We start from the raw sequence: 56617 nt of genomic DNA on the forward strand, positions 1-56617 counted from the left end.
CAACACCCGTCCATTGATTCCCGGCTGTGTGATCAAGGTTCGTCCGATCGGTGTCATGATCATGGAAGACGATGGCGGCAAGGACGAGAAGATCCTTGCGGTTCCCGTTCCAAAGCTGACTCGCCGCTATGACAAGGTCGACAACTATACGGACCTGCCCGAGATCACGCTCAAGCAGATTGAGCACTTTTTCGAGCACTACAAGGATCTGGAGCCCGGAAAATGGGTGAAGATTTCCGGCTGGCAGGACGTCAATGTGGCCAAGAAGCTGATTGTCGAAGCCATTGAGCGTTACAAGAATGAAGGCTAACTGGCTGTAAGAGCCATTAGCTTTTCAAGCAAATCCTCCGGGTCGCCATCGATCCGGAGGATTTTTTGTCTGGCGGTTTCGCCAGAAATTACCGCAATGCTGGATTTGGGGACGGCAAGACGTTTGGCCAGAAGCACAATCAGTGCCTTGTTGGCCTTACCCTTCTCCGGCACGGCTGTTACCCGTGCCTTGAGATAGGCTTCGCCTGCCGCATTCACTTCTATATTTTCCAGACTGTCGCGGCTTCCATTCGGAGTGAGCCGCACAGCCAGACGAAGATGATCGTCAAATACCTGGAAGGGGGTGCTCACGCGACCATGGGAAACAGCGTGTTCCACATGAAGGAGCGCAGGAAGAAGATGATCAGAAGCAGGATGATGGGCGAAATGTCGATGCCCCCCAGATCCGGAAGAATGCGGCGGATCGGGCGAAGTGCCGGTTCGGTCACGTTGTAAAGAAAGCTTCCGATCGAGCTGACGAAACGGTTGCTGGAATTGATGACGTTGAACGCATAGAGCCATGAAAAGATGGCGCTGGCGATCAGCAGCCATGTGTAAAGGTTCAAAGCGAGGTCAATCGTCTGAAACAGCGCTAGCATATAGATCTCCATTTCTCAGTTGACAGACATGTAGACATTGGGACCTAAACGAGCAAGTGGCGGGCGCATGACGAACACAAATCATGTTTAACGCAGTGGACCAGAGATACTGCGGCTCAATGCCCGATAGAAAGTCGCCCAATGACTGCTTTAGATTCGACAGATCGATTTGCTGCATTCCGTCATAAATCCTATCTCTATTTCTTCATCTCCCGTTTCCTCGCGGCCTTCGCCACCCAGATCGTCAGCGTCTCGGTCGGCTGGCAAATGTATGACGAGACGGGCAGCGCTCTCTATCTGGGCCTGATCGGGCTTGTTCAGTTTCTCCCCTTGCTGCTTCTGATGCTGGTCACCGGGTCAGTTGCCGACCGCTATAATCGTCGGATGATCATGGCTGTCTGCCTGGTGCTGGAAGCCATTTGCGCCGGATTGATTCTCGCCATCACACTGTTGGGCCTGTTCTCACCGCTCCCGATCTTTCTGTTGCTTCTGGCGTTCGGTGTTGCCCGTGCCTTTTTCGGTCCGGCAAGCCAGTCGCTCGCACCAAATCTCGTCCCTCAGACGGATCTTGCCAATGCCGTCGCCTGGAATTCCTCGTCCTGGCAAACCGCAGCGATCGTTGGTCCAGTCGCGGGTGGTCTCCTTTATGGTGTCGGGGCAGGCCTGGCCTATGGTATTGCGCTGGCATTGTTTTGCGGCGCCGGGCTTCTGGTCATGTTGATCGACAAACCGCATCAGCGATCTGCTGCCAAGGCAACATCCTGGGCCACGGTGCTTGCCGGTTTTCATTTCATCAAGGGCGAGAAGATTGTGCTGGGTGCGATCTCGCTGGATTTGTTCGCAGTGCTCTTGGGTGGTGCGGTTGCGCTTATGCCTGTCTATGCGCGCGACATTCTCGCACTTGGTCCATGGGGGCTTGGATTATTGCGTGCAGCGCCGGGCGTCGGGGCTATTCTGGTGGCCATCGTGCTGGCGACCTACCCGATCCGACATCATGCCGGCATCATCCTCTTTGTCGGCGTGGCACTCTTCGGCGTGGGAACCGTCCTGTTCGGACTGTCTGAGAGTCCCTGGTTATCGGTGCTGGCGCTGCTGCTGGTGGGCGGTGCCGATATGTTGTCAGTCTATGTGCGCGAGACGTTGATCATGCTGTGGACGCCGGATGAGGTGCGTGGACGCGTGAATGCCGTCAATATGGTGTTTCTCGGCGCATCGAACGAGCTGGGTGAGTTTCGTGCGGGGACAATGGCCGCCATGATTGGTGCTGTGCCTGCCGTTGTGATCGGCGGGGTGGGTGCCATTGCCGTCAGTGCGCTATGGGCATGGAACTTTCCCAAGCTGCGGCAAATCGACAGTCTGGAGGCCCCCGTCATCGAACAGGATCGCTGAGTCGCGATGCTTGGCCTCAGCCCGCTTTTTCAGGAGGTTCGGCCCGTGATGCTGCGTCCAGACGCTCCATCACATGTTCGCGGTTGGAAACACCCAGAAGCTCCGAGATCCGCCAGACGACGTGATCCTCCAACTCGCTGCGGTCTCCGTCGGCATAAACGATGTCCCACAGAATGCCGATGAGGTGCTTCTTCTGCTCTTCGTCGAGTTTCCTGTTGAGATCAGATGTGAAGCGGAAATAGTCGATCGCCTCATTCTCGGCGCGCTGTCCGGCGTCCAAAAGCGCGTTGAGTTCCTGATTGCTTAGCGTGTAGTTTTCCGTCAGCAACTGTCTGAGCTTCGCTTTCTCAGAGTCCCTCACCACGCCATCGGCTTCCATGACTTGCAAGCAGAGTGCGGTTACGGCCACACGAGGATCTCCGTGGCCGAATGGCTGTTCGTCTTTTTCCGAGGTTAGAGTCTGGAAAAAGGCTTGAAGACGATCAAACATGCGCCTTTTACTCCAATGCTAGAACAAGCCCAGGCGTGTCTTGTTGTCTTCATGTTTGCGGTTCGGGTCGCGTACCCCAGGATCATCAGGTGGACGACCGAAGAACGGTTCTGGCGCTGCCTTTTCTTCGGTTGCGCCGTCCGCAGCGTCTGCGGAAACCTTGGCCTCGACAGGGGGAGGTGAACTAGCCTCATTCGTAGCGATCTCGGCTTTCTCTGTCGGTGCCGGGCCGGGCATCGGCACCTGATCCGCAAAAGTCTCGGCTTTTGTTTCCTCGGCTGGCTGATCTTTCAAAACCGGCGGCAGCGACTGCAATGCTTGCTCGCCGTGCGATGCAGCACCTTCTTCCAGTGGTCCAGCCAACTGGCCGAATGGTACTTTCCACTCGAACGCATCAAGTCGACCGTTGACCGGTGAAAGCGGTAGCCATTTGTCGGAAACATAACCGTCAGCAACCCATGTCGCATCCCGCGGAGCGCGAAGGGCATTGGCCATCCAGTGGCGAACGCGGCCCTGATCGCCGGTTTCCGCCTCTTCAATGTCGGCAAGCAACAGGAACACCCGCTCGCTCGGCTCCATTCGCGCAACGGCTTCGGCCTTTTCACGGGCTTTGGTAAAGTCGGTGGTATCCAAAGCCGCTTCCGCGACGATCATCAGCGATTCCGGATTGTTGGGCTTATAGCCCTGCAATTTTTCAGCACGCTTCAAGCGATCGGCTGCGCTGTCGCCGCTGCGAAGACGGACATAGGCTTTAGCCACGTCTGGATGGGGAGAGAGTTTCCAAACTTGCTCGAGAACGCTGCTTGCCTTGCGCAAATTGTCTTCACGCATATAGGCCTTGGCGGCAACGAGGGCGGCCGGAACGAGATCCTTGGCATGTTTGAGTGCGCGCACGGCGTTGTCGCGCGCAGCGATCGGGTCGCCCTCGAGTTGCTCTTCTGCCTTTGCGGTCAGCAAGACAGCCTTCAGGCGCTCCGCTTCCGACTTCTTCAAGACATTCGCGACCTTCTGCTGTTCCAGAAGGCGAATGGCATCGTCCCAACGACCGGACTGGCTTCGATATTCAAGCGTCGCCTTCGCGGCCCAGGGAAGATAGGGCGCGTTCTCGGCTGCGGTTTCGGCATATTGCCGTGCCGCCTCATGGGCCCCAAGTCGGGTTGCCTCGAGATAGAGCCCACGAAGTCCCAGTTCCCTGGTCTCGGGATCGTCAGCCATCTGCTGGAACATTCGTCGGGCATCATCCTGGCGGCCTTCGATCAAGGCCGTCTGCGCCTCCAGGACAAGGATCAACGGTTCCTGATCGGCGCGCAGAAGGCCACGGGCGCGAGAACTCATCTTGTGTGCCAGAGCTGCGTTGCCTGCGCCCGCTGCAATCAAGCCGGTCGAAAGCGACTGATAGCCGCGATCACGGGTGCGGGCGCGGAAATAGCGACGCACGGAATGCGGGGAATTCCAGATGGAGCGTAGCAGCCACCAGACGATCATGACGGAGACGACGATTGCCACGATCAGGGTGACGGCTGCGGTCAGGCTCATCTCAATCAGCTGGCCTTCCCACAAAATAGACAGTTCGCCCGGACGATCTGCAAGCCAGGCGAAGCCTGCGGCGAGGCCAAGGATAATGAGAACGAAGACAAGAAGTCTGATCATGATATTCGTTCCCTCAACCGTTTCCGCGCATAGCCGTCGAAAGGGCTTCGCTTACGATTGCCTCTACCTTCACGCGCGCCTGCAATGCATCGGCAAAATCGGCCGATGCTGTTTTCCCGGCTTCTGGCAGGTTTTGCCATTCAAGCTCGGCGCCCTTGAGGTCGCCATTGCGCAATTTGTCTTCCATGCGAGCGACAATGGCTTCTGGCGATTCGCCTTCGATATTGCCAACAGGGCGCACCTTGATGACGGAGAGAGCGCTTGCCATCAACCGCTCGCCCAGTCCGCCCGATGTATCCGGCTGATGAATGGCAGATAAAATCGCATCTGCGGTGGCGGGGAACTTTCGAACGAGCTCCGCTCGCGATTCGATGCCTGTCGCCGCATAAGGTTTCAGTTGTTCGATAGACGGATCATCCGGTGCGATGCCTGCCAGAGTGTCGAGCTCGGCAAGGAATGGACCTCCGCGCTCGATGGCTGACTTGAGCGCTGTAACCGAGATGGCCCGTGCCATCTCGACGTCGGTCCGGGGCTTGTCGATCTTTTGTTCAGCTTCCGTCAGGCGTTCGTCCAAACGGGTCTCTGCGCTGTTCAGGGACGTGGTTGTCTTCGACAGTTCCGATTTGAGCGCAGCAATCGTCTCGCTGGTCTGGCTGACTTGCTGCTCAAGCGATGCGACACGGTCATTGTCGACACCCGTCGTGCTATTTTGCTTTACGGACTGAAGCTCGGTTTCCAGTGCCGCGATCCGCGCATCGAGGGCGCTAGTATCGGCTGCCTGTGCTGGCGCACTTGAAATATCGGCAACCTTTTTCTCCAGCGACGAGAGCTGACTGGCCAGTGCGCTGTCTACGGCAGGCGTGCTCCTGTCAGGGCCAAGGGCTGGCAGCACGCCCCCATATTGCAGCGCGCCTGCGCCCGCGAGCGCAATCAGACCACCAATAATCCCTGCCGCCACCATTCCAGAAGTGGAAGGTGCCTTGTGTGCTGGTGTAGCGCGCGGTGCCTCATTATCCGAGGTTGCCGGTGAAACGTCCTCTTTGGGAGGTGCCTCTTCTACCGATGTCTCCGCTTCCGCAGCGTCTGGTTCGGGAGCCGGTTGAACAGGGTCTCCCTGTGGCGACGCCATCTCGGGTTCGTCAGCGGTCATGTCTTCAGGCTTCGTGCCCTCGTCATGGGTGACCTTTTCGCTACGTTCAGCTTCCAGATCAATGGTCACTGGTTCGTTTGTCGATTTGGTGCGACGGGGCGGTTTTCCCGGAGCCATGGCAACCTCTCATTCCTTGCAGTGCAATGAAGTTAGACAGTGATCGTGGCGAAGGAAAGGGCCTGGATCAATTTTGAGTCCAACGGACTATAATGTGCCGAGCAGACTGGACTCATCCGGCACGTCGCAAATAACGGTATTTGCAGCATATTGTTCCGGCAAGGCGTCTGCAACTTTCTGGCTCAAACAGTGAAAACGGGTGGTCTTCAGCAGTCCTAAATTGTCTTTCAACAAGGGCAGAGCGAGAAGCCGCCTGACACTTTCGATCGAATACAAAAGAATGACATCTGGTGGGGTATCGGACAGGAACTTTCTTTGAATGTCTTGAGAAGGTTCAACGGGGATCATCCTGTAGCAAATGCAGGTTTCGACCGGTGCGTGCAACTCGGTCATTCGCGCCTCAAATCCCTCGGAGCGTGGCTCTCCTGCCAGATAGAGGACTGGAGCGCCGGAATTTGCGCGTCGGGCATGTATGAAGTCTGCAAGCGCCCGTCCGTTTCCGCCCGACATCAGCACCGTCTGGAAACCGGCATTTCTGGCCGCTTCAGCTGTCGCCTCTCCAACGGCAAAGACGGTGGTCTGCTTCCATGATGTCTCTGGGCTGCGGATATCCGCAACGGTGCGCATGGCTTCCGCGCTGGTGGCCGCAATCGCTGATGGAGTTGCGGATAGTGCATACTGGGCAGCCTCCGCATCGCGCACGGCTTGTGCGAGCGGCATGACCAGGGGGGAATGGCCCATATCGCGCAAGCGCGCTGCTGTTTTCGAAGCCGCCGGTTCGGCGCGGGTCACCAGCACCCGCATATGCGTCAGCCCCAGGAAGCGAAGAAACCGCTTCCTGCCTTTTCCCTCACTTGGCGACCGGCTTCTTCACCGATTGTCTTTGCGTCGACGCATTTTCCATCCATTTCAATAGCGTGCGATTGGCTACCGTCGGGGGTAAGAACCATTCCGCGGAAGTGAATATTATCGCCATCACGCGATGCATAGCCTGCAATCGGTGTGCGGCAGGAACCGTCTAGAACGCCCAGAAAACCTCTCTCGCAGGTGACTGCGTCATAGGTCTCCTTGTCGTTGACTGTCTCCAGCAGCGAATTCACCCGGTCATCGCCGATACGACTTTCAATGGCGATGGCGCCTTGGGCCGGGGCGGGGAGGAAATCGGCTGTTTCCAGCAATTCGGTGACGACGCTCTCCTTGCCGAGACGCTTCAGGCCAGCAAAGGCGAGCAATGTCGCATCGACCTGGCCTTCTCGCAGTTTGCGGAGCCTGGTATCGACCAGACCGCGAAATGTGATGACATTGATGTCGGGGCGCAGTCGCCTGATCAGCGCCTGGCGGCGCAGTGAAGACGAGCCGACGGTTGCGCCATGAGGAAGGTCCATCAGCTTTGGCGCGCTGCCGCCAATGAACGCGTCGCGCGGATCTTCCCGCGGAAGGAATGCCGATAGATAAAGTCCCTCCGGCAGAATGGTTGGCATGTCTTTCGAGGAATGCACGGCGAAATCCAGGTCACCAGAGACCAATTGTTCCTCCAGTTCCTCGGTGAACAAGCCTTTGCCGCCTATCTCGGACAGGGAGCGGTCGGTGATGCGGTCTCCCTTCGTCGACAGGACAACAATTTCGAACATCTCTGCCGGCAGGCCATTTGCCGCCATCAGCCGGTCACGGGCTTCAAGGGCCTGCGCCAGTGCCAGCGGGCTTGCGCGCGTTCCGATCCGAAAAGGTTTTGTTTGCATCCGCTTGTATCCGTTGTTACCGACAGTCGTCGTAACCATCTTTGATTTTCATCGCAATCGGCCAGCACACAACATGACCGCCTTTTCCTGCATCCTTGGCATCGAAACAAGCTGTGACGAGACAGCTGCGTCCGTCGTGCTGCGTCGTGACGATGGACGTGGCGAGATCCTGTCGGATGTTGTTTTGAGCCAGCTTGACGAGCATTCCGCCTATGGCGGCGTGGTTCCGGAAATCGCTGCTCGGGCCCATGTGGAAGCGCTGGATACGCTCGTCGAAGAAGCGCTTTTGCGCTCGAATGTAACCTTGCGTGATATTGACGCAATCGCTGCGACCGCCGGGCCAGGTTTGATCGGCGGCCTGCTGGTGGGGCTGATGACCGGTAAGGCGATTGCGCGCGCAACCGGTAAACCGCTCTATGCCATCAACCATCTTGAAGGCCACGCTCTGACCGCGCGTCTCACTGATAAGCTGACCTTTCCGTATCTGATGCTCTTGGTATCGGGTGGGCACACGCAGCTGGTGCTTGTGCGCGGAGTGGGCGACTACGAGCGCTGGGGCACGACCATCGATGACGCGCTGGGCGAGGCATTTGACAAGACAGCGAAACTTCTTGGGCTGCCGTATCCGGGCGGACCCGAGGTGGAGCGCGCGGCCGCTGGTGGTGACCCCAAGCGCTTCAACTTTCCGCGACCGCTCGTCGGTGAGGCGCGGCTGGATTTTTCGTTCTCTGGCTTGAAGACAGCCGTTCGGCAAGCAGCGGAGGGACTGGCTCCCGTTTCCAGTCAGGATATCTTCGATATTTGCGCCTCTTTCCAGCGGGCAATCGGCCGGACGCTGGAAGACCGGATCGGTCGCGGGCTGCAAAGGTTCAAACATGAGTTTCCAGAGACGGAGGATCTTCCGGCACTGGTGGTTGCCGGAGGTGTCGCAGCCAACCAACATATTCGCGCTGTGCTTACAGCCTTGTGTGAAAAAAACGGCTTTCGCTTTGTGGCGCCGCCCCACCGGCTATGCACCGATAATGCTGTCATGATCGCCTGGGCAGGGCTGGAGCGCATGGCGCTCGACCTCCCGGTCGACGATCTTGATGTATCGCCGCGTTCGCGATGGCCGCTTGATAATCAAGCCAAGGCCTTGATCGGCTTTGGCAGGCGTGGAGCTAAGGCATGAGTGCGCGCGAACGGGTTGTTGTTGTTGGAGCCGGTGCCTTCGGAACGGCACTTGCCGCGGTCATGGCGCTGGAGGGCAAGGCAGACATTACCCTGCTCGGTCGTGATCCTGCCTTGATGAATGACCTTCGCAACGATGGACTGCACGATGCGGCCTTGCCTGGCATTCGCCTTCCCGACGGCTTGAAGTATGCGTTTGAGCCGGACGTCTTGCGCGATGCCGGTATCGTGCTCTTTGCCATGCCGTCGCAAGCACAGTTCGATGCAGCACAGAGCTTTGGGCCCTATCTCGCCGAAGAGGCGAGCGTGGTAACCTGCGCCAAGGGTATCGACCGGGCCACTTCGCGACTGCTGACCGATGTGCTGGAAGATGCCTTGCCGCAACATTCGATCGCCGTGTTGTCCGGTCCGGGGTTTGCCAATGATATTGCGCGGGGATTGCCGACGGCCATGGCCGTGGCAGCTGCCGATATCTCGGTCGCCGAGCGGCTTGCACACATCATTTCCGGGCGCACCTTTCGTCTCTACGCTTCCGATGATCGAACCGGCGTTCAGCTGGGTGGTGCCTTGAAGAATGTTCTGGCGATTGCTTGCGGCATTGTTGAAGGCATGGCTCTTGGCGATTCGGCCAGAGCCGCCCTAATTTCACGCGGCCTGGCAGAGATGTCCCGACTGGTTACGTCCATGGGTGGCAAGGCGGATACGGTTCGCGGCTTGTCCGGGCTGGGTGACCTTGTTTTGACGGCAACCAGCCACCAATCGCGCAACCTTCGCTTCGGCATTGCCATTGGGCGGGGTGAGCCGATGGATTTTTCGACCGGGGCGCTGGTGGAGGGTGCCTTTACGGCATCCGTTGCTGCTCGTCTTGCCGATGGAAATGGCGTTGATATGCCGATTACTGCTGCTGTGGCAGCCATCATCGATGGGCGTCTGGAGATAGGCGCTGCGATCGAACAGCTGATGACGCGACCCATTACCACCGAATGATCTGAATTCTGATAGGAGATAGTGCCAATGCTTTTCGCTGTGATTTGCGCCGATAAACCGGGCCATTTAGACCTGCGCATGGAGACACGACCGCCGCATGTGGAGTGGTTGAACGGGCTGAACTCCGAAGGTACGCTCAAGATTGCCGGTCCATTTCTGGACACCGACGGCAAGCCGAACGGCAGCCTCCTGATCCTCAAGGCCGACAATGCAGAGGATGCTGCAGCAATCGCCGCTCAGGACCCTTATGCCAAGGCAGGATTGTTCGCGAGCGTCGAGATCAAGCCCTATAACTGGGTCTTCAACAATCCGGAGGCTTGAACGGCAATGGCATATTGGTTGTTCAAGTCCGAGCCTTTCAAATTCTCATGGGAGATGCTGAAGGCCACGAAAGATAGCGGCGAGCAGTGGGATGGCGTGCGTAACTACCAGGCGCGCAACAACATGCGGGCCATGAAGATCGGCGACAAGGGTTTCTTTTATCATTCAAATGAAGGGCTGGAGGTTGTCGGTATCTGCGAGGTCTGCGCGCTCGCGCATCATGATACGACCACTGACGATCCGCGATGGGAATGCGTGGATATTCGCGCCGTGACGGAAATGCCAAAACCTGTGACGTTGAAGGATGTGAAGGCAAATCCTGCTCTGTCGGAAATGTCTCTGGTCACCTCCATGCGCTTGTCCGTTCAGCCGGTGACGGAAGAGGAGTATCTCGAAGTCTGCCGTATGGGTGGGCTCGACAATCCTCCGCGATGAGTGACCCGTGAAAACGGATCCAGAGCGTTTCATTCTTGAGAATACGTCGCTGATGGCGCCACCGCATGTGCCAGAAATCCGTCTTTGGCTTGCGAGCGAGGTTCATGACCTGTGGCTTAAAACCGAAGACGAGCTTGAGGCGCTGGGTTTGCCGCCGCCGTTCTGGGCGTTTGCCTGGGCAGGCGGGCAGGGACTTGCGCGCTATGTTCTGGATCAGCACGACATTGTTAGAGGAAAGCGTGTGCTCGATTTTGCCAGTGGTTCTGGTCTGGTTGCCATTGCTGCGGCAATGGCCGGTGCCGTGCATGTGGCAGCAGTCGATATCGATCCATGGGCAGCCGTTGCGATCACGTTAAACGCGGCACAGAACAATGTCGCCCTGGAATGCATGCAGGGGGACATTATCGGGACGATACCGGATGCGGACGTGATTCTCGCAGGCGACGTTTTCTATGATCGTGCCTTTGCGGATCTGCTCGGTCCGTGGTTCGAAGCAGCTGCGGCTGCCGGCATCACGATTCTTGTGGGAGACCCCGGTCGGGCTTACTGCCCTAAGGACCGTCTGGAATTCGTCGCGGCTTATGAAGTGCCTGTCACCCGTGTGCTCGAAGATAGCGAGATCAAGAAGACGACGGTGTGGCGCTTCGCTTGAGAGTACCCTTTGGGCTAGGGACGAATCACACAGACTCCCGCTTCGTAGGTGCAGGCCTCATTTCCCTGCTCCGAGACCACAATAATGCGGGCTTTCGGTGCTATCGTCGATTTAACGATCCTGGGCTCGCCGCGATCCACACCAAAATAGGTTCCATTGCCCGGCACCCGGTAGGCTGAGATCGATCCGGAATAGGTTCCGATCCCGGGCAGAACGGTAATCGATCCACCGCCGACAATGATACCGGGATTCGGGCGCGGTCCGGAATGCCAGCCACCACGGTCGTGATGTCCGTGCCGCTGATTGCGGCCATTGTGATCGCTATGACTGCGTTCAAAACGATAGCTATTGCCCGCATATGCAGTGCTTGCAGCCGAAGCCATCAGCAGACCTGCCAATATTGCCGTGAGCGATGTGGTGATACGCGATACCATGACCTCATCCTTGCGTTAAATTCTTGGTTAGCGAATTCTTAACGCAAAACTGCTCTAGTTTCCACTGTCGGTCATTTTCGCCAGATGCAATCTTTGCGGCGCTGGAGCTTGTGACTTACAATCCAGTCCTGGCCGGCAACGGCATTCATCCGAATCGATTAAATTGAAAAATGGGGTGCAATAGTGCTTGTGGTTCGGTAATTCGACTATTAAAGCATGCCCTATGATGCAATGCATCCTATCTATAAGCGTTGCATTGTCTGGGATTCCTTTCTCGGAATGCACTTGAACGCCGTGAGGTAGCGATGGCGAACGTGACGAACAAACGGCCTTTGTCGCCGCATCTTCAAATATACAAGCCGATACCAACGATGGTGATGTCCATCATGCACCGCATTACCGGCGGCGCATTGTATTTCGGCACAATTCTCGTGGCTTGGTGGCTGATTGCCGCATCAACCGGTGCAACCTATTTCGACTGGGTGAGCTGGTTCATGGGCACGATCATCGGCCGTTTGATCCTGTTCGGCTACACCTGGGCGTTGGTCCATCACATGATTGGCGGTCTTCGCCACTTCATGTGGGATCTGGGTTATGGCTTCGACAAGGGATTTTCCACCAAGCTCGCCAAGGCGATGCCCGTCGCCTCGATTGCACTCACCCTTGTTATCTGGGTGATCGCATATCTGGTTCGGTACTGAGGGGGTTAAGATCATGGATATGCGCACCCCTCTGGGTAGAGTTCGCGGTCTCGGTTCGGCCAAGGAAGGCACGGATCACTTCTGGCGTCAGCGTTTGACGGCCGTTGCCAATGTGCCGCTTCTGATTTTCTTCGTGATTTTCCTGATCTGTTACGCAGGCGCTCCATATGGCGAAGTCGTGACGGCGCTGGCAAACCCCTTTGTTGCCGTGGTCATGGCACTGGTCATCGTATCGGGCCTGATCCATATGAAGCTGGGCATGCAGGTCATCATCGAAGATTATGTGCATGCAGAGGGCCTGAAGATCGTTCTCCTCATGTTCAACACGTTCTTCGTGATTCTCGTTGGCGGGCTCTGTCTTTTCGCCATCTTGAAAATCGCATTCGTAGGATAATTCAATATGGCAGCGACATCCTCCACCGCACCGAACGGCAAGCCCTATACCTATGTCGACCATTCTTATGATGTGGTCGTCGTCGGTGCTGGCGGCGCCGGTTTGCGCGCGACGCTTGGAATGGCCGAGCAAGGCTTCAAGACAGCCTGTATTACCAAGGTCTTCCCAACCCGTTCTCACACCGTCGCAGCGCAGGGCGGCATTGCTGCTTCGCTGCAAAACATGACGCCGGACAGCTGGCAGTGGCATCTCTATGACACGGTCAAGGGTTCTGACTGGCTGGGCGATGTCGACGCCATGCAGTATCTCGCCATGGAGGCGCCTAAGGCCGTCTATGAGCTCGAGCATTACGGTGTGCCCTTCTCGCGAAACGAGGAAGGCAAAATCTATCAGCGTCCGTTCGGCGGTCACATGCAGAACTATGGTGAAGGCCCGCCGGTTCAACGCACGTGTGCAGCTGCCGACCGTACCGGACACGCGATCCTGCACACGCTTTATGGCCAGTCGCTGAAGCACAATGCGGAATTCTTCATTGAATATTTCGCGCTCGACCTGATCATGTCGGACGATGGTCGTTGCACCGGTGTCGTGGCCTGGAACCTCGATGATGGCACAATCCATCGCTTTTCTGCCAAGATGGTCGTTCTGGCGACGGGCGGCTATGGCCGTGCCTATTTTTCGGCAACGTCCGCTCACACCTGCACCGGTGACGGCGGCGGTATGATTGCGCGTGCCGGTCTTCCTCTGCAGGACATGGAATTCGTTCAGTTCCATCCCACCGGCATTTACGGCGCTGGTTGTTTGATCACGGAAGGCGCGCGCGGCGAAGGCGGTTATCTCGTTAACTCCGAAGGCGAGCGTTTCATGGAGCGTTATGCCCCGTCGGCCAAGGACCTGGCGTCTCGCGACGTTGTTTCGCGTTGCATGACCATGGAAATCCGTGAAGGTCGTGGCGTTGGCAAGAACAAGGACCACATCTTCCTGCATCTCGATCACCTTGATCCGGCTGTTTTGCACGAGCGTCTTCCCGGTATTTCCGAGAGCGCCAAGATCTTTGCCGGTGTCGACGTGACGCGCGAGCCGATCCCGGTTCTTCCGACTGTTCACTATAATATGGGCGGTATTCCGACCAATTACTGGGGCGAAGTGTTGAATGCCGATGCCGATAATCCGGAGCGCATTGCGCCTGGTCTGATGGCTGTTGGCGAAGCCGGTTGCGCCTCCGTACACGGGGCTAACCGTCTGGGTTCAAACTCACTGATCGACCTTGTGGTCTTTGGCCGTGCCGCTGCAATCCGTGCCGGCCAGATCATCGACAAGTCTGAGCCGGTGCCTGCGCTCAATATCGCAGCCTGTGACAAGATCATGGAACGCTTCGACACAATCCGCAATGCCAGCGGGTCGACCCCGACTGCGGTGCTGCGCGACAAGATGCAGCGCGCCATGCAGGAGGACGCAGCTGTGTTCCGCACACAGGAAGCGCTGGAATCAGGTTGCCGCCGTATTTCCGCGATCTGGAAGGAATTGCCAGACATCAAGGTCACCGACCGTTCGATGATCTGGAACTCCGATCTCGTGGAAACGCTTGAGCTTTACAATCTGATGGCCAATGCAATCACAACGGTTTACGGCGCCGAAGCGCGCAAGGAAAGCCGTGGATCGCATGCGCGTGAAGACTATACAGATGGTCCGTTTGGCGGGCGCGATGACGTGAATTGGCGCAAGCATACACTCGCATGGCTGAACGAAGCCGGTGACGTCAAGCTCGACTACCGCCCTGTTCATACCGAACTCCTCGCTGATGGCATCGATCCCAAAAAGATCGAGCCAAAAGCTCGCGTCTACTGATCTTGAGAGGAATAAACCATGGTTGAACTCACTCTCCCAAAGAATTCTCAGGTCAGCGAAGGCAAGGTCTGGCCAAAACCAGACAGTGCCAAGAACGTTCGGGAATACCGCGTCTATCGGTGGAGCCCTGATGATGGCGAAAATCCACGTATCGATACCTACTACATCGATATCGACGATTGTGGCCCGATGGTTCTGGATGGCCTGCTTTACATCAAGAACAATATCGATCCGACGCTGACGCTGCGCCGCTCCTGCCGTGAAGGTATCTGCGGCTCTTGCGCCATGAATATCGATGGCACCAACACGCTGGCCTGCACCAAGGGTATGGAAGAGATTGGCGGAACCGTTAAGGTCTATCCGCTGCCACATATGCCCGTGGTCAAGGATCTGGTTCCGGATCTCAGCCAATTTTACGCCCAGCATCGCTCGATCGAGCCTTGGCTGAAGACGGTTTCTCCACCTCCTGCAAAGGAATGGAAGCAGAGCCATGACGATCGTCAGAAGCTCGACGGTCTTTATGAGTGCATTCTTTGCGCGTGCTGCTCGACGTCCTGTCCGAGCTATTGGTGGAATGGTGACCGCTATCTGGGGCCAGCTGTTCTGTTGCAGGCCTATCGTTGGCTGATCGACAGTCGCGACGAATCGACCGGTGAGCGTCTGGATAATCTGGAAGATCCATTCAGGCTCTATCGCTGCCACACAATCATGAACTGTACGCAGGCTTGCCCCAAGGGTTTGAACCCGGCCAAGGCGATTGCCGAAATCAAAAAGATGATGGTCGAGCGGCGGGTTTAGTCGCCCGCGGTAAGGCTTAATCGAGAAAATAGGAGGAACTGGCAGGGTTGATACAAGTTTTGGAACTTCTCTGCCAGTTTCGAGTTGTAAAATCAGTAAGGGGTGTAATCCACATTCTTTGTTGTTTTGCATCGTTAATTGACGATAATTTCGCCGTGTTTGTTCGAAACAGTCCGGCTAGAAGCGGTAACCCGGGAGTGTGACGATGGAAATGAAATACGCAGCGGCAGGCCTTATGATCGGACTGTCGTTGGCCGGGTGTCAGCGTACATCTTACAGCGGCTACAACAATTCCGAGCAGGCTTTGCCTCCACTGCAGGCCCAGCCTGTTCCAACAGTTGAATCCGGGCAATTGCCGGATCCGACTATGGCTAACCCGACGCAATTCCCTCAGGCACCGGCTGATGCAGCGGGCGCCATTCCGGCGACTGCCCAGGATGTGACCAAGGAACAGATGGTTGGCAACTGGCGCGTGGCTAATGGTGCTGCCAATTGTGACATGTTCCTGACGCTCACAAATCTCGGATCTGGCTCGCGCGGCGGAACCCGTGGCTGCGTTGGGCCGCTCACGACCATGGGCTCATGGGAAGTTGCCGGCAAGCAAGTCGTGCTCAAGGATCGCAACGGCAATGTCATCGGACGCGTCTACAAGACCGCGGATGCACGCTTTGACGGTACCACCAACACCGGTCAGCCGATCAGCCTGAGCCGGTAATCACCCTCCAAGCAGCCTAGGTGACCGCGCCGGGGAGCTATTGCATGCAGCCAATGCCTGATTACGCGCTAAGCGTCAGCGAGCAGCTTACCTCGCAGACCAGCGTCGGCAATCTGCGCGCTGACCCGGAGCAAATGAGCGTCGCGAAACAGCTCGACCGCATTTTGGCACAGCTCAAAGAGGAGCGACCTGCCACGAAGGCGAGTGCGCTCGGCTGGATGTTTGCCAAGCGGCGACCGAAACAGGCATCGATACGTGGACTATATGTCCACGGGAGCGTCGGTCGCGGCAAGACCATGTTGATGGACCTTTTCTTCAAGCTCGCTCCGATCGAGAAAAAGAGGCGGGCGCATTTTCACGAATTCATGGCGGATGTGCATGCGCGGGTTCATGCTCATCGACAGAAGCTGAAGAACGGTGAGACGAAGCAGTCGGACCCTGTGCCGCCAGTCGCAGAAGCGCTGATGGCCGAGGCCCGTCTCTTATGTTTCGACGAATTTTCGGTAACGGACATCACAGATGCGATGATCCTGTCGCGCCTTTTTTCCGAGCTTTTCGACCGTGGATGCATTCTTGTTGCGACGTCTAATGTGGAGCCTCGCAATCTTTATCGCGATGGATTGAATCGCGGTCTTTTCCTGCCTTTCATCGACATCCTGGAAAAGTACGTGGATGTGGTCTCGCTCGACTCACCCACCGACTACCGGATGGAAAAAATCAGCCGTCTGCCCGTCTATATGGCGCCACTCAGCGAAGAGACCGAGCGGGGCATGGATGATGCCTGGGCTGAGCTTTCCAGTGGCAAGCACGTATCTTCTGACGAGATCCAGATGAAAGGACGCACCGTCCATGTCCCGCGTGCGGCTGGCGATGTTGCCCGGTTCAATTTCTCCGATCTCTGCGAAAAGCCGCTGGGCGCCAGTGATTTCCTGGCAGTTGCAGAGCGATATGATACCGTTTTCGTCGATAACATCCCCCATCTCGGCCCGGAACGACGGAACGAGACCAAACGGTTTATCACTTTGATCGATACGTTTTACGACAAAGGCGTGCGTCTCTATGCTTCTGCCGTCAGTGCACCTGAGGCTCTGTTGACAGAGAAGAAGGGCGTCGAAGGATTTGAGTTCGACCGCACAGTTTCGCGGCTGTTTGAGATGCGTAGTAAAGAATATTTGTCCAAACACACGGCGACGCAGTCAGAAATGTGAAAATTCTGTGAATGAAAATATTACGTTTACGTAAGAATTTATCGACTTAACCGATTGAAATTGCTCATCCGAAAATTATCGGTTGCCATTTTTTGCTATCAGGTCTATGCGATCTAACCCAATGGAGGACCTCTGTGTTGGGAGGGCCGCCTTGGTTTTGGATCTAAAAGGAAGCACTTCAATGGCGCGCAATAAGATCGCACTTATCGGCTCTGGAATGATCGGTGGTACGCTGGCCCATCTGGCTGGCCTCAAGGAACTTGGCGATATCGTTCTCTTCGACATCGCTGACGGCATTCCACAGGGTAAGGGCCTCGATATTGCCCAGTCCTCTCCCGTTGAAGGTTTTAACGCCAATCTTACCGGAGCAAGCGATTACGCAGCCATCGAAGGCGCGGATGTTTGCATCGTCACTGCCGGTGTGGCCCGCAAGCCCGGCATGAGCCGTGACGATCTGCTCGGTATCAACCTCAAGGTCATGGAGCAGGTTGGCGCCGGCATCAAGAAATACGCACCAAACGCATTCGTGATCTGCATCACCAATCCGCTTGATGCAATGGTCTGGGCTTTGCAGAAGTTTTCGGGCTTGCCTAAGAACAAGGTTGTCGGCATGGCCGGCGTTCTGGATTCTTCGCGTTTCCGCCTGTTTCTTTCCCAGGAATTCAACGTTTCCGTACAGGACGTCACGGCCTTTGTGCTTGGTGGCCACGGTGACACCATGGTGCCTCTCGCTCGCTATTCGACCGTTGGCGGCATTCCGCTCACAGACCTCGTCAAGATGGGCTGGGTCACCAAGGAGCGGCTTGAAGAGATCATTCAGCGTACCCGCGACGGCGGCGCTGAAATTGTCGGTCTGCTGAAGACAGGTTCTGCCTATTACGCGCCTGCTGCCTCTGCCATCGAGATGGCGGATGCCTACCTCAAGGACAAGAAGCGTGTTCTGCCTTGCGCAGCTTACCTCTCCGGTCAGTACGGCGTTAAGGACATGTATGTCGGCGTTCCGGTCGTGCTGGGTGCCGGTGGCGTCGAGCGGATCATCGAAGTCGAATTCAACAAGGCTGAAGAAGAAGCCTTCCAGAAGTCCGTTGGCGCTGTTGCCGGCCTTTGCGAGGCCTGCATCAACATTGCTCCGGCATTGAAGTAACCGCCTTACGGCCCAAGACAGGGACAAGACGATGAATATTCATGAATATCAGGCCAAGGCTCTGCTGAAGAGCTTTGGTGCACCGGTCGCGGAAGGTGTCGCGATCCACAAGGTCGAAGAGGCCGAAGCTGCAGCGAAAAAGCTTCCGGGCCCGCTCTATGTGGTCAAGAGCCAGATCCACGCTGGTGGCCGCGGCAAGGGCAAGTTCAAGGAACTTGGTCCCGATGCCAAAGGTGGCGTTCGTCTGGCGAAGTCGATCGAGGAAGTTGTTTCTCACGCCAAGGACATGCTCGGCAATACGCTTGTAACTGCGCAGACCGGCGATGCCGGCAAGCAGGTCAACCGTCTTTACATTGAAGACGGTGCAGACATTTCGCGCGAACTTTACTGCTCGCTGCTGGTCGATCGTTCTGTTGGTCGCGTTGCTTTCGTCGTATCGACGGAAGGTGGCATGGACATTGAGGCTGTTGCCCACGATACGCCTGAGAAGATCCACACGATTGCCATCGATCCGGAAACGGGTGTGACGGCTGACGATATCGCTGCGATCTCCCAGGCTCTCGAACTCGACGGCGCCGCTGCCGAGGACGCAAAGTCGCTCTTCCCAATCCTCTACAAGGCGTTCAGCGAGAAGGATATGGCTCTTCTCGAGATCAACCCGCTGATCGTTATGGAAAATGGCCATCTGCGTGTTCTCGATGCCAAGGTCTCTTTCGATGGCAACGCGATTTTCCGTCACGATGACGTCAAGGAATTGCGCGACGAGACCGAAGAAGACGCCAAGGAAATCGAGGCTTCCAAGTGGGATCTCGCTTACGTGGCTCTTGATGGCAATATTGGCTGCATGGTCAATGGTGCCGGTCTCGCCATGGCGACGATGGACATCATCAAGCTTTACGGCAAAGAACCTGCAAACTTCTGCGACGTTGGCGGTGGTGCCGGCAAGGAAAAGGTTGCAGCTGCATTCAAGATCATCACGGCTGACCCGAAGGTTGAAGGCATCCTCGTCAACATCTTCGGCGGCATCATGAAGTGCGACGTTATCGCTGAAGGGGTTGTGGCTGCCGTGCAGGAAGTTGGCCTGAAGGTTCCGCTGGTCGTTCGCCTTGAAGGTACGAATGTCGAACTTGGTAAGAAGATCCTGAACGAATCGGGTCTGGCGATCACTGCAGCAGACGACTTGGACGACGCGGCCAAGAAGATCGTCGCTGCGATCAACGCCTAATTTGAAGGACCGGAAATTATGTCCATTCTTGTAAATAAAGACACCAAGGTCCTGGTTCAGGGCCTGACCGGCAAGACCGGTACATTCCACACCGAGCAGGCGCTTGCCTATTACGGCACGCAGATGGTTGGCGGTATCCACCCGAAGAAGGGTGGCGAAACCTGGACCGGTTCGAAGGGCGAAAGCCTGCCGATCTTTGCATCGGTTGCTGAAGCCAAGGAAAAGACCGGTGCGGACGCATCCGTGATCTACGTTCCGCCGGCAGGTGCCGCAGACGCCATCATCGAAGCGATCGACGCTGAGATCCCGTTCATCACCTGCATCACCGAAGGTATTCCGGTCATGGACATGGTGCGGGTCAAGGCCAAGCTCGACAAGTCGAAGTCGCGCCTTCTCGGCCCGAACTGCCCGGGTATCCTGACGCCTGAAGAGTGCAAGATCGGCATCATGCCGGGCTCGATCTTCCGCAAGGGTTCGGTTGGTATCGTTTCCCGCTCGGGTACGCTGACTTACGAGGCCGTCTTCCAGACCACCAATGAAGGTCTTGGCCAGACGACTGCTGTCGGTATCGGCGGCGACCCGGTCAAGGGTACGGAATTCATCGACGTCCTGGAAATGTTCCTGGCAGACGAAGCGACCCAGTCGATCATCATGATCGGCGAAATCGGTGGTGCAGCCGAAGAGGAAGCAGCACAGTTCCTGATCGACGAAGCCAAGAAGGGCCGCAAGAAGCCAATGGCCGGCTTTATCGCTGGTCGTACCGCGCCCAAGGGCCGGACCATGGGGCACGCCGGCGCCGTTGTTTCTGGCGGCAAGGGTGACGCGGAATCGAAGATTGCTGCCATGGAAGCAGCCGGTATCAAGGTTTCGCCTTCGCCGGCACGTCTTGGCACCACACTGGTCGAAGTCCTCAAGGGCTGACCCTATATATGTAAACAGGAGCCGGGCAGGGAGCGTTAACCAACCCTTTGCCCGGATCCGGCACTTTAGCCACTCCTAAAAGCATTTCGCTTGAAGGAACTGTGCGGCAGGTCGGGCATCCGGCCATTTCTCAGGCAGGAGGCGGACGCAGGACGTTCGCGTATCATCATGGGTAGGCAAGAAGCCAACGAGCAGTTTCAGATCACGTCCTTTCTCGACGGTGCCAATGCAGCCTATATCGAGCAGCTTTATGCGCGATATGAAGAAGATCCTGCATCAGTGTCCGACGAGTGGCGCGCATTTTTCAAGGCATTGGCCGATAATCCGGACGATGTGAAGAAAGCCGCAGCCGGTGCGTCATGGAAGCGAGATAACTGGCCAGTCGCGGAAGGTGGCGATCTTGTGTCGGCACTGGACGGAGACTGGGCTGAAGTCGAGAAGGCTGTCGAAAAGAAGGTGAAGGCCAAGGCCGAAACCTCCGGTAAACCCGTTTCTGAAACAGAAGTCCTTCAGGCGACCCGCGATTCGGTGCGCGCCATCATGATGATCCGTGCTTATCGTATGCGCGGACACCTTCATGCCAATCTCGATCCGCTGGGTCTTGCTGCTCCGGTCGACGACTACAATGAACTGTCGCCTGCTGCTTATGGCTTTACCGAAGCCGATTACAGCCGCCGGATTTTCATCGACAATGTTCTTGGTCTCGAATACGCGACCATTCCCGAAATGCTCGATATTCTGAAGCGGACCTATTGTTCCACGCTCGGTGTCGAGTTCATGCATATCTCAAACCCGGAAGAAAAGTCCTGGATTCAGGAGCGCATCGAAGGCCCCGGCAAGGGCGTTGAATTTACGCCGAACGGCAAGAAAGCGATTCTCGCAAAACTGGTCGAGGCTGAAGGCTTCGAGCAGTTCATCGACGTCAAGTACAAAGGCACCAAGCGCTTCGGTCTCGACGGTAGTGAGTCGCTGATCCCTGCCCTTGAGCAGATCATCAAGCGCGGTGGTTCCGAAGGCCTTGAGCAGGTCGTACTCGGCATGGCCCACCGTGGCCGTCTCAATGTTCTCTCGCAGGTGATGGGCAAGCCCCATCGCGCGATCTTCCATGAGTTCAAAGGCGGCTCGTTCAAGCCTGACGAAGTCGAGGGTTCTGGCGACGTCAAGTATCACCTCGGCGCTTCGTCGGACCGCGAATTTGACGGCAACACAGTCCACCTGTCTTTGACGGCCAACCCGTCGCATCTTGAGATCGTCAATCCTGTCGTTATGGGCAAAGCCCGTGCCAAGCAGGACCAGCTTGCCAAGGTGATGGACGGCGATATCGTACCGCTTAAAGAGCGCGCCAAGGTCCTACCGCTGCTGCTCCATGGTGATGCAGCCTTCGCAGGCCAAGGCGTCGTCGCGGAAGTCCTCGGCCTGTCGGGCCTGCGCGGTCACCGTGTTGCCGGTACCATGCATTTCATCATCAACAACCAGATCGGTTTCACGACCAATCCGGCGTTTTCGCGTTCGTCGCCCTATCCGTCGGATGTGGCAAAGATGATCGAAGCGCCGATCTTCCATGTTAACGGCGACGATCCGGAAGCGGTCACTTATGCCGCGAAGATCGCAACCGAATACCGGATGAAGTTTCACAAGCCTGTCGTCGTCGACATGTTCTGCTATCGCCGCTATGGCCATAACGAGGGCGATGAGCCTGCGTTCACGCAGCCCAAGATGTACAAGGCGATCCGTCAGCACAAGACAGTGACCGAAGTCTATGCCGCGCGTCTGATTGCCGAAGGCCTGATCAGTGAAGGCGAATTCGAAAAGATGAAAGCCGACTGGCGCGCTCATCTCGAGCAGGAGTTCGAGGCAGGCCAGTCCTACAAGCCCAACAAGGCTGACTGGCTGGATGGCGTGTGGTCCGGTCTTCGCACTGCCGACAATGCCGATGAGCAGCGTCGTGGCAAGACGGCCGTGCCAATGAAGACATTGAAGGAAATCGGTCGCAAGCTATCGACCATTCCCGAAGGCTTCCAGGCCCACCGTACAATCAAGCGCTTCATGGATAACCGCGCCCAGATGATCGAAACGGGTGAAGGTCTCGATTGGGCAATGGCGGAAGCCCTTGCATTCGGCACACTTTGCTATGAAGGCACCAAGGTTCGTCTGTCCGGTCAGGACTGTGAACGCGGCACCTTCTCGCAGCGGCATTCGGTCCTGTACGATCAGGAGACAGAAGAGCGCTTTATCCCGCTGTCCAATCTGGCTCCCAATCAGGGACGATATGAGGTCATCAATTCGATGCTGTCGGAAGAGGCAGTTCTCGGTTTCGAATACGGTTACTCGTTGGCCCGTCCGAGCGCGTTGACACTCTGGGAAGCCCAATTCGGCGACTTCGCCAACGGTGCCCAGGTGGTGTTCGACCAGTTCATCTCTTCGGGTGAACGCAAATGGCTTCGCATGTCTGGCCTCGTCTGCCTCCTGCCGCATGGCTATGAAGGTCAGGGTCCGGAACATTCGTCTGCGCGCCTTGAACGCTGGCTGCAGATGTGTGCCGAAGACAATATGCAGGTTGCCTACTGCACCACGCCTGCCAACTATTACCACATCCTGCGTCGCCAGATGAAGCGTGACTTCCGCAAGCCGCTGATTCTGATGACTCCTAAGTCCCTGCTGCGCCACAAGCGTGCCCAGTCGAGCCTCTCCGAGCTTGGCGGCGAGTCGTCGTTCCACCGTCTTTTGTGGGATGATGCCGAGGTCATCAAGGATGGTCCGATCAAGCTGCAGAAGGACAACAAGATCCGTCGCGTCGTCATGTGCTCGGGCAAGGTCTATTATGATCTTCTGGAAGAACGTGAGAAGCGCGGCATCGACGATATCTATTTGCTGCGTATCGAACAGCTCTATCCTTTCCCGGCCAAGGCGCTGATCAACGAGCTCAGCCGTTTCCGCAATGCGGAGATGGTCTGGTGCCAGGAAGAGCCCAAGAATATGGGTGCCTGGTCGTTCATCGATCCATATCTGGAATGGGTTCTTGCCCATATCGATGCCAAGTACCAGCGCGTGCGTTACACCGGTCGTCCTGCAGCCGCATCGCCGGCAACAGGCCTGATGTCCAAACATCTGGCTCAGCTTGAGGCCTTCCTCGAGGATGCGCTGGGGGGCTGATTGCTTCCCTTCGCCGACCATTCGACAGAAACAGAACCTGATCAACGGAATTGATATCATGGCTACTGAAATCCGCGTCCCCACTCTGGGTGAGTCCGTTAGCGAAGCCACAATCGGCACCTGGTTCAAGAAGGTTGGCGATACGGTCAAGGCCGATGAGCCGCTTGTTGAGCTTGAAACCGACAAGGTGACCGTTGAAGTTCCGGCACCGGCGTCCGGCGTGCTGACCGAAATCGTTGCTGCTGAAGGCGAGACGGTCGGTCTCGATGCTCTGCTCGGCCAGATCGGTGAGGGCGACGGTTCCGCCGCTGCTCCGGCTGCTGAAAAGCCAGCCGAAAAGCCTGCTGCCGCCGCACCGGCTGAAGCTGCTGCTCCTGCGGCCGCTGCTTCCGGCTCTTCGATGCCCGCTGCGCCTGCGGCTTCCAAGATGATGGCTGAAAACAACATCAGCGCCGACCAGGTCGATGGTTCCGGCAAGCGCGGTCAGGTGCTCAAGGGCGACGTGATTGCAGCCATGGCCAAAGGGTCGACAGCTTCTGCTCCGGCCCCGTCCGCCGCGCAGCGTGCACCGTCTTCAGCCGATGATGCGAGCCGCGAAGAGCGCGTCAAGATGACCCGCCTGCGCCAGACCATCGCCAAGCGCCTCAAGGATGCGCAGAACACGGCCGCCATGTTGACCACCTATAACGAGGTGGACATGACCGCGGTCATGGATCTTCGCAAGAAGTACAAGGACATTTTCGAGAAGAAGCACGGCGTGAAGATGGGCTTCATGGGCTTCTTCACCAAGGCAGTCACGCATGCGCTGAAGGAAATTCCTTCCGTCAATGCTGAGATCGATGGCACCGATATCGTCTACAAGAACTTCTGCCACATCGGCATGGCCGTCGGTACCGACAAGGGCCTCGTTGTTCCTGTGATCCGTGATGCCGATCAGCTTTCGATCGCTGGCGTCGAGAAGGAACTTGGCCGTCTTGCCAAGGCTGCTCGCGATGGCGCTCTTAGCATGGCCGACATGCAGGGTGGCACATTCACCATCACCAACGGTGGCGTCTATGGTTCGCTGATGTCTTCGCCGATCCTGAATGCACCGCAGTCGGGTATCCTCGGCATGCACAAGATCCAGGAACGTCCTGTTGCCATCGGTGGCCAGGTGGTGATCCGTCCGATGATGTATCTGGCACTGTCCTACGATCACCGTATCGTTGACGGCAAGGAAGCGGTTACCTTCCTGGTGCGCGTCAAGGAAAGCCTGGAAGATCCGGAACGTCTGGTTCTCGATCTCTAAGGAGTGCTTTGATGGATCCCTCTTCGGCGGATGCTGCGCAACTTCTGATCGTGCTGGCAGGCAGCGTCATTCTTCTGGTGTTCCATGTCCTGCTACAAGGGGGGCTCGCAACGCGTGAGCTCGGCGTCGATTGGAATGCTGGGCCGAGAGACGGGAACCAGCAGCCCAAGGGCAAACTTCCGGGGCGCGCTGCGCGCGCTTCCGAAAACTATCGTGAAACTTATCCGGCTTTCATTTCTCTTGCGGCAGCACTTTTCTTCACGGGTGATGTATCCGGTTTGGGCATCGTGGGGGCATGGATCTGGTTCCTCTGCCGGCTCGTCTATATCCCTCTCTATCTCGCCGGTATCGCCTATATCCGGTCGCTAGTCTGGCTGGCTTCCCTTCTCGGCCTGCTCCTGATGATCATCGGAGTATTCTTATGACACATCAGTATCTTCTTGAGCTGGCTTCCCTGATGGCGATCTTCAGTTTCGGTATCGTCGCGCCGGGCGCGGATACTGCGATGGTGATGCGCCAGGCCGTCGTTCATGGCAGACGGGCCGCCATTCTCACGAGCTTTGGCATCGGCACCTCGCTCATGTTTCATGTCGCTTACACGATTTTGGGCCTCGGTCTCGTGATTTCCCAGTCGATCATGCTGTTCAACCTGATCAAGTGGGCGGGCGTTGCCTATCTGATCTATATCGGCATTCAGGCGCTTCGCGCTGGCTCCACATCTCTGGATGTTTCCGCCCTTGGAGATAAGCAGGAATTATCGCGGCAATCCACAGTCAAGGGATTCGTGCTCGGTTTCATGGCCAATGCCCTCAATCCGAAGCCGGTCTTCTTTTTTCTGTCGATCTTCTCCACGGTCGTTTCGCACGATACGCCGGCCTCGGTGAAATTCGCCTACGGCCTGGTTATGGCAGGCTGCCTGATCGCCTGGTTCGTCGCCATGTCCTTCGTGCTGACGATACCGCGTATGCGGGCGATCTTTCAGCGGTCCTCAAAATGGATCAATCGCGCAAGCGGAATGGTCTTCATCGCGTTCGGATTGAAACTTGCGGCGCAGAAGGCGTCGTGAGGGAGGAATTGCTGATGGATCAAAATCCTGTTCTCCTCGTCACTGGTGCAAGCCGTGGCATTGGCGCCGCCGTTGCATCGAAGGCCGCCGAACAGGGGTGGACTGTACTTGTCAATTATGTGCAGAACGAAAGTGCGGCCAGGTCTGTCGCTGACCAAATCACCGCAAACGGCGGCAGCTCCCGTATCGTTCAGGGTGATACCGGCACGGAAGAGGGAATTGCCGCCATCTTCGCCGCCGTGGACCGTGAGTTCGGACGTATCGATGGGCTCGTCAACAATGCTGGTGTAGTCGACCAGACGGCTCGTGTAGACGAGATGTCCCGGGAACGGCTGGAGCGCATGTTCGCAATCAATGTGATAGGCAAGATCCGCTGTGCTACCGAAGCCGTCAAACGCATGTCCACCCGCCATGGTGGCAAGGGTGGCGTCATCGTCAATATCTCCTCCATGGCCGCCGTCCTCGGGAGCGCCGGACAATATGTGGACTATGCGGCGGCCAAGGGTGCCGTCGATACCTTCACCATCGGGCTGTCCCGCGAGGTCGCGGCGGAAGGTATTCGCGTCAATGGAATCCGACCCGGTATCATCAATACTGATATTCACGCCTCCGGCGGTCTGCCGGAGCGTGCGCGGGACCTGGCACCAACGGTGCCCATGCAACGCACCGGAACGGCGGAGGAAGTGGCGGATGCGGTTGTTTACCTCATCTCGTCCCGTGCCTCCTACGTGACCGGTGCAATCTTGAATGTGAGCGGCGGCAGATAGCGCCGAAATCGAAGGACGTCATCCATGGCTTATGATCTTGTTGTAATCGGAAGCGGCCCCGGCGGCTATGTCTGCGCAGTCAAGGCTGCTCAGCTTGGTCTGAAGGTCGCGGTGATCGAGAAGCGCGCTACCTATGGCGGCACATGCCTGAATATCGGCTGCATTCCATCAAAGGCGCTGCTGCACGCATCCGAAATGTTCCATCATGCCGGTCATGGGATGGAAGCTCTGGGCGTTGAGGTTGCCGCGCCAAAGCTCAATCTTGGAAAGATGATGGAGCACAAGGAAGCCACCATAAAATCCAACGTCGATGGCGTGGCCTTCCTGTTCAAGAAGAACAAGATTGACGGCTTTATCGGAACGGGCAAGATCGTTGCCGCCGGCAAGGTTTCGGTCACAGCCGACGATGGCAAGGTCGAAGAGCTTGAAACGAAGAACATCGTCATCGCGACGGGGTCAGATGTTGCGGGCATTCCCGGTGTTTCTGTCGACATCGACGAGCAGGTGATCGTTTCCTCTACCGGCGGTATCTCGCTGTCAAAGGTGCCGGAGAAGATGGTTGTCGTCGGTGGTGGCGTGATCGGGCTTGAACTTGGGTCGGTATGGATGCGCCTCGGATCCAAGGTGACGGTTGTCGAATACCTCGACAATATTCTCGGTGGCATGGATGGGGAAGTGTCCAAGCAGTTCCAGCGCATGCTGGCCAAGCAGGGCATGGAATTCAATCTCGGTGCCAAGGTAACCGGTGTTGAAAGGGCGGAGTCGGGCGCAAAGGTTACCTTCGAGCCAGTCAAGGGCGGCGATGCCACGACGATCGACGCGGATGTCGTTCTCATTGCAACGGGCCGCAAGCCTTACACGGCTGGTCTCGGCCTCGAAGAAGCCGGTGTTGTGCTCGACAATCGTGGGCGTGTGGAAATCGATGCGCATTTCAAGACCAATGTCGACGGCATCTATGCCATCGGTGATGTGGTCAAGGGACCGATGCTGGCGCACAAGGCTGAAGACGAGGGCGTGGCGCTCGCTGAAATCCTGGTCGGTCAGCACGGGCATGTGAATTACGACATCATTCCGGGCGTCGTCTACACCCAGCCGGAAGTTGCCTCCGTCGGCAAGACCGAGGAAGAGCTGAAGGCAGCAGGCGTTTCCTACAAGGTTGGCAAATTCCCCTTCATGGCGAATGGCCGTGCGCGTGCCATGCTGGCAACTGACGGCTTCGTGAAGGTTCTTGCCGACAAGGAAACAGATCGCGTGCTTGGTGTTCACATCGTTGGCCTGGGCGCCGGCGAAATGATCCATGAAGCGGCTGTGCTCATGGAGTTCGGCGGATCCTCTGAGGATCTGGGACGCACCTGCCACGCCCATCCAACAATGTCGGAGGCCGTGAAGGAAGCGGCCATGGCGACATTCTTCAAGCCAATCCATATGTAATTCTGTATTTTCGAATTTAACTGTATTTATATAAGAGCCGCGTCTTGCAAGCCAAGACGCGGCTCTTGTCGTTGATGAGGGCGTTTCAAGCGAAGTATTTGACAAAGGTCAATAAAATGCCGAGTTCTAACTCCTACAGCATCCCTCAGAAAGCGCTGCACTGGACCATGGCCGCGCTGATCTTCTTCAACCTTATCCTCTCGGATGGGATGGAAATCTGGAACAGAACAGTTTCCCGTGGGGAAACGCCGACAGTGGACCAGATTTCGTCTGCCAATATTCATGCCTATGTGGGCATCGCCGTTCTCTGTCTTGCGATCCTGCGTCTTTTATTGCGCCTCTTTCAGGGCGGCCCATCGGTGCCGGCTAATGAGCCGCCGCTTGCCAAGATTGCTGCCAAGGTCACGCATGTGACGTTTTATCTGCTATTCTTCCTTTTGCCTCTGACCGGCATTGGGCGCTACTATTTTGGTAACGAGACAGCGGGCGAACTGCATGGCGGGCCATTGAAGCTGGTCTTGTGGGCGCTGATTGTTCTGCACATCCTCGCTGTCCTCGTTCATCACTTCATTTGGAAGACCGATGTGGCCACGCGGATGACGAAGGGCTGAGGCATTATCTGCTTGTGGAGGTCACTGCGTCACCGCGGTGACCTTGAAGCCCTTGTCTCGCAACAGCTCCACCAGACCTTCGTCGCCCGGCAAGTGCAGAGCGCCAACGGCAATAAACACGTTGCCTTCTTCCAGGATAGGCGTGCTGCGATCTGCCATCACATGGTTTCGGTCTGTGATGATCCGCTTTTCGAAGTCTGCGTAGGCGCTATCGTCTTTTTCGCCCGTCGGAGCGGTTGCCTCCAGCATGGGCATGGTCATGCCGATGTCACCGGACAGATAGAGCTCCGTCATGGTGTACATGACATCCTGCATCTTATCCCCGAGCGCCAATGTTTCGATCAGTGCCTGAAGGTGGAATGATGTTGGTAATTCACTCATGGCCGTCAGCTGTTCGACCAGGGTTTCCAGACCCTTGACCTGTTTGCCATCCGCGATGGCATCCTCGGCGATTTTTTTGTCCAGGAACGATGCGCCTTGGGCTTTGCGGGCGAGTTCACAGGCTGGCATTGCGACGAAACTTGCGATCATCCATGGCTGCATGCGCGACACGGCCTCAAGCGGTATGCCACGTTCTGCCAAGCCGGCTTTTAATTCGGCAGTCTCGTTATTGTCGAGGAAATCGCTGATCGTCTTTCCATTGGTAAACATGGAGAGCTCAGGCTTCATGAGAATCGAAGCGGCGGCCTTCTTCTCGTCCAGTATCTCGTCAGACTCGATCACGACTGTCGCCGATTTGTCGAAAGCCGACTTGGCGCCGGCTGGCATAACCAGCACACGCGGGTCGGTCACATGCATTGTGCCAAGCAACCACGAGGGCTCAAGCCCTGGCTTCTCGATCTTCCAGAGCAGGCCCTTGCCGTTTGGCACGGCGTCGCCTTTGTCCACGATTGCCTGATAAGCTGGCGGATCATTCTGCTTCAATTCCTGAAGCAGATCGGTGCCGCGGCATAACGCGCCGTCGTCAGCACGCGCCGACGACAGTGTGGAAAATGTCAAAAATAACGTGAGGAGCAGTGCCAGGGGCAACAGAGTTGCCAGCAACAGCAGGGCATCTGTAACCTTTTGAACAATGTGGGATGCCGTGAAGGCATCGGTGCGCATTACCGTCATGGTCGCTCAATTCCTCTGGGTATTGCGGGCAAGATAAGCCCGATGCCCTCATGTTCCTTTAATGGACGTGGTTAACGCTGGCCTCAGGCGCGAGGATGGGCTCGCTGATAGACCTCCATCAGACGTACCGAATCGATGCCGGTGTAGACCTGCGTCGTCGATAGCGAGGCGTGGCCCAGAAGTTCCTGTATGGTTCGCAGGTCGCCACCACCGGCCAAGAGATGCGTTGCGAAAGAATGCCGCAATGCGTGCGGCGTCGCCGTATCCGGAAGACCAAAGGCCGCGCGCAGCTTTTGCATGCCGCGCTGGATGATCGCCGGCTGAAGCTTGCCACCCTTGGCGCCACGGAAAATCGGCATGTGGTCATCAAGGTGGTATGGGCAGAGTTTCACATACTGGATCACGGCTTCGTGGACGACTGGAAGCAGCGGGACCACTCGCGTCTTGCCGCCCTTGCCCTCGATCCGCAGACTTGCCGCATTGGCCGGGATATCCATGGGGCGCAGCCCGAGTGCCTCGGATATGCGCAACCCGCAGCCATAGAGCAAAGCGAGCACCGCCGCATCACGAGCTGCAATCCAGGGTTCGTCGCTCATCTGCGTCTCTGATTCCATCAGCTTGAGCGCCTGGACGTCTGTCAGTGGTTTCGGCAGGGATTTTGGCTGGCGCGGCGAGCGGATGGCGCTTGCCCCTGCCGCGTTTACCAGGCCTTTGCGCTCAAGGTGGCGCAGAAAAGATCGGAGGCCAGCCAGATGACGTGCCAGCGAACGGGCGCCGGCGCCGGTCTTTCTGCGCATGGCCAGAAAGGCGCGCAGGTCCGCAGGACGCAACTCGGAGACATCCTTGACGCTTGGCGGTCCGCCCAGATGGGCGGTCAGAAATGTCAGGAAATGGCGGGTGTCCCGCTCGTACGCGTCGACGGTCAGCCGCGCCAGGCGGCGCTCATTGGATAGCCCATCGAGCCAGTCGGCGCGCTCGCTGACGAGGTCGGGTGCAGCGATCGTCAGTAATTCGGACAAAGGCAAACTCTTTGATATTCGTGTGCAGGTGTTCCACATTGCGCTTGAGCGGTTATAAAAAGGCTAACATCATCAGGGAACTGTCATCCTTCGATCACATTACATTGCGATAGAAATTCATCTGCAGACGTCGGGGTTTTGAATGGCGCGCCGAGATTCGATGACTGTGTTCGGGCAATTTGCCGAAGCAGTGGCTTTGGTTTCCCAAGGGCAACCAGGACATATTGTAGATACATTGATTGCAGAGCGTGGCGAAAAGCTCGTCAAGCATCCACTTTGGCCCGCGATGCGACCGTTTCTGTACACATTGCTTCGCTATGGGAAGGCGATCGAGTTCGCCGATGATGTCGCCAATATGCCGGGCTTCCAGGCGTTCGAATATCTCAGCCGCATCCTTCAACTCGACATCCGCGTCAAAAATGCCGAGCGCATCCCGAAGTCGGGTGGCTTTATGATGGTCAGTAATCATCCGACGGGGATTGCTGACGGTGTCGCAGTATTCGATCTGCTGAAGGATCGCCGGCCGGACATGATGTTCTTTGCCAATCGTGACGCTATTCGCGTCAACCCCCGATTGGTGGAGATCATCATCCCGGTAGAGTGGCGGGATGAGCACAAGAGCAAGCTCAAGGCACGCGAGACGTTACAGATCACCAATCGCACCATCGAGGAGCAGAAGGCTGCGATCCTGTTTCCTTCAGGACGCATCGCTTACTGGGCCAATGGACGACTGAACGAGCGACCGTGGAAAAGCTCGGCTGTGGGCCTTGCGCGCAAATATGGCCTTCCGATCTTGCCTGTCCACATGACTGCGCGCAATTCCGGACTGTTTTATTGGTTCGCCAAATGGTCGACCGAGTTACGCGATATGACCGTTTTCTATGAACTTCTGAACAAGAAGGGTGATTGCTTCGACTTCACTATCGGGAATCTCATTCAGCCAGACGCGCTGGAAGGCGACCTGACTGACGTGACTGCGGCACTCGAACGGCATACGGTGCACGCTCTGGCTCAAGATGGTGATGCGGTCTTTTCGCGGGGCATCAAAACTGCACCTCCAACGTCGGTGACGCAACGCTGACTTCCTTGCACAGGCGACTTGTGCTTCGACCAAGCGTTGAACGCATTTTCTGTTTCCTTTAATGCCCGTGCAATGCAAGTTGCTCGCCCATGAATGACGATTCTTCTGATCTGTTTGGAGCGGAAAGCCATCCGCCTGCCGTGCCGGTGCTCGTGCCGCTGCCCGCGCCGACGGCGTACAGCTATCGTATTCCCGATGGCATGACGTCGATAGCGCCGGGTTCGATCGTGCAGGTGCCCCTCGGACCGCGCCAGGTCGTTGGCGTTGTGTGGGATGAAGCGGACGGGCCAGCGGTAGATCCGAAGAAACTGCGCTCGATCACCAAAGTCTTTGATTGCCCTCCACTGGATAAGGACATGCGTTCTTTTCTGGACTGGGTCTCTGCCTACACTTTGTCACCGCCTGGACTGGTGACACGCATGTCGCTGCGCGCCCCTGCTGCTTTTGATCCCGAACCGATGATTGAAGGTTTGAGGTTTGCAGGTGTGGAGCCGGAGAAATTGACGCCGGCGCGCCGCAAGGTGCTGGAGCTTGCTGGAGACGGCCTGTCCTGGACCCGTGGCGGCCTTGCCAATGCCGCCGGGGTGTCGCTCAGCGTCGTTGACGGACTGACCAAGCATGGGGTTTTCGAAACTGTTTTCCTGCCGCCGCCGCCGCTGGTGGCAAAGCCTGACCCGGATTTTGCTCCGGCGCGGCTGCAAGGACCGCAGCTGGATGCCGCCAAGGAAATCTGCGAAGAATCGATTGCCGACACGTTTTCCGTGACGGTAATCGATGGCGTCACCGGCTCCGGCAAGACGGAAGTCTATTTCGAGGCGATTGCCGAAACGCTGCGGCGGGGAAAGCAGGTTTTAATCCTTCTCCCTGAAATTGCGTTGACGGCAGACTTTCTCGAGCGGTTTCAGGATCGTTTCGGTGCCAAGCCTGGTGAGTGGCATTCGGATCTTGCAACCCGCACACGCGAGAAGGTGTGGCGTCAGGTCTCCACAGGAGAGATAAGGGTTGTGGCCGGTGCCCGATCTGCCCTCTTTCTACCCTTTGAGGATCTTGGTCTCATCATTGTCGACGAAGAACACGACCCGGCCTACAAGCAGGAAGACCGGGTGTTTTACAACGCTCGTGACATGGCTGTTGTCAGAGCGCGGATCGCCGGCTTTCCTGTCATTCTGGTCTCGGCGACGCCATCTGTTGAGACGCAGGTCAATTGCCTGAATGGTCGCTATCGCCGCGTCCATCTTCCAACGCGCTTTGCCGATGCCGCGTTGCCCGATCTTCATCTCGTCGATATGCGACGTCATCCACCTGAACGCGGCGGGTTTCTCTCGCCGATCCTGGTGAAGGCAGTGGGTAAAGCTGTCGAGCGTGGCGAGCAGGCGCTGCTGTTTCTCAATCGGCGCGGCTACGCTCCGCTTACTCTATGCCGCGTCTGCGGTCATCGCTTCCAGTGCCCACAATGTTCAAGCTGGCTCGTCGAACATCGGTTTCGCACGCAGATACAATGTCATCAGTGCGGCTATGCAGAACCTACACCAGATTCCTGCCCGGAATGCGGAACCTTGGACCATCTGGTGGCCTGTGGGCCGGGTGTCGAGCGGATCGCTGAAGAGGTGGAGAAGCATTTCCCGGATGCGCGGACTATCGTCCTTTCCTCGGATCTTGGCGGCGTGAAGCGTTTGCGGCTTGAATTCGAGGCCATCACCAAGGGACAGGCGGATATCGTCATTGGAACACAGCTTGTCGCCAAGGGTCATAACTTCCCCCTGATGACACTGGTCGGCATCGTTGACGCCGATATCGGTCTTGCCAATGGCGATCCGAGAGCCGCTGAGCGAACCTATCAATTGCTGTCGCAGGTTACGGGACGTGCGGGCCGTACCGGGCGCAAGAGCCATGGTCTTCTGCAGACATTCCAGCCGCAGCACCCCGTCATGCAGGCACTCGTGCTTGGAGACGGAGAGGCTTTCTACGACCGGGAGATCCATGAGCGGGAAAGGGCCAATCTGCCGCCCTATGGGCGACTGGCTTCAATCATCGTTTCAGCAGACAATCGTGCCGATGCAGAAACACATGCGCGCCAGTTGCGGCAGTCAGCGCCGGTAGTATCCGGCATTGCAATTCTGGGGCCGGCAGAAGCTCCGCTGGCCCTGATCCGTGGACGACACCGGTTCCGCCTGCTCATCCACGGACGCCGCAACAGCGATATGCAGTCGTTCCTCAAGGTCATGCTCGCAAACGGACCCAAGGAGCGGCGATCGATCAATGTTCAGGTCGACATCGATCCTCAGAGTTTTCTGTAGAGTTGTTGCAGCTCCGCCGCTTACGGATCGCGTGCATTCCATGCTACTAGCACCGAAACATTCGCACCACGCAGGGGACATCCATGGAATTCTACTTCCCGACCGAAACTGGCGAGCAGCTAGCATTCTGCAGCGCGGCCTTCACCATCCTCTTCGGGCTCATTCTCATGTTCGCGCCGGGGCTTTGCCTGGCATTTTTCGGCCTTCAAAGGCGTGGCAATCGCAATGAAGGACTTTCGGAAGCGCGCTCCATTGGTGGATTTTATGCCGGCAGCGGACTGGCTGCCGTGCTGTTGGCGCAGGACCTGATTTATCTGACAATCGGTGCCGCCTTTGCGATGGCGGCTTTCGCACGGATACTGTCGATCATGTCGGACTCCGCCAATAGCTGGCGCAATCTGCTACTCCTGATTGCGCAGGTCATTCTCGCCGCATTTCCACTGGTCTACGTCTTCCAACTGATCTGATATGGGGAAAAGCACATGAAATGCCGACTTCCCGTACAATTCGCCGTTATTTTGCCCCAGCGGTATTGTTCTTAAGGATTATTCCGGCCATACGCGTGTTGCGAGTCCTGACTTCCTATGCTAGACGGACCGCGAAATTCGGAAAATGCGAGTGAAGGATACTTGCGTTTCTGGGGGAAAAATAAACGATATCAAGTTGATAGGATATCCGTTCCACGGATGTCCAAGGCTTGGGTCATAATCAGGGAAACTTTTGCCCGTGGCAGACACATCCCAGCACATTTCCGGCGTGGCAGAGCGCTATGCGTCGTCGCTTTTCGAGCTTGCGCTTGAGGCCTCGGCGGTCGAATCCGTTGGAAGCGATCTGGATCAGTTCCAGGCCATGATCGACGGTAGCGACGACATGAAGCGCCTGGTGACCAGCCCGGTCTTCTCGGCTGCGGATCAGCGCAATGCCGTATCCGCGCTGGCCGACAAGGCTGGCCTTGGCGAGCTGACAACCAATTTCCTCAAGGTCGTAGCAGGCAACCGCCGTCTGTTCGCCGTATCGGGCATGATTGCGGGCTACCGTGATATCGCTGCCCGTCATCGCGGTGAATTGACAGCGGACGTTACGTCTGCGCACGAACTCGATGAAGAACAGACTAATCAACTGAAAGCGGCGCTGAAGGACATTACCGGCAAGGACGTGACGATCAATGTCACGGTCGATCCGTCGATCCTCGGTGGTCTGATCGTCAAGGTCGGGTCCCGTCAGATCGATTCTTCCCTTCGCACCAAACTTTCCACCCTTAAGCTTGCACTGAAAGAGGTTGGCTGATGGATATCCGCGCCGCGGAAATTTCCGCAATTCTAAAAGATCAAATCAAAGACTTTGGCAAGGAAGCTGAAGTTTCCGAAGTCGGCCAGGTGCTTTCCGTTGGTGACGGTATTGCCCGCGTTTACGGCCTCGACAACGTGCAGGCCGGTGAAATGGTCGAGTTCCCAGGCGGCATTCGCGGCATGGCACTCAACCTTGAATCCGACAATGTCGGTGTGGTTATCTTCGGTTCCGACCGTGACATCAAAGAAGGCGACACCGTCAAGCGGACTGGCGCCATTGTGGACGTGCCGGTCGGTCCGGAATTGCTGGGTCGCGTCGTTGACGCCCTTGGCAACCCAATCGACGGCAAGGGCCCAATCAACACGAAACAGCGCTCGCGCGTTGACGTGAAGGCTCCTGGCATCATTCCGCGCAAGTCGGTTCATGAGCCGATGTCGACCGGCCTTAAGGCTATCGATGCTCTGATCCCGGTTGGCCGTGGCCAGCGCGAGTTGGTTATCGGTGACCGTCAGACCGGCAAGACCGCGATCATTCTCGACACTATCCTGAACCAGAAGGCCATTCACGACAATGGACCGGACAGCGAGAAGCTGTTCTGCGTTTATGTTGCTATCGGCCAGAAGCGTTCGACCGTTGCGCAGTTCGTGAAGGTTCTTGAAGAACGTGGCGCTCTCAAATACTCGATCATCGTTGCTGCTACGGCTTCGGATCCGGCTCCAATGCAGTATCTGGCGCCATTTGCCGGTTGCACGATGGGCGAATATTTCCGTGACAAGGGTCAGCATGCGTTGATCGGTTACGACGATTTGTCCAAGCAGGCTGTTGCTTACCGTCAGATGTCGCTTCTTCTGCGTCGTCCTCCGGGCCGCGAAGCTTATCCTGGCGACGTTTTCTATCTCCATTCGCGTCTTCTCGAGCGCGCTGCCAAGCTGTCTGACGAGCGTGGCGCCGGTTCGCTGACGGCTCTGCCGGTGATCGAAACTCAGGGTAACGACGTTTCGGCATTTATTCCGACCAACGTGATCTCAATCACCGACGGTCAGATCTTCCTCGAGACCGATCTGTTCTATCAGGGTATTCGTCCGGCTGTTAACGTCGGTCTGTCGGTTTCCCGCGTGGGTTCTGCCGCTCAGATCAAGGCGATGAAGCAGGTTGCCGGCTCGATCAAGGGTGAGCTTGCCCAGTATCGTGAAATGGCTGCGTTCGCTCAGTTCGGTTCCGACCTCGATGCATCCACGCAGCGTCTGCTTAACCGCGGTGCGCGCCTGACTGAACTCTTGAAGCAGCCGCAGTTCTCGCCGCTCAAGACGGAAGAGCAGGTCGCTGTTATCTTCGCAGGTGTGAACGGTTACCTCGACAAGGTTGCTGTCAACCAGGTGAGCAAGTTTGAGCAGGGTCTTCTTTCCTACCTGCGTGCGGACGGCAAGGAAGTCCTTGACGCTATCCGTACCGAGAAGGCGCTCTCTGACGATGTTAAGACCAAGCTCAAGGCGGCGCTGGACACTTTCGCCAAGTCGTTCGCTTGAGGTTTAGTCTAGAAGGGACGGAATAAACGGATGCCTTCACTTAAGGATCTGAAAAACCGGATCGCCTCCGTCAAGGCTACGCAGAAGATCACCAAGGCGATGCAGATGGTCGCTGCGGCGAAGCTGCGTCGTGCCCAGGAAGCTGCGGAGGCCGCACGGCCCTATTCGCAGCGGATGGGTGCTGTCCTTGCGAATATCGCTCAGGCAGTCGGAGCCGATGATTCGGTTCCGGCGCTGATGACAGGCACCGGCAAGGACGACGTGCATCTGCTCGTGGTCTGCACAGCCGAACGTGGCCTGTGCGGTGGCTTCAATGCCCAAATCGCAAAGGCCGCCCGCGAACATGCTCGCAAGCTGATTGCACAGGGCAAAACGGTCAAGTTCTTCTGCGTTGGCAAGAAGGGCTTCGATGCACTTCGCCGTGAATTCGGGCCGATGATCGTCGAGCGCGCTGATCTTCGTGAAGTCAAGAGAATCGCCTTCGAGAACGCCGATGTGATCGCCAAGAAGGTGATCGACATGTTCAACAAAGGCGAGTTCGACGTCTGCACGCTGTTTTACTCGGAATTCAAGTCCGTGATCAGCCAGATTCCGACTGCACAGCAGCTGATCCCAGCGTCTGCCCCTGAGGCACCTGAGGAAAGCGGCGCATCTGCCGTCTACGAATATGAGCCGGATGCAGCATCGATCCTCGCGGATCTCATTCCGCGAAATATCTCGGTGCAGGTTTTCCGGGCGCTTCTCGAAAACGTTGCTGGTGAAATGGGTGCCAAGATGAGCGCCATGGACAATGCGACGCGCAATGCTGGTGAAATGATCAACAAGCTGACGCTTTCCTACAACCGTCAGCGTCAGGCGCAGATCACCAAGGAACTCATTGAAATCATTTCGGGCGCGGAAGCGCTCTGAGGTTAAGGAAAGAGGGTAAGACAAATGGCTAAGGCAGCTACCCCTAAAACTAAGGCAGCGAAGGCCGCTACCGGTTCTGTCGGCAAGGTGATCCAGGTCATCGGCGCTGTTGTTGACGTGGCTTTCGATGGCGAACTGCCGGCGATCCTGAACGCGCTGGAAACCCAGAACCAGGGCAACCGCCTTGTTCTGGAAGTGGCCCAGCACCTCGGTGAGAACCAGGTTCGCACGATTGCCATGGACTCGACCGAAGGTCTTGTTCGCGGTCAGGAAGTTGCCGACACTGGAGCACCGATCTCGGTTCCGGTTGGTAAGGAAACACTCGGTCGTATCATGAACGTCATCGGGGAGCCCGTTGATGAAGCTGGTCCGATCAAGACTTCTGGCACGCGCTCCATTCACCAGGACGCTCCTGCTTATATCGAGCAGTCGACAGAGTCTGAAATCCTCGTAACTGGCATCAAGGTCGTTGATCTTCTTGCTCCTTACGCCAAGGGCGGCAAGATCGGCCTGTTCGGCGGCGCCGGCGTTGGCAAGACGGTTCTGATCATGGAACTGATCAACAACGTGGCCAAGGCGCATGGCGGTTACTCGGTATTTGCCGGCGTTGGTGAGCGTACTCGTGAAGGTAACGACCTTTACCACGAAATGATCGAATCGAAGGTGAACCTCGACCCGACCGAAAACAACGGTTCGACCGAAGGTTCCAAGGCTGCCCTCGTTTACGGTCAGATGAACGAACCTCCGGGTGCTCGTGCTCGTGTTGCGCTGACGGGTCTGACGATCGCTGAATCCTTCCGTGATGAAGGTCAGGACGTATTGTTCTTCGTGGACAACATCTTCCGCTTTACGCAGGCTGGTTCGGAAGTTTCGGCTCTGCTAGGCCGTATTCCTTCGGCTGTGGGCTATCAGCCAACACTGGCGACCGACATGGGCCAGATGCAGGAGCGCATTACTTCGACGACCAAGGGTTCGATTACCTCGGTTCAGGCGATTTACGTTCCCGCCGATGACTTGACCGACCCGGCACCAGCAACCTCGTTCGCCCACCTGGATGCGACTACAACGCTGAACCGTTCGATTGCTGAAAAGGGTATTTACCCGGCAGTGGACCCACTGGACTCCACGTCGCGTATGCTCGACCCGATGATCGTTGGTGAAGAACACTACGAAGTTGCCCGTAAGGTTCAGTCGACCCTGCAGCGCTACAAGTCACTTCAGGACATCATCGCCATCCTCGGCATGGACGAACTGTCTGAAGACGACAAGCTTACTGTTGCGCGCGCCCGTAAGATCGAGCGCTTCCTGTCGCAGCCGTTCCACGTTGCTGAAATCTTCACAGGTTCGCCTGGCAAGCTGGTTTCTCTCGAAGATACCATCAAGGGTTTCAAAGGCCTTGCAGATGGCGAGTACGACCATCTTCCCGAAGCTGCCTTCTATATGGTTGGCACCATGGAAGAAGCGGTCGAGAAGGCCAAGAAGCTGGCTGCCGAAGCCGCTTGATAATGGAACGGGGGCGCTTTTCCGCGCCCCTTCCCAAACCTCATTTGAAGAAGTGATCCGTCATGGCCGATAGTTTTGATTTTGAGCTCGTATCGCCCGAACGCCTGTTGGTGTCGGAAAAGGTGACCGAGGTCGTCATTCCGGCAACTGAAGGCGAGATGACCGTGATGGCCAATCATGCCCCAACGATGACGACGATCAAGCCTGGCGTCGTGACCGTTAAGGCTGCATCCGGACAATCGACGAAATACGTTGTGTTCGGTGGTTTTGCGGATGTCGTTCCAAGTGGCTGTACGCTGCTTGCGGAATCGGCAGTTGCAATGAGCGATCTGAACCGCGATACGCTGCTGAAGCGCATCGAAGAAGCTCGCGCCGAGCTTGAGAATGCAGAATCGCATGAACACAAGTCCCGCATCGAGCAGTATCTGATGGAACTGACACACCTCAACGGTGTTGTCATGCCGGCCTGATCAGGTTTTGTGATTGCGGCAAGCCGCGCTTTGAAGTTGTCAAAGGCCGGGCTTTATAGCTCGGCTTTTTTCGTTAAGGCACGGGTTATTCACCGCGTATCTTCGAGAATGAGATCTGCGCCTTTTTCGGCCACCATCATCGTTGGTGCATTGATGTTTCCCGCCGTAATGTTGGGAAAGATGGAGGCATCGATGATCCGAAGACCTGGAATACCATGCACCCGCAAGCGCGCATCGACGACCGAGTTCGTTTCGTCACGACCCATCGCGCAGCTTCCGCAAAGATGGTAGATCGAGCCACTGTTGTCACGGAAGTATTGCAACAGTTCTTCCCTCGTTCGAGCGGCTGGTGACGGCGATACTTCCTCTTCGGTTATCGCATTAAGCGCTGGCGCGCCGGCAATCTTCCTCACCAGATTGCTTCCCTGGATCACCTCCTCAATATCCCGATCTGTCGACAGGTAGTTGGGTTTGATGCTGGGTGCAACGGCCGCATCGGCCGATGCAATGGTGACTTCGCCACGGCTGGTCGGACGGCACGAGTTGAAGGCGATTAAAAAACCGGGATAAGGCTCGGGCATCATCTTCGCGCGCGGTGAGGCGGGAATGCGGTAGGAGAGGGGGTTGAAGTAAAGCTGGATGTTGGGCCGTGTGTCGTCGGGATGACCACGCAGGAATGCCCCCGCCTGGTTGACGCTCATGGCGAAGGGGCCTTTGCGGGTCAGCAGATATTGCAGGCCAAGAACGGCCTGTCCGAACAAGCTTCCAAAACTGCCATTCAGCGTCGGACAATTGGCCCGATAGTAGAAGCTGGCACAGAGGTGATCCTGCAGATTTTTACCGACAGCCGGAAGGTTGAGTCTCGTTTCGATGCCATGGGACTGCAAGGCTGGGCCGTCACCAATCCCACTCAGCTGCAACAGTTTCGGCGTATTGATGGCGCCGGCTGCGAGAATGACCTCCCGACGCGCGTTGGCGATACGTCTCTCGCCGTTCTCTAGCAACACCACTCCACCAACGCGACCGTCGGCTTCAAACCGGAGCCCGTCGACCAATGTGTTCAACTCGAGTTTCAGATTAGGTCGCGTTAGAGCCGGCTTCAGATATTCGGCACTCGAATGAGAACGTTGCCCCCGTCGAACGTTGATATCGTAGATGCCTGCGCCCTCGATTTCGGCACCATTGAAATCCTGGTTCTGGGGATAGCCCAACTGTTCGCAGGCTTCGATGAAAGATTGGCTGATGGCGTGAGCGCCGGTGCGCATGGAGGTGACGTGGATCGGACCATTGCCGCCATGCCATTCCGATGGCCCTTCAGCATGGGTTTCCAGCTTGCGGAAATACGGCAGAACGTCACTGGCCGACCAGCCGGCATTTCCGGCGGCCGCCCAATCGTCAAAATCTGACGCGGCTCCACGCACGAAAACCATGGCGTTGATTGAGCCTGACCCGCCCTGAACCTTGCCGCGCGGCACGTAAATTCGGCGATTGCCAAGTTCTGGCTCGGGCTCAGTCGAGTACATCCAGTTGACTGCTGGATTGTGGTAGCTCCGGGCATAACCCACGGGTATCTTGAACCAGAAGGAATTGTCGCTTCCGCCTGCCTCCACCAGTAGAACGGTATGGCGACCATCCGCGCTCAAGCGATTTGCCAGAATACAGCCGGCAGAGCCCGCGCCGACGACGATGAAGTCGAATGTCGACATGGCGCTTCAGCCTTTGGCCGGATTGAATGCCTTCACATCGGCGTGCTCGGCATCCATCTGTAGATGCAGCCGCTGGCCCGTATAAGGGGAATGCATGCGCACCACATCAAGATTTAGCTCGACGCCAATGCCGGGCTCACGCGAGGGAATGATGTAGCCATCCTCGACGGTCAGTTTTCTCTTCAGGATCTCGGCATGAAAATCACCGAAGTCGCGGATGGCTTCATGGATCAGGAAGTTGGGCAGCGTGGATGCCAGCTGGATACTTGCAGCCGCACCGACGGGTCCATTGTAGAGATGTGGTGCGACCTCGGCGTAGAACGCCTCTGCCATGCCTGCGATTTTCTTGGCCTCCAGCAGGCCGCCTACTCGCGCGACATTCATCTGCAAGATTGCAGCGGAGCCATTCTGGAGAATGCGCTGGAACTCATATTTTGTCGTCAGACGTTCGCCGGTCGACACAGGGATTGATGTCGCACGCGCAACCTCGGCCATTGCCGCCTCTTGACCTGGAGGCACCGGCTCCTCGAACCACAAGGGGTCATATTTTTCCAGCCGCCTGGCCAGCCGGATGGCGGAAGAAGGAACCATCTGGCCATGGGTGCCGAACAGGATGTCGGCACGATTGCCAATGGCATCGCGGATCTTTCGGCAGAACTCCTCGCACCTGTCCATCACGGGAAGCGAGAGATGATGGCCTGAATAGTTGGTATAGGGCCCCGCCGGGTCGAACTTGACCGCGGTAAAGCCCATATTGACCATACGGATGGCTTCTTCAGCCGCCAGATCGGGATCGTTGTAATCGTATTCGCCAGCCGCGTTCTTCGGATAGAGGTAAGTGTAGGCGCGCAGTCTGTCGCGGACGGGGCCACCGAGAAGGTCAGCGACAGGGCGGTCGGCAGCCTTGCCGATAATGTCCCAACACGCAATTTCGAGGCCAGAGACAATGCCCATCATTGTCGGGTCGGGACGCTGGGTGAAACCGCTGGAATAGGCCGCTCTCCAGAAACGCTCAATCTGATGCGGATCGTGGTCCTGCAGGTAGCGCTGGAATACGTCTTCAATTAGGGGTACCAGACCAGACGGATGAAAGGCGCTGTCATAGAGCTCCCCGACACCCTTGATCCCGCAGGCCGTTTCGAGCTCCACGAATATCCAGTACATGCCGCCAATATGTGGGGGTGGGGTGGCAACGACGTGGGTCTGAAGCGAAGCGATCTTCATGGTGTCTCCTCGAAAATGGTATTCAGCCGTTCAGTGTAGCGACCATCAGACATGTCTTACATTGGCATAAAGCGCATCGGGATCAGCTGAAGCAGCCGCATTGAGGTGCAGTTTGGAAGGGATTGTGGGTCGCATGCAAGCGACTAATTTTCAGGTCAATAGTTCGAAAAACGAATGTTTCAGGCGCGGGCAATGCCACCATTAAAGGAGGGGCTGACCATGCCAATTTGGTCTACAAGCCATGTCCTGAAGGATTTGACCAATGCGCTCTCCATTTGCCCTTCACGTGTCGCAAGCCAGTAGGATTCGTGGCCCTCAACTTCGACATCCAGTACCTGTGTCAGGACATTGCTTTCAATGAGGGGATCGACCATGAAGCGATCAGCCACGGTTACGCCAAGTCCATTACATGCGGCCTCAATCGCCATGTCGAGAAGATCGAACTCCAGACCCCGTTTCGTCTCAGTCTCGCTCAGGCCGGCAGCATCCAGCCATCGCTGCCAGGTCAGATAACGCTGATCGGTGGATGCGAGGACATGCAGGAAGGGGAGCTTGGACAGGTTGGGACGTTCATTCAAAGTTAGGTCGGCCAGAAGTGAGGGCGCGCAGACGGCGATATGCTTTTCCGTCATCAGCAGTTGAGAGCGCAGCAACGGCCACTCGCCATCGCCGAAGCGGATTGCGCAATCCAGCATGCCGCTTTCCGCCAGACTATCATGAAGGTCGGTAGTGATGCTGATATCGATGTCCGGCAAGGATTCCCTTAAGTGTGCAATGCGAGGTATCAGCCAGCGCCTGGCGAATGTGGGTGGCGCATTGATGCGCAAGCGGTTCTTGTTGTTCTTTTCCGAAATGTTTCTGACGGCAAGTTCGACGCCGTGGAAAGCCTGTTGGAGCGCTTCCAGCAGTTCTGCGCCGGACGCCGTGAGCTCCAGATGATGATGCTTGCGCAAGACAAGGGTCTCGCCGAGCTGGTCCTCAAGGTTTCTCACCTGACGGCTGACCGCACTTTGGGTGAGGTTCAGTCGCTCGGCAGCGCGCGTAAAGCTGCGAGTCTGACCGACAACTTCGAATATCTTCATTGCAGACAGGGCCGGAAGCTTCCGCATCGTTCGTCGATCACCCAATTACAGTTCAGTCGCGATCCACAGTTTGAAGATAGCCGTTGGTAATTGAAACAGGAGAATGTCACACTTCACCGGACATTCTCCAAACTCATATTCAGGGGACAGATTTCATGAAGGTCGGAATTGTTGGTGCCGGAATGGTTGGCAGCGCCGCAGCTTATGCGATGGCGCTGATGGGGATCACCAGCGAGATCGTTCTCGTCGACATGAATGAAGCCCTGGCCGTGGCGCAGGCAGAGGATATTTCGCATGCCGTTCCCTTCCTTTCGCCGACAGTGGCGCGGGCCGGTCATTATGTCGATCTGGCGGAGGCGCGCGTCGTCATCATTGCCGCTGGCGTCGGTCAAAAGCCGGGTGAAACGCGGCTGGAGCTTCTGGGACGCAATGCCGCTGTTTTCCGCAGCGTCATCGCCGAAGTCCTGAAAGCCGCGCCCAATGCCATCCTTTTGATCGCCACCAATCCGGTCGACGTCATGACGCAGATCGCGACGCGGCTGTCTGGCCTTGCGCCTGAGCGGGTGATTGGGTCTGGCACTATTCTGGATAGCGCTCGTTTCCGAAGCCTGCTTGGCCGCCATCTTGGAATGGCCCCTCAGTCGGTGCATGCCTATGTGCTGGGAGAGCATGGCGATAGCGAAGTGCTCGGCTGGTCCAATGCGCGGGCCGGATCTGTGTCGCTTCTGCCGTTAGCCGAACAATTGGGCAGGCCGATCACGGATGATATCCGCAAGCACATCGATGATGGGGTACGCAACGCGGCCTACAAGATCATCAACGGAAAAGGCTCGACCTATTACGGCATCGGTGCCGGATTGGCGCGTATCGTTCGCGCAATCCTCAACGACCAGCGGGATGTCCTGTCTGTTTCCATTGTCACCGCAGAGGTCGCTGGTGTGCAGGACGTCGCGCTTTCACTTCCACGCATTGTCGGGAGTGATGGCGTCCTGTCGGATCTGTTGCCGGATCTTGACTACGACGAGCGGGAGGCGCTGCATCGCAGCGCCTCAATATTGAAAGAGCGTGCAGATTCTGTGCCGATCTGACTCCGGGTGATTGCGTCAAGTACCATTCCCGGTAGAATTTCCAGCCAAAATACACCTTTTGTCGGGGTCGATTCTGTTTCCGTGCCGGAACAGACTGCGCCGCGATCACGTTTGGGAGAAATTCATTGTCGGCGAGTGCAAACGTAACTTTGCCAGAACTAACTGCAGAGATGACACACGAACAGCTTGAAGAATTCATGGGGAGGGCACGAGAGGCAAGCGAGTTGCTGAAAGCCCTTTCACACGAATCCAGGCTATTGATTTTGTGTATCCTCAGTCGCGGAGAGAGAACGGTCGGTGAAATCGAAAAGATCCTGAATATGCAGCAAGCAATTGTTTCGCAGCAGCTTGCCAGGCTCCGTATGGAAGATCTCGTAAAAACACGTCGGGACGGACGCCAGATTTTCTACAGCATCGCAAATCCCAACGTGAATGATATCGTGTCACTGCTCTATCAAATGTATTGCAAACCGGACGAAATTGCCGATCACGCTTAACCGACAATCCAATTTGTGATCACGTATTCTGGACATTGATTACCGCACGGCCTTTTACGTGACCCTTCAGAATCTCCGATCCAAGTTTAGGCAGATCCGAAAGCCCGTATTCGACAGTCATGTCGTCAAGTTTGTCTAAAGGCAGATCTTGTACGAGCCGCGACCATGCGGTGACCCGGTCTGCATAGGGCTTCATCACCGAGTCGATACCAAGAAGGTTGATACCGCGCAGAAGAAATGGCGTGATGGTAAAACCTGCAACCGGAGCGCCGCCGGCCAAGCCGATGGCTGCTACTGCGCCTCCATATTGAACCTGCTTGAGAACCTGTCCGAGCATATCGCCGGCAACAGCATCAACCACCCCGGCCCAGCGCTCTTTCTCAAGCGGTTTTGGCGAGGTCTCCGTCAGTTCTGATCTGTCGATGATTGTTGTTGCACCCAGCGATTTCAGATAGTCGCCGGCCTCCGCCCGTCCCGTGACGGCCGCAACGGAGTAGCCACGGTTTGCAAGGATCGCGACTGCTGTCGATCCGACGCCTCCAGCCGCCCCTGTGACGAGAACCTCGCCCTTTTCCGGTGTCAGCCCGTGATTTTCCAAGGCCGTTACCGCCAACATGGACGTCAGGCCAGCTGTGCCAATTGCCATCGCATGCCGTGCGGAAAGGCCATCTGGCGCATGAACCAGCCAATCGGCCTTTACGCGGGCCTTGGTCGCATAGCCACCCCAGCGAACCTCGCCGACTCGCCAGCCTGTCAGAATAACCCGGTCTCCGGCCTTGTAACGATCATCACTCGAGCTTTCCACCACGCCAGCAAAATCGATCCCTGGGATATGAGGGAAGTTGCGGACCAGTCCACCCTTGCCCGTAATGCAAAGGCCGTCCTTATAATTCAGCGTGGAGTATTCGACTGAAACGGTCACGTCGCCTTCAGGCAGGCGGTCGTCTTCCAGCGTTTCCACCGCCTGGCTGATCGTTCCATCTTCGCCTTTGCTGACGAGAAGCGCTTTAAAGGTCATGATCTCGGTTCCTCCCATTCGTTGCCTTGGCCCTTCGGCTTGCGATACTGTTGCAAATCCCCAGACGATTGCCAATGTTCCGCAACACAGCAAACGCGACGGGCAAGCCATCTGGCTACACCGCCTTGCGTCAGATCATTGGCGTGATAAGCCTTTCGATCAGGAAGAGGCGGATGATCGACAAACTCGAATTTTTCATAGCACTGGCGCGCGAACGGCATTTTGGTCGGGCGGCGCAGGAATGCGGGATTTCGCAGCCCTCGCTGTCTGCGGCCATTCGGCAGCTTGAAGATCAGTTGGGTGTTATGCTGGTGCAGCGTGGCTCGCGTTACCAGGGGCTTACGCCCGAGGGGCAGCGCGTGCTTGAATGGGCGCGCCGCATTGTTGGAGATGCCCGCACCATGCGCGAGGAGATGCGAACGGTGCGGCGTGGTCTCTCTGGCCATATCCGCCTTGCGGTGATCCCGACTGCATTGGCCATGGTGCCGCGCATAACCGAGCCTTTTCAGAAAAAGCACCCAGATGTGACCTTCTCGGTCAGCTCCCGGAATTCACTTCAGGTGCTCAGCCTGTTGGAGAATCTCGAAGTCGATGCGGGTATAACCTATCTCGACAATGAGCCGCTTGGCCGGGTCACCAGCGTTTCGCTATATGCCGAGCGTTATCATCTCATCACGGCTGCTGGCACGCCTATGGCGGACCGGGACGCGGTGACCTGGCACGACGTTGCTGATCTTCGGCTTTGCCTATTAACTCCGGACATGCAAAACCGCCGAATAATCAATCAGCACATGCAGGAAGCGGGCGCTATCATCAAGCCAACGCTCGAATCAAATTCGATGATCGTGTTGTTCTCTCACGTCAGAACGGGGCAATGGGCGTCCATAATGCCTAAAAATGTCGCCCAGGCTTTTGGATTTCCAGCTGAAATACGCATGATTCCGATAATTGAACCCGATGTCGAGCATCTCGTCGGTTTGGTCGCGCCGCATCGCGAACCCCATACGCCACTGGTTTCCGCTCTGTTGCATGAGGCACGTCGGCTCGCGGAAGACGAGAAATTTTGATAGTTTTTTTCTATCGCGTAACGAAACAGCGATATTGACCCTTGGTTTGCTGTCGCACACTCTCCCCGGCAGGATAAGAAGACCGTGGGATGGCGGTCTTTGTAAGCAATTCATAACAGGTGCTGGCGCGACTGCTTAGAGCTTATGTGTCAGCCGGTGGGAGGCATAGCGAATGAATGTTCGTTTGTCCGCTGACGATGTGTCGGCGCGTACTATCTCGATCATAGAAGATCTGCGTGGCCTGGAAGGTCCATTGTTGCCGATCCTGCATGCTATTCAGGATGCTTTTGGATTTGTGCCTGAAGAGGCAAAGCCGGTGATCGCGAATGCGCTTAATCTGTCTCGTGCCGAAGTGCATGGTGTCGTCAGTTTTTATCACGATTACCGCAGCCATCCCGCCGGTCGGCATGTCCTAAAACTCTGTCGCGCGGAAGCCTGCCAGTCCATGGGAGCTGACGCGCTTGCATCCTCCGTGAAGAAGAGCCTTGGTATCGACTGGCATGAGACTACGGCAGACGGCTCAGTTACTCTTGAGCCTGTTTTCTGTCTTGGGCTTTGTGCCTGTGCGCCTGCCGCAATGCTGGATGGTGAGGTCCACGGTCGTCTCACGGCAGATGATGTTAGGTCGCTGATTGCGGAGGCCGCACGATGACAACTGTGATTTTCGTTCCTTGCGATGCCGCTGCACTTGCCGTTGGTGCAGACAAGGTGGCTGCGGCCATCGAAAGAGAAGTTTCGTCACGCGGCATCGATGCAAAGATCGTGCGCAACGGTTCGCGCGGAATGCTGTGGCTGGAAACACTGGTTGAAGTTCGCACCGATCATGGCCGCGTTGCCTATGGTCCGGTGAAAGCATCGGATGTACCGGGCCTTTTCGATGCCGACTTCCTCAATGGCGGAAAACATGAACTCTGTCGGGGGCTGACGAAGGAAATTCCATTTCTTCGTCAGCAAACCCGGCTCACCTTTGCCCGTTGCGGCGTAACCGATCCGTTGTCGCTTGACGATTACCGTCATTATCAGGGCCTGAAAGGGCTGAAGAATGCGGTTGCCATGGCACCCGTGGATATCGTCACACAAGTCACAGAGAGCGGACTTCGGGGGCGCGGCGGGGCTGGCTTTCCAACGGGTATCAAGTGGAAGACAGTTGCCGGCGCCTCTGCGGATCAAAAATACATCGTCTGCAATGCCGACGAAGGTGATAGCGGCACGTTCGCCGACCGGATGATCATGGAAGGCGACCCCTTCGTTCTGATCGAAGGCATGGCCATTGCGGGCATCGCGACCGGCGCGACCAAGGGGTATATCTACACCCGTTCGGAATATCCGCATGCCATCGAAACGATGAGCAGAGCCATCCGCATTGCCCGTGAGGCCGGAATCCTGGGACCATCGGTGCTGGGTTCTTCCTATGCCTTCGATATGGAGGTTCGTGCCGGTGCCGGTGCCTATGTCTGCGGCGAGGAGACGTCCCTTCTGAACAGTCTGGAAGGAAAGCGCGGCGTCGTGCGTGCCAAACCTCCTTTGCCCGCGCTGGAAGGCTTTATGGGCAAGCCGACTGTCGTCAACAATGTGTTGTCGCTCGCGTCTGTCCCGATCATCATGGACCGGGGCGCTGAATTCTACCGTGACTTCGGTATGGGGCGTTCGCGTGGCACCATCCCGATCCAGATTGCCGGAAATGTTAAATATGGCGGTCTTTATGAGACGGCCTTTGGTCTGTCGCTGGGCGAGATTGTCGATCATATCGGCGGCGGCACGCTCAGCGGGCGCCCTGTGAAAGCAGTGCAGGTTGGCGGCCCTCTTGGGGCTTATTTCCCGCGCGAACTGTTTGATACGCCATTCGACTATGAGGCTTTCGCTGCGAAAGATGGCTTGATTGGCCATGCCGGCATTGTCGTGTTCGACGAGACCGCGGACATGCTGAAGCAGGCCCGATTTGCCATGGAATTCTGTGCTGTCGAAAGCTGCGGCAAGTGCACGCCATGCCGTATCGGTTCCACCCGCGGCGTAGAAACCGTCGACATGATCGCCAAGGGTGTCGAACCGGAGAAGAACCGGGCTCTGCTGGCCGATCTCTGTAATACGATGAAGTTCGGCTCGCTCTGTGCGCTCGGCGGTTTTACGCCCTATCCGGTGATGAGCGCCATGACCCATTTCCCCGAAGACTTCGGCCCTCAGCCGGCCCTTGAAGCAGCGGAGTAAGACAATGTCCCTTATTCACGAAATCGACTACGGAACGCCGGCCTCGAAATCGGAAAAGACAGTTACTCTCACGATCGACGGCAAGAAGGTGACCGTGCCCGAAGGGACGTCGATCATGCGCGCGTCGAGGGATGCTGGTATACAGGTGCCGAAGCTTTGTGCGACCGACATGGTGGATGCTTTCGGGTCATGCCGACTCTGTCTGGTGGAGGTTGAGGGACGCAATGGGACCCCAGCCTCCTGCACCACGCCCGCCGTCGAAGGCCTGGTCGTTCACACACAGACGGATCGCCTGAAGCAGATCCGCAAGGGTGTGATGGAACTCTATATTTCCGACCATCCGCTCGATTGTCTGACCTGCGCTGCCAATGGCGATTGCGAACTGCAAGATATGGCTGGCGCTGTTGGCCTGCGCGATGTGCGTTACGGCTATGAGGGTGAGAACCACGTCAAGGCGCGAGACGGTGGCGATGCGAACGCGCGCTGGATGCCGAAGGACGAGTCAAACCCTTACTTCACCTATGATCCTTCCAAATGCATCGTCTGCTCGCGTTGCGTTCGGGCCTGTGAAGAAGTGCAGGGTACATTCGCCTTGACCATCGAAGGTCGTGGCTTTGACAGCCGTGTCTCTCCCGGTGCTCACGAACTTTTCATGGACTCTGAGTGTGTGTCCTGCGGGGCCTGCGTGCAGGCATGCCCGACAGCAACGCTCACGGAAAAATCCGTCATCGAGATCGGCCAGCCAGAGCACTCTGCCGTAACCACCTGTGCCTATTGCGGCGTTGGCTGTTCGTTCAAGGCGGAAATGCGGGGCGAGGAACTTGTGCGCATGGTGCCTTACAAGGACGGCAAGGCCAATCGTGGCCATTCCTGCGTCAAGGGTCGCTTTGCCTATGGTTATGCCACCCACAAGGATCGCATTCTCAATCCGATGGTCAGGGAAAAGATCACCGATCCCTGGCGTGAAGTGACCTGGGAAGAGGCCTATGCCCATGTGGCTTCGGAATTCCGCCGGATCCAGTATCAGTACGGTCGCGAGTCGATCGGCGGCATCACGTCATCGCGTTGCACCAACGAGGAAACCTTCCTGGTGCAGAAACTGATCCGTGCGGGCTTTGGCAACAACAATGTCGATACATGCGCGCGCGTGTGCCATTCGCCGACGGGTTACGGTCTTGGTCAGGCCTTTGGCACATCCGCCGGTACGCAGGATTTCGATTCCGTCGAACAGACCGATGTGGTGGTCGTGATCGGTGCGAACCCGACCGACGGTCATCCGGTCTTCGGCTCGCGCTTGAAGAAGCGTCTTCGGCAAGGTGCCAAGCTGATCGTCATCGACCCGCGCCGCATCGATCTCGTGCGTACACCTCATGTCGAAGCCGCCTTTCATTTGCCATTGAAGCCCGGCACCAATGTTGCCGTACTGACGGCACTCGCCCATGTCATCGTCACGGAAGGCCTTTACGACGAAACCTTTATCCGTGAACGTTGTGACTGGTCGGAATTTGAAGACTGGGCCTCTTTTGTCGGCTCGTCTGAGCATAGCCCGGAAGAGACGGAAAAGTTCACCGGCGTTCCCGCAGAAACACTTCGTGGTGCCGCCCGCCTTTATGCCCGCGGTGGTAATGGTGCGATCTATTACGGTCTCGGTGTAACCGAACATAGCCAGGGTTCGACCACCGTCATGGCCATTGCCAATCTTGCGATGGCCACGGGCAATATTGGTCGCGAAGGCGTTGGGGTGAATCCCCTGCGTGGCCAGAACAATGTGCAGGGCTCTTGCGATATGGGCTCGTTCCCGCATGAATTGCCCGGCTATCGCCATATCTCCGACGATGCGACGCGCGATATTTTCGAGAAATTGTGGGGCGTGAAGCTCAACAACGAACCGGGCCTTCGTATTCCTAATATGCTGGATGCTGCTGTCGAGGGCACCTTCAAGGGCATCTATATACAGGGTGAAGATATCCTGCAGTCCGATCCGGATACTAAACACGTCTCAGCCGGTCTTGCGGCCATGGAATGTGTCGTGGTGCACGACCTTTTCCTCAACGAGACGGCCAATTATGCTCATGTTTTCCTGCCAGGCTCCACCTTCCTTGAAAAGGACGGTACCTTCACCAACGCCGAACGCCGCATTAATCGCGTGCGCAAGGTGATGACACCGAAGAACGGGTATGCCGACTGGGAAGTCACGCAGCATCTCGCTCAAGCCATGGGGCTTGGCTGGAACTATACGCATCCTTCGCAGATCATGGACGAAATCGCGGCGACGACCCCGAGCTTTGCCGGCGTGTCTTACGACTATCTCGAAAAGATGGGTTCGGTTCAGTGGCCTTGTAACGAGAAGTTCCCCGAAGGGTCGCCGGTCATGCATGTCGATGGCTTTGTGCGTGGCAAGGGCAAGTTCATCCGCACGGAATACGTCGCAACCGATGAACGTACCGGCCCTCGCTTCCCATTGCTTTTGACGACTGGTCGTATCCTGTCGCAATACAATGTGGGTGCGCAGACACGACGGACAGAGAACGTGGCCTGGCACGCCGAAGACCTGCTGGAAATGCATCCGCACGATGCCGAACAGCGCGGCGTGAAGGATGGCGACTGGGTGAAGCTTGCCAGCCGCTCCGGAGACACGACCTTGCGCGCCTTGATCACGGATCGTGTGGCACCGGGCGTGGTCTACACCACCTTCCACCATCCGGGCACGCAGGCGAATGTGATCACCACGGACTTTTCCGACTGGGCGACCAATTGCCCTGAATACAAGGTAACTGCCGTGCAGATCTCGCCGTCAAACGGTCCGACCGAATGGCAGGAGGATTATGAGGAACTTAGCCGTCAATCACGTAGGATTTCCGGGAAGATGGAGGCGGCTGAGTGATCGGCCTTCCTGCCACGGGAATTTCTGTGCGGCGTTTGGCACAACATTCCGGCGTTATGCGGGACGGTGAGCGCATGGTGCCGGAAGAAATCCCGGTGGCATTTTCCTACGGTTTCTCCACCCATGCAGTCATGATGGCGACACCAGCAGATCTTGAGGATTTTGCCGTTGGCTTCAGCTTGACGGAAGAGATCATCTCTACCGCCGCAGAGATCAAGGACATTCAGATTGAGGTGCATGGGGAGGGGCTGGATGTCCAGATCCAGCTGGTGGACGATGCCTCCGATGCATTGCGTGTCCGCAGACGGCATATGGCGGGACCGGTTGGCTGTGGTTTGTGCGGTATCGAATCCATCGAACAGGCACTGCGGACGGTGAAATCGGTCGAACAGATTCAGCTTGCGGTCTGTGCTGACGACATCGTCAACTCGGTCGCGGGCCTTTCAAGCGCGCAGGCGCTTAATAGCCAGACGCATGCCGTCCATGGTGCAGGTTTTTATATCCCCGGTGAAGGACTGATTGCTGCCCGCGAAGATGTGGGGCGGCATAACGCTCTGGATAAACTGGTAGGTGCCGTGCTTCGGGGCGGCCGGGCCGGTGCCGAAGGCATCGTCGCGGTCACCAGCCGGGTATCGGTTGAAATGGTTCAGAAGGCGGCTCTTCTGGGCAGCCCAGTGCTTGCTGCTGTCTCGGCACCAACCGCTCTTGCCATCCGCACTGCGCAGGCCGCGGGCATCACGCTTGCCGCCGTCGTGCGTGGCAATGATTTTGAGATTTTTACCCATCCCCAGCGGATCAGACTGGAGGCTATTTCCGATGTCGCATGACAATGTCACCCAGAAGCTTATTCGCATGGCGAACCAGATTGCGACCTTCTTCAAATCGCAGCCGGCGGATACCCGATTGGAAGGTATTGCGACCCATATCAACAAGTTCTGGGAGCCCCGCATGCGGCGCCGGTTCTTCGAACTGGTCGATCATGGTGGCGAGGGTTTAGATCGTCTCGTTCTTGACGCGGCGGTTCTGGTCAAAAGACCGAATGAGGAAAGTGGCCCAGGTGTTGGATCTGGTGCTGCTGCAAATTCCAGCAAGGGCAAGGGATCCATTGCTGGAGAAGCATTGTCGGAAGCCACGCTTCCGGAATGAGTAAATTCCGCCTTCGCATTGGGGGACACCCAGGGAGAAGGGGATACGGCACAGATTGTAAAATCTGATGCCAGTCGGGTTGTTGCCGGTGTTGGCGGCAATACGCGTTTAAGGTGGTTATCAGCTAGGAGGGCTGACCTATTATGTTCAATAAACTCAAAAAAGAGCATATTATCGCTGAAGAGGGGTTCAACAGGTGGAAAGTACCGCCGGCATCGATCGCGATCCATCTTTGTATTGGCTCAGTTTATGCTTGGAGTATTTTCAACCCACCGCTGACCAAGGAATTCGGCGTCGTCGCTGCCTCGTCATCCGACTGGGCGCTTCAGTCTGTCGTCTGGATTTTCTCGGTCGCTATTGTTTTTCTCGGCCTCGCAGCGGCGTTTGCCGGCAAGTGGCTTGAAGAAGTCGGCCCCCGTATGGTCGGTGTGACTGCTGCATTCCTGTGGGGCGGTGGCTTCATCATCGGTGGTATCGGCATCCTCACCCATCAGCTTTGGCTTCTCTATTTCGGCTATGGCGTGCTGGGCGGATGCGGCCTCGGTCTGGGCTATGTTTCGCCTGTATCGACCCTGATCCGCTGGTTCCCGGACCGTCGCGGAATGGCAACGGGCCTTGCCATCATGGGTTTTGGTGGTGGTGCGATGATCGCCACGCCAATCAAGGAAACCCTGCTGTCTCTTTACTATCAGGCACCACAGTATCTTGGTGCTGAAGGTGCAGTGACGATGGTCACCGAAGGCGGTCGTCGTCTGGCCGAGGTCAATGGACAGATGGTGGAGGTGGTCACCGCGACCGCCAAGCAGCTGGCGTCTACGCCAGTGCCATTGCAGGAAGGCGTCTATGTCGTTGGCACGGGTAATACCGGTGCTGCGATGACATTCTTTACCCTTGGCATCGCTTACTTCATCGTCATGATCATCGCGGCATTTTCCTATCGCGTTCCGCGCGAAGGCTGGAAGCCTGCAGGCTGGACACCGCCAACGGCCAATGATGCTGCCAAGCGGATGATCACCCAGCGTCACGTCGACATCAACCAGGCGCTCAAGACGCCGCAGTTCTATCTGCTGTGGATTGTTTTGTGCTTCAACGTGACTGCCGGTATCGGTGTGATCGGGGTTGCTAAGACGATGATGACGGAAATCTTCGGGACGACTTTGCCGCTCGTGGTCAACTCAACCTTCGCGGCGACCTACGTCTTCATGATCTCTGTGTTCAACATGGTCGGTCGCTTCTTCTGGGCGTCCACATCGGATTATATCGGGCGGAAGAACACATATTATGTGTTCTTCATCCTCGGCATTCTCCTTTATCTGTCGATCCCATATGCAGCAGCGCAGGTCAGCGTCAATCCTGCAGTCATGTGGCTGGTCATGTTCTATGCGGCAACCATGATCATCTTCACGATGTATGGCGGCGGCTTTGCCACCATTCCGGCCTATCTCGCCGATATCTTCGGTACGAAATATGTTGGTGGTATCCATGGTCGCCTGCTCACGGCATGGAGCACGGCCGGCGTTCTCGGTCCGCTCGCTATCACGCAGTTGCGTGACATGTCGATTGGAACCTCTGTTCGCGCTCTTGCGGAGAAGATCGATCCGGCAGCATTCCAGCAGAAGTTCGGTGCCGGTATGGATCAGCTCGATCAGCTGATTGCTGCCAAGACGGTGACAATTGCTCGCCTGATGGAAATCGCACCGGCCGGCACTGTCGATCCGACATCCAGCCTCTACAACACGACGATGTACGCGATGGCGGCCTTGCTGGTTATCGGGCTCATCGCCAACGCATTGGTGCGGCCGGTGGCTGAAAAGCACTATATGGATGCCAAGGAGGGAGAAGACGCTCTTCCCATGGGCATGGCCGGTGCTGCTCCCAAGGAGGCGCGGACCTGAGCGGACTTCGATAAAATGAAATAGAAAAGGGCGGTCACTGACCGCCCTTTTCCATTAGCGCCAGACCGATCAGAACTCTTCCCAGTTTTCCTTCAGCGCGAGGTTTCCGCTTACCGCCGGTACTGGCCGCTTTACGGAAGCAGTTGCGGCGCGAGGCGATGCGCGTATGGGAGAGGACATTGCCGGAGTAGAGGCGTCCGTTCCAAGCTTGAAGGCGCTCAGAAGTTCGAACAGAATGTCGGCCTCTTCCGACAAGCGGTGGCTGGCCGCAGTCGATTCTTCTGACATAGCCGCATTCTGTTGTGTTGCCTGGTCGATCTGATTGACCGCCGTATTGACCTCAGTCAGACTAGTACCCTGTTCGCGGGTGCTGGAGACGATGTCAGTCACATTGCCATCGATCTGACGGATGGCATCCAGAATTTCCCTCAATGCATCGCCTGTCTGGCGCACGAGCCCGACACCTTTTTCCACGTGCGTGCCGGATGCCGTGATCAGTCCCTTGATTTCCTTGGCAGCCGCGGCCGAACGCTGGGCAAGTTCGCGCACTTCCTGCGCCACCACGGCGAAGCCCTTTCCGGCATCGCCGGCACGGGCAGCTTCGACGCCGGCGTTCAACGCCAGAAGGTTGGTCTGAAACGCGATGCTGTCGATGACAGCGATGATATTGTTTATCTCTTTGGCGGAGGTCTCGATTTCCGCCATGGCGTCGACGGCCCCGTCCACGATCTTGCTGGACTGCTCGGCATGGAGCTTGGTTTGAGCGACCACCTTGCCGGCAAGGTCTGCACTCTGGCTAGATTCTGAGGAGGCCGTTGTTATTTCGGCCAGCGCTGCCGCGGTCTCCTCGAGCGATGCCGCCTGATGTTCTGTGCGCTTGGCAAG

55 protein-coding genes (2 of these 55 running past the window's edge) are annotated in these 56617 nt (G+C 56.9%); 40 read left to right on the top strand and 15 right to left on the bottom strand.

The window, feature by feature from the left end:
* Positions 1-310: the 3' portion of an inorganic diphosphatase gene (ppa, locus tag ACQQ2Q_RS16320; protein ID WP_428188166.1), read on the top strand. 224 nt of this gene lie to the left of the window's left edge; the window shows 310 of its 534 coding nt (coding positions 225-534); its start codon lies off the left edge, out of view; it ends in the stop codon at positions 308-310.
* On the opposite strand, the gene ACQQ2Q_RS16325 is transcribed toward ppa, so the two are convergent.
* A complete protein-coding gene (locus ACQQ2Q_RS16325; protein WP_428188167.1) occupies positions 307-621 on the bottom strand; it encodes a DUF167 domain-containing protein in 315 nt (104 codons plus the stop codon). The genes ppa and ACQQ2Q_RS16325 overlap by 4 nt on opposite strands.
* Positions 618-908, bottom strand: coding sequence for a YggT family protein (locus tag ACQQ2Q_RS16330; protein WP_428188168.1), 291 nt, complete (start codon positions 906-908; stop codon positions 618-620). Before ACQQ2Q_RS16330 ends, ACQQ2Q_RS16325 begins: the two co-directional genes overlap by 4 nt.
* 141 nt (positions 909-1049) lie before the next feature.
* On the opposite strand from ACQQ2Q_RS16330, the gene ACQQ2Q_RS16335 reads away from it, so the two are divergent.
* Entirely contained in the window at positions 1050-2297 is a 1248-nt protein-coding gene (locus ACQQ2Q_RS16335) for an MFS transporter (RefSeq protein WP_428188169.1), read from the top strand.
* A 16-nt stretch (positions 2298-2313) separates the two neighbouring features.
* Here the strand turns inward: ACQQ2Q_RS16335 and ACQQ2Q_RS16340 are convergent, their stop codons facing one another.
* From ACQQ2Q_RS16340 to hemC, 5 genes are all read right to left on the bottom strand, one after another.
* Entirely contained in the window at positions 2314-2787 is a 474-nt protein-coding gene (locus ACQQ2Q_RS16340) for a TerB family tellurite resistance protein (protein WP_428188170.1), read from the bottom strand.
* 18 nt (positions 2788-2805) lie between these two features.
* On the bottom strand, positions 2806-4440 hold the full coding sequence (locus ACQQ2Q_RS16345; protein ID WP_428188316.1) for a heme biosynthesis HemY N-terminal domain-containing protein: 1635 nt from the start codon (positions 4438-4440) through the stop codon (positions 2806-2808).
* A 10-nt stretch (positions 4441-4450) separates the two neighbouring features.
* A complete protein-coding gene (locus ACQQ2Q_RS16350; RefSeq protein ID WP_428188171.1) occupies positions 4451-5704 on the bottom strand; it encodes a COG4223 family protein in 1254 nt (417 codons plus the stop codon).
* Between the two features lie 87 nt (positions 5705-5791).
* The gene (locus tag ACQQ2Q_RS16355) at positions 5792-6508 is read right to left on the bottom strand and encodes a uroporphyrinogen-III synthase (RefSeq protein ID WP_428188172.1); all 717 of its coding nucleotides are present in this window, start codon (positions 6506-6508) and stop codon (positions 5792-5794) included.
* Positions 6509-6513: 5 nt separating this feature from the next.
* A complete protein-coding gene (gene hemC, locus ACQQ2Q_RS16360; protein ID WP_428188173.1) occupies positions 6514-7443 on the bottom strand; it encodes a hydroxymethylbilane synthase in 930 nt (309 codons plus the stop codon).
* 73 nt (positions 7444-7516) lie between these two features.
* Between hemC and tsaD the strand changes: the two genes are divergently transcribed.
* Genes tsaD through ACQQ2Q_RS16385 form a run of 5 tightly spaced genes read left to right on the top strand, consistent with a single transcriptional unit; the run spans position 7517 to position 11008 of the window.
* The gene (tsaD, locus tag ACQQ2Q_RS16365) at positions 7517-8614 is read left to right on the top strand and encodes a tRNA (adenosine(37)-N6)-threonylcarbamoyltransferase complex transferase subunit TsaD (RefSeq protein WP_428188174.1); all 1098 of its coding nucleotides are present in this window, start codon (positions 7517-7519) and stop codon (positions 8612-8614) included.
* On the top strand, positions 8611-9600 hold the full coding sequence (locus ACQQ2Q_RS16370) for an NAD(P)H-dependent glycerol-3-phosphate dehydrogenase (protein ID WP_428188175.1): 990 nt from the start codon (positions 8611-8613) through the stop codon (positions 9598-9600). Before tsaD ends, ACQQ2Q_RS16370 begins: the two co-directional genes overlap by 4 nt.
* 27 nt (positions 9601-9627) lie before the next feature.
* On the top strand, positions 9628-9921 hold the full coding sequence (locus ACQQ2Q_RS16375; protein ID WP_428188176.1) for a YciI-like protein: 294 nt from the start codon (positions 9628-9630) through the stop codon (positions 9919-9921).
* Between the two features lie 6 nt (positions 9922-9927).
* Entirely contained in the window at positions 9928-10356 is a 429-nt protein-coding gene (locus tag ACQQ2Q_RS16380; RefSeq protein ID WP_428188177.1) for an EVE domain-containing protein, read from the top strand.
* A 7-nt stretch (positions 10357-10363) separates the two neighbouring features.
* A complete protein-coding gene (locus ACQQ2Q_RS16385; RefSeq protein WP_428188178.1) occupies positions 10364-11008 on the top strand; it encodes a class I SAM-dependent methyltransferase in 645 nt (214 codons plus the stop codon).
* Between the two features lie 14 nt (positions 11009-11022).
* On the opposite strand, the gene ACQQ2Q_RS16390 is transcribed toward ACQQ2Q_RS16385, so the two are convergent.
* Entirely contained in the window at positions 11023-11442 is a 420-nt protein-coding gene (locus ACQQ2Q_RS16390) for a hypothetical protein (RefSeq protein ID WP_428188179.1), read from the bottom strand.
* A gap of 305 nt (positions 11443-11747) precedes the next feature.
* On the opposite strand from ACQQ2Q_RS16390, the gene sdhC reads away from it, so the two are divergent.
* The 16 genes from sdhC to ACQQ2Q_RS16470 all read left to right on the top strand — a co-directional run bounded on the left by sdhC (position 11748) and on the right by ACQQ2Q_RS16470 (position 28712).
* Positions 11748-12143 carry a succinate dehydrogenase, cytochrome b556 subunit gene (sdhC, locus tag ACQQ2Q_RS16395; protein ID WP_428188180.1) on the top strand — a complete coding sequence of 132 codons (396 nt, stop codon included), beginning with the start codon at positions 11748-11750 and terminating at the stop codon, positions 12141-12143.
* A gap of 13 nt (positions 12144-12156) precedes the next feature.
* Positions 12157-12537 (top strand): succinate dehydrogenase, hydrophobic membrane anchor protein, encoded by a 381-nt coding sequence (gene sdhD / locus ACQQ2Q_RS16400; protein ID WP_428188181.1) that lies wholly within the window; start codon positions 12157-12159, stop codon positions 12535-12537.
* A gap of 6 nt (positions 12538-12543) precedes the next feature.
* Positions 12544-14385, top strand: a complete 1842-nt coding sequence (sdhA, locus tag ACQQ2Q_RS16405) for a succinate dehydrogenase flavoprotein subunit (RefSeq protein WP_428188182.1) — start codon at positions 12544-12546, stop codon at positions 14383-14385.
* A gap of 18 nt (positions 14386-14403) precedes the next feature.
* The gene (locus ACQQ2Q_RS16410; RefSeq protein ID WP_428188183.1) at positions 14404-15183 is read left to right on the top strand and encodes a succinate dehydrogenase iron-sulfur subunit; all 780 of its coding nucleotides are present in this window, start codon (positions 14404-14406) and stop codon (positions 15181-15183) included.
* Positions 15184-15388: 205 nt separating this feature from the next.
* Positions 15389-15898, top strand: coding sequence for a protease inhibitor Inh/omp19 family protein (locus ACQQ2Q_RS16415; RefSeq protein WP_428188184.1), 510 nt, complete (start codon positions 15389-15391; stop codon positions 15896-15898).
* 44 nt (positions 15899-15942) lie between these two features.
* Positions 15943-17106, top strand: coding sequence for a cell division protein ZapE (gene zapE / locus ACQQ2Q_RS16420; protein ID WP_428188185.1), 1164 nt, complete (start codon positions 15943-15945; stop codon positions 17104-17106).
* Between the two features lie 181 nt (positions 17107-17287).
* A complete protein-coding gene (gene mdh, locus ACQQ2Q_RS16425) occupies positions 17288-18250 on the top strand; it encodes a malate dehydrogenase (protein WP_428188186.1) in 963 nt (320 codons plus the stop codon).
* A gap of 31 nt (positions 18251-18281) precedes the next feature.
* A complete protein-coding gene (gene sucC, locus ACQQ2Q_RS16430; protein WP_428188187.1) occupies positions 18282-19475 on the top strand; it encodes an ADP-forming succinate--CoA ligase subunit beta in 1194 nt (397 codons plus the stop codon).
* 18 nt (positions 19476-19493) lie between these two features.
* On the top strand, positions 19494-20396 hold the full coding sequence (gene sucD, locus ACQQ2Q_RS16435) for a succinate--CoA ligase subunit alpha (protein WP_428188188.1): 903 nt from the start codon (positions 19494-19496) through the stop codon (positions 20394-20396).
* Positions 20397-20564: 168 nt separating this feature from the next.
* Entirely contained in the window at positions 20565-23549 is a 2985-nt protein-coding gene (locus tag ACQQ2Q_RS16440) for a 2-oxoglutarate dehydrogenase E1 component (protein WP_428188189.1), read from the top strand.
* Positions 23550-23607: 58 nt separating this feature from the next.
* Positions 23608-24837 carry a 2-oxoglutarate dehydrogenase complex dihydrolipoyllysine-residue succinyltransferase gene (gene odhB, locus ACQQ2Q_RS16445; protein ID WP_428188190.1) on the top strand — a complete coding sequence of 410 codons (1230 nt, stop codon included), beginning with the start codon at positions 23608-23610 and terminating at the stop codon, positions 24835-24837.
* A gap of 11 nt (positions 24838-24848) precedes the next feature.
* A complete protein-coding gene (locus tag ACQQ2Q_RS16450) occupies positions 24849-25262 on the top strand; it encodes an MAPEG family protein (RefSeq protein WP_428188191.1) in 414 nt (137 codons plus the stop codon).
* Positions 25259-25903, top strand: a complete 645-nt coding sequence (locus ACQQ2Q_RS16455) for a LysE family transporter (protein WP_428188192.1) — start codon at positions 25259-25261, stop codon at positions 25901-25903. The genes ACQQ2Q_RS16450 and ACQQ2Q_RS16455 overlap by 4 nt, the downstream gene beginning before the upstream one ends.
* A gap of 14 nt (positions 25904-25917) precedes the next feature.
* The gene (locus ACQQ2Q_RS16460) at positions 25918-26670 is read left to right on the top strand and encodes an SDR family oxidoreductase (protein ID WP_428188193.1); all 753 of its coding nucleotides are present in this window, start codon (positions 25918-25920) and stop codon (positions 26668-26670) included.
* 24 nt (positions 26671-26694) lie between these two features.
* A complete protein-coding gene (lpdA, locus tag ACQQ2Q_RS16465; protein ID WP_428188194.1) occupies positions 26695-28101 on the top strand; it encodes a dihydrolipoyl dehydrogenase in 1407 nt (468 codons plus the stop codon).
* 116 nt (positions 28102-28217) lie between these two features.
* The gene (locus tag ACQQ2Q_RS16470; protein WP_428188195.1) at positions 28218-28712 is read left to right on the top strand and encodes a cytochrome b; all 495 of its coding nucleotides are present in this window, start codon (positions 28218-28220) and stop codon (positions 28710-28712) included.
* A gap of 21 nt (positions 28713-28733) precedes the next feature.
* Here the strand turns inward: ACQQ2Q_RS16470 and ACQQ2Q_RS16475 are convergent, their stop codons facing one another.
* The gene (locus tag ACQQ2Q_RS16475) at positions 28734-29816 is read right to left on the bottom strand and encodes a TraB/GumN family protein (protein ID WP_428188317.1); all 1083 of its coding nucleotides are present in this window, start codon (positions 29814-29816) and stop codon (positions 28734-28736) included.
* Positions 29817-29908: 92 nt separating this feature from the next.
* Positions 29909-30844, bottom strand: a complete 936-nt coding sequence (locus tag ACQQ2Q_RS16480) for a tyrosine recombinase XerC (protein WP_428188196.1) — start codon at positions 30842-30844, stop codon at positions 29909-29911.
* Positions 30845-30986: 142 nt separating this feature from the next.
* On the opposite strand from ACQQ2Q_RS16480, the gene ACQQ2Q_RS16485 reads away from it, so the two are divergent.
* The 8 genes from ACQQ2Q_RS16485 (at position 30987) to ACQQ2Q_RS16520 (ending at position 39920) form a co-directional block, all read left to right on the top strand.
* A complete protein-coding gene (locus ACQQ2Q_RS16485) occupies positions 30987-31925 on the top strand; it encodes a GNAT family N-acetyltransferase (protein ID WP_428188197.1) in 939 nt (312 codons plus the stop codon).
* Between the two features lie 89 nt (positions 31926-32014).
* Entirely contained in the window at positions 32015-34222 is a 2208-nt protein-coding gene (locus ACQQ2Q_RS16490; protein WP_428188198.1) for a primosomal protein N', read from the top strand.
* Positions 34223-34305: 83 nt separating this feature from the next.
* On the top strand, positions 34306-34689 hold the full coding sequence (locus tag ACQQ2Q_RS16495) for a DUF4345 domain-containing protein (protein ID WP_428188199.1): 384 nt from the start codon (positions 34306-34308) through the stop codon (positions 34687-34689).
* Between the two features lie 259 nt (positions 34690-34948).
* On the top strand, positions 34949-35509 hold the full coding sequence (locus ACQQ2Q_RS16500; protein WP_428188200.1) for a F0F1 ATP synthase subunit delta: 561 nt from the start codon (positions 34949-34951) through the stop codon (positions 35507-35509).
* Positions 35509-37038, top strand: coding sequence for a F0F1 ATP synthase subunit alpha (gene atpA / locus ACQQ2Q_RS16505; RefSeq protein ID WP_428188201.1), 1530 nt, complete (start codon positions 35509-35511; stop codon positions 37036-37038). The genes ACQQ2Q_RS16500 and atpA overlap by 1 nt, the downstream gene beginning before the upstream one ends.
* 30 nt (positions 37039-37068) lie before the next feature.
* Complete coding sequence (locus ACQQ2Q_RS16510) at positions 37069-37947, top strand: F0F1 ATP synthase subunit gamma (RefSeq protein ID WP_428188202.1); 879 nt, start codon at positions 37069-37071, stop codon at positions 37945-37947.
* Positions 37948-37971: 24 nt separating this feature from the next.
* Positions 37972-39450: a F0F1 ATP synthase subunit beta gene (atpD, locus tag ACQQ2Q_RS16515; RefSeq protein WP_428188203.1), complete on the top strand. Its 1479-nt coding sequence runs from the start codon at positions 37972-37974 to the stop codon at positions 39448-39450.
* 62 nt (positions 39451-39512) lie between these two features.
* Complete coding sequence (locus tag ACQQ2Q_RS16520; protein WP_428188204.1) at positions 39513-39920, top strand: F0F1 ATP synthase subunit epsilon; 408 nt, start codon at positions 39513-39515, stop codon at positions 39918-39920.
* A gap of 89 nt (positions 39921-40009) precedes the next feature.
* Here ACQQ2Q_RS16520 and ACQQ2Q_RS16525 read toward each other — a convergent pair whose 3' ends face one another.
* The 3 genes from ACQQ2Q_RS16525 to ACQQ2Q_RS16535 form a co-directional block, all read right to left on the bottom strand.
* A complete protein-coding gene (locus ACQQ2Q_RS16525) occupies positions 40010-41626 on the bottom strand; it encodes a GMC family oxidoreductase (RefSeq protein WP_428188205.1) in 1617 nt (538 codons plus the stop codon).
* Between the two features lie 6 nt (positions 41627-41632).
* On the bottom strand, positions 41633-42850 hold the full coding sequence (locus tag ACQQ2Q_RS16530) for a mandelate racemase/muconate lactonizing enzyme family protein (protein WP_428188206.1): 1218 nt from the start codon (positions 42848-42850) through the stop codon (positions 41633-41635).
* 179 nt (positions 42851-43029) lie between these two features.
* Positions 43030-43959 (bottom strand): LysR substrate-binding domain-containing protein, encoded by a 930-nt coding sequence (locus ACQQ2Q_RS16535; RefSeq protein ID WP_428188207.1) that lies wholly within the window; start codon positions 43957-43959, stop codon positions 43030-43032.
* A 128-nt stretch (positions 43960-44087) separates the two neighbouring features.
* Here ACQQ2Q_RS16535 and ACQQ2Q_RS16540 point away from each other — a divergent pair, with 128 nt between their 5' ends.
* Both ACQQ2Q_RS16540 and ACQQ2Q_RS16545 read left to right on the top strand, forming a co-directional pair.
* Positions 44088-45020: an L-lactate dehydrogenase gene (locus ACQQ2Q_RS16540; RefSeq protein ID WP_428188208.1), complete on the top strand. Its 933-nt coding sequence runs from the start codon at positions 44088-44090 to the stop codon at positions 45018-45020.
* Positions 45021-45190: 170 nt separating this feature from the next.
* Complete coding sequence (locus tag ACQQ2Q_RS16545; protein WP_428188318.1) at positions 45191-45517, top strand: ArsR/SmtB family transcription factor; 327 nt, start codon at positions 45191-45193, stop codon at positions 45515-45517.
* Positions 45518-45536: 19 nt separating this feature from the next.
* Here ACQQ2Q_RS16545 and ACQQ2Q_RS16550 read toward each other — a convergent pair whose 3' ends face one another.
* On the bottom strand, positions 45537-46538 hold the full coding sequence (locus ACQQ2Q_RS16550; RefSeq protein ID WP_428188319.1) for an MDR family oxidoreductase: 1002 nt from the start codon (positions 46536-46538) through the stop codon (positions 45537-45539).
* A gap of 170 nt (positions 46539-46708) precedes the next feature.
* Between ACQQ2Q_RS16550 and ACQQ2Q_RS16555 the strand changes: the two genes are divergently transcribed.
* The 7 genes from ACQQ2Q_RS16555 to ACQQ2Q_RS16585 all read left to right on the top strand — a co-directional run bounded on the left by ACQQ2Q_RS16555 (position 46709) and on the right by ACQQ2Q_RS16585 (position 55732).
* Positions 46709-47602 (top strand): LysR family transcriptional regulator, encoded by an 894-nt coding sequence (locus tag ACQQ2Q_RS16555; RefSeq protein ID WP_428188209.1) that lies wholly within the window; start codon positions 46709-46711, stop codon positions 47600-47602.
* 172 nt (positions 47603-47774) lie between these two features.
* Positions 47775-48254, top strand: coding sequence for a formate dehydrogenase subunit gamma (locus tag ACQQ2Q_RS16560; RefSeq protein ID WP_428188210.1), 480 nt, complete (start codon positions 47775-47777; stop codon positions 48252-48254).
* Positions 48251-49807 (top strand): formate dehydrogenase beta subunit, encoded by a 1557-nt coding sequence (locus ACQQ2Q_RS16565; protein WP_428188211.1) that lies wholly within the window; start codon positions 48251-48253, stop codon positions 49805-49807. Before ACQQ2Q_RS16560 ends, ACQQ2Q_RS16565 begins: the two co-directional genes overlap by 4 nt.
* Positions 49808-49811: 4 nt before the next feature.
* A complete protein-coding gene (gene fdhF, locus ACQQ2Q_RS16570; RefSeq protein ID WP_428188212.1) occupies positions 49812-52691 on the top strand; it encodes a formate dehydrogenase subunit alpha in 2880 nt (959 codons plus the stop codon).
* Positions 52692-52747: 56 nt separating this feature from the next.
* Positions 52748-53518 carry a formate dehydrogenase accessory sulfurtransferase FdhD gene (gene fdhD / locus ACQQ2Q_RS16575; RefSeq protein WP_428188320.1) on the top strand — a complete coding sequence of 257 codons (771 nt, stop codon included), beginning with the start codon at positions 52748-52750 and terminating at the stop codon, positions 53516-53518.
* Entirely contained in the window at positions 53508-53837 is a 330-nt protein-coding gene (locus ACQQ2Q_RS16580) for a formate dehydrogenase subunit delta (protein ID WP_428188213.1), read from the top strand. Before fdhD ends, ACQQ2Q_RS16580 begins: the two co-directional genes overlap by 11 nt.
* 143 nt (positions 53838-53980) lie before the next feature.
* A complete protein-coding gene (locus ACQQ2Q_RS16585; RefSeq protein WP_428188214.1) occupies positions 53981-55732 on the top strand; it encodes an OFA family MFS transporter in 1752 nt (583 codons plus the stop codon).
* A gap of 69 nt (positions 55733-55801) precedes the next feature.
* Here the strand turns inward: ACQQ2Q_RS16585 and ACQQ2Q_RS16590 are convergent, their stop codons facing one another.
* On the bottom strand, positions 55802-56617 hold the end of the coding sequence (locus ACQQ2Q_RS16590; RefSeq protein WP_428188215.1) for a methyl-accepting chemotaxis protein. Its footprint extends 954 nt past the window's final position; the window shows 816 of its 1770 coding nt (coding positions 955-1770); its start codon lies off the right edge, out of view; its stop codon occupies positions 55802-55804.

Source organism: Agrobacterium sp. ES01 (genome assembly GCF_050320885.1).
In the GTDB taxonomy this organism is placed as follows: domain Bacteria; phylum Pseudomonadota; class Alphaproteobacteria; order Rhizobiales; family Rhizobiaceae; genus Allorhizobium.

Bases quoted from the DNA above. Each gene is read 5' to 3' on its own strand.
- ACQQ2Q_RS16475 (WP_428188317.1), bottom strand. From the start codon at position 29,816: ATGCGCACCGATGCCTTCACGGCATCCCACATTGTTCAAAAGGTTACA.
- ACQQ2Q_RS16580 (WP_428188213.1), top strand. From the start codon at position 53,508: ATGTCGCATGACAATGTCACCCAGAAGCTTATTCGCATGGCGAACCAG.
- ACQQ2Q_RS16415 (WP_428188184.1), top strand. From the start codon at position 15,389: ATGGAAATGAAATACGCAGCGGCAGGCCTTATGATCGGACTGTCGTTG.
- sucC (WP_428188187.1), top strand. From the start codon at position 18,282: ATGAATATTCATGAATATCAGGCCAAGGCTCTGCTGAAGAGCTTTGGT.
- lpdA (WP_428188194.1), top strand. From the start codon at position 26,695: ATGGCTTATGATCTTGTTGTAATCGGAAGCGGCCCCGGCGGCTATGTC.
- ACQQ2Q_RS16560 (WP_428188210.1), top strand. From the start codon at position 47,775: ATGAATGTTCGTTTGTCCGCTGACGATGTGTCGGCGCGTACTATCTCG.
- ACQQ2Q_RS16510 (WP_428188202.1), top strand. From the start codon at position 37,069: ATGCCTTCACTTAAGGATCTGAAAAACCGGATCGCCTCCGTCAAGGCT.
- ACQQ2Q_RS16460 (WP_428188193.1), top strand. From the start codon at position 25,918: ATGGATCAAAATCCTGTTCTCCTCGTCACTGGTGCAAGCCGTGGCATT.
- ACQQ2Q_RS16485 (WP_428188197.1), top strand. From the start codon at position 30,987: ATGGCGCGCCGAGATTCGATGACTGTGTTCGGGCAATTTGCCGAAGCA.
- hemC (WP_428188173.1), bottom strand. From the start codon at position 7,443: ATGCAAACAAAACCTTTTCGGATCGGAACGCGCGCAAGCCCGCTGGCA.
- tsaD (WP_428188174.1), top strand. From the start codon at position 7,517: ATGACCGCCTTTTCCTGCATCCTTGGCATCGAAACAAGCTGTGACGAG.
- ACQQ2Q_RS16440 (WP_428188189.1), top strand. From the start codon at position 20,565: ATGGGTAGGCAAGAAGCCAACGAGCAGTTTCAGATCACGTCCTTTCTC.
- odhB (WP_428188190.1), top strand. From the start codon at position 23,608: ATGGCTACTGAAATCCGCGTCCCCACTCTGGGTGAGTCCGTTAGCGAA.
- zapE (WP_428188185.1), top strand. From the start codon at position 15,943: ATGCAGCCAATGCCTGATTACGCGCTAAGCGTCAGCGAGCAGCTTACC.
- atpA (WP_428188201.1), top strand. From the start codon at position 35,509: ATGGATATCCGCGCCGCGGAAATTTCCGCAATTCTAAAAGATCAAATC.
- atpD (WP_428188203.1), top strand. From the start codon at position 37,972: ATGGCTAAGGCAGCTACCCCTAAAACTAAGGCAGCGAAGGCCGCTACC.
- sdhC (WP_428188180.1), top strand. From the start codon at position 11,748: ATGGCGAACGTGACGAACAAACGGCCTTTGTCGCCGCATCTTCAAATA.
- ACQQ2Q_RS16495 (WP_428188199.1), top strand. From the start codon at position 34,306: ATGGAATTCTACTTCCCGACCGAAACTGGCGAGCAGCTAGCATTCTGC.
- ACQQ2Q_RS16555 (WP_428188209.1), top strand. From the start codon at position 46,709: ATGATCGACAAACTCGAATTTTTCATAGCACTGGCGCGCGAACGGCAT.
- ACQQ2Q_RS16330 (WP_428188168.1), bottom strand. From the start codon at position 908: ATGCTAGCGCTGTTTCAGACGATTGACCTCGCTTTGAACCTTTACACA.
- ACQQ2Q_RS16370 (WP_428188175.1), top strand. From the start codon at position 8,611: ATGAGTGCGCGCGAACGGGTTGTTGTTGTTGGAGCCGGTGCCTTCGGA.
- sucD (WP_428188188.1), top strand. From the start codon at position 19,494: ATGTCCATTCTTGTAAATAAAGACACCAAGGTCCTGGTTCAGGGCCTG.
- ACQQ2Q_RS16390 (WP_428188179.1), bottom strand. From the start codon at position 11,442: ATGGTATCGCGTATCACCACATCGCTCACGGCAATATTGGCAGGTCTG.
- ACQQ2Q_RS16530 (WP_428188206.1), bottom strand. From the start codon at position 42,850: ATGAAGATCGCTTCGCTTCAGACCCACGTCGTTGCCACCCCACCCCCA.
- ACQQ2Q_RS16565 (WP_428188211.1), top strand. From the start codon at position 48,251: ATGACAACTGTGATTTTCGTTCCTTGCGATGCCGCTGCACTTGCCGTT.
- ACQQ2Q_RS16525 (WP_428188205.1), bottom strand. From the start codon at position 41,626: ATGTCGACATTCGACTTCATCGTCGTCGGCGCGGGCTCTGCCGGCTGT.
- ACQQ2Q_RS16335 (WP_428188169.1), top strand. From the start codon at position 1,050: ATGACTGCTTTAGATTCGACAGATCGATTTGCTGCATTCCGTCATAAA.
- fdhF (WP_428188212.1), top strand. From the start codon at position 49,812: ATGTCCCTTATTCACGAAATCGACTACGGAACGCCGGCCTCGAAATCG.
- ACQQ2Q_RS16470 (WP_428188195.1), top strand. From the start codon at position 28,218: ATGCCGAGTTCTAACTCCTACAGCATCCCTCAGAAAGCGCTGCACTGG.
- ACQQ2Q_RS16340 (WP_428188170.1), bottom strand. From the start codon at position 2,787: ATGTTTGATCGTCTTCAAGCCTTTTTCCAGACTCTAACCTCGGAAAAA.
- ACQQ2Q_RS16520 (WP_428188204.1), top strand. From the start codon at position 39,513: ATGGCCGATAGTTTTGATTTTGAGCTCGTATCGCCCGAACGCCTGTTG.
- fdhD (WP_428188320.1), top strand. From the start codon at position 52,748: ATGCGGGACGGTGAGCGCATGGTGCCGGAAGAAATCCCGGTGGCATTT.
- sdhA (WP_428188182.1), top strand. From the start codon at position 12,544: ATGGCAGCGACATCCTCCACCGCACCGAACGGCAAGCCCTATACCTAT.
- ACQQ2Q_RS16375 (WP_428188176.1), top strand. From the start codon at position 9,628: ATGCTTTTCGCTGTGATTTGCGCCGATAAACCGGGCCATTTAGACCTG.
- ACQQ2Q_RS16350 (WP_428188171.1), bottom strand. From the start codon at position 5,704: ATGGCTCCGGGAAAACCGCCCCGTCGCACCAAATCGACAAACGAACCA.
- ACQQ2Q_RS16540 (WP_428188208.1), top strand. From the start codon at position 44,088: ATGAAGGTCGGAATTGTTGGTGCCGGAATGGTTGGCAGCGCCGCAGCT.
- ACQQ2Q_RS16585 (WP_428188214.1), top strand. From the start codon at position 53,981: ATGTTCAATAAACTCAAAAAAGAGCATATTATCGCTGAAGAGGGGTTC.
- sdhD (WP_428188181.1), top strand. From the start codon at position 12,157: ATGGATATGCGCACCCCTCTGGGTAGAGTTCGCGGTCTCGGTTCGGCC.
- ACQQ2Q_RS16455 (WP_428188192.1), top strand. From the start codon at position 25,259: ATGACACATCAGTATCTTCTTGAGCTGGCTTCCCTGATGGCGATCTTC.
- ACQQ2Q_RS16355 (WP_428188172.1), bottom strand. From the start codon at position 6,508: ATGCGGGTGCTGGTGACCCGCGCCGAACCGGCGGCTTCGAAAACAGCA.
- ACQQ2Q_RS16490 (WP_428188198.1), top strand. From the start codon at position 32,015: ATGAATGACGATTCTTCTGATCTGTTTGGAGCGGAAAGCCATCCGCCT.
- ACQQ2Q_RS16545 (WP_428188318.1), top strand. From the start codon at position 45,191: ATGACACACGAACAGCTTGAAGAATTCATGGGGAGGGCACGAGAGGCA.
- ACQQ2Q_RS16450 (WP_428188191.1), top strand. From the start codon at position 24,849: ATGGATCCCTCTTCGGCGGATGCTGCGCAACTTCTGATCGTGCTGGCA.
- mdh (WP_428188186.1), top strand. From the start codon at position 17,288: ATGGCGCGCAATAAGATCGCACTTATCGGCTCTGGAATGATCGGTGGT.
- ACQQ2Q_RS16410 (WP_428188183.1), top strand. From the start codon at position 14,404: ATGGTTGAACTCACTCTCCCAAAGAATTCTCAGGTCAGCGAAGGCAAG.
- ACQQ2Q_RS16535 (WP_428188207.1), bottom strand. From the start codon at position 43,959: ATGCGGAAGCTTCCGGCCCTGTCTGCAATGAAGATATTCGAAGTTGTC.
- ACQQ2Q_RS16380 (WP_428188177.1), top strand. From the start codon at position 9,928: ATGGCATATTGGTTGTTCAAGTCCGAGCCTTTCAAATTCTCATGGGAG.